This is a genomic window from Coriobacteriia bacterium (genome assembly GCA_014859305.1).
In the GTDB taxonomy this organism is placed as follows: domain Bacteria; phylum Actinomycetota; class Coriobacteriia; order Anaerosomatales; family Kmv31; genus Kmv31.
Genome location: JACUUM010000011.1, coordinates 1 through 45,809, shown reverse-complemented (window position 1 = coordinate 45,809; position 45,809 = coordinate 1). Strand labels below are relative to the sequence as shown.

Below are 45,809 nucleotides of genomic sequence, written 5' to 3'. Positions count from 1 at the left end.
CGCGCAGCGCCCCTCGAGCGGCTACCGGATGCCCACCCTGCCGACGACGTCCAGCACCGACTGCTCCTTGTCCTTGACCTCCAGCACGACGTCGAGCTCCAGCCCCGCCAGGTCGTCGTGGAGGCGGGCGAACGCCTCGACGTCCACGTGCTCGGAATGGGCTCCGGGCGGTTTCCCCGCCTGCTGGTCGGAGTAGTGGATCTTCTGGCGCTCCTCGGCGGGCCAGGTGGAGGAGAAGGCCTCCACGACCTCGCGCACCGTCTTGTCGGGCATCGAGGGGTTGACCGCGTGGTGGAAGACGTCGAAGACTGCGGGCGCGCCCACGCGTGCGCAGAGGCGCAGCACGTCGGAGGCGGTGCAGACGGTCTCGTCGTTCTCGAACGCGAGTCTGCGGCGCACGCGTCCGGGGAGGGCCCCGTAGCGCTGCTCGAGGCGGGAGAGCGCGCACGTCTTGTCGCCGTAGGCGCCGCCGCAGTGCAGCACGATCCTCCAGTCCGGCTCCCCGCCGAGGAGCTCGAGCACGGTGGTGTGGTAGCTGAGGTCCTCCAGCGAGGCCTGCAGCGCGTTCTCGGACAACGCGTTGAGCACCGTGTACCGCCCCGGGTGCATCGAGAGCCGCATGCCGCGCTCGCGGGCGAAGGCCCCCACCGAGGCGAGCCGCTCGGCGAGTGCCCGCTGCCACCGGTGCCTGTTCACCGGGTGCGACCCGAACGGGATGAGACCGCTGCCCACGCGGAAGACCTCGATGCCGTGGTCGGCGTTCCAGCGCACGATCGCTTCGAGCGCGTCGACGTTCGACGCCGCCGTCTCCAGCATCCGCTCCTCCGTGTAGCGGGAGAGGCGGAACGTGCGGTTGGCGGAGGGCAGGCGGGTGTTGACCGCCGCATAGCCCAGCCTGATCACCGACGTCACCCCCGTTCCGCTCCTCGGGCGCCCCATGCCGCCCCCGGCGGCGACCATCAACGGTACCATGCCCCGCCGACGAGCGGATCGCGCTCCCGTCCGGCCGCCGACGGACGCGGGCGGCGGCGGATGCCGCCGGGGCGGGCGGTCTCGAGCGCACGGGGTACCTACCTCGGAAGGAGAGGATGCCGGATGGCCATCGAGATCTGGGTACGCAGTACCGAGGCGCTGAAGCGGCGAGGCTGGGGGTTCGTCGCCCGGGGCCTCGTGTTCGCCGCGTTCGGTGTCGCGGTCCTCGTCTGGCCCGCGCTCACCGGGACCGTGCTGGTGACGCTGATCGGCGCGGTCATCCTCTTGGCCGGTCTCGTGCTCCTCTACGGGGCGTTCCGGCTTCGCGACCTCGTCGGCGGGACATGGCTCGCTGCGGCACTGCCCGCGTCGACCGTCGCGGTCTTCGGGCTGGTCGTGCTCGCCTTCCCGCACGCGGTCAGCTCGGTGCTGCTCGTGATCCTGGCGGCCTTCGCGGTCCTGGCGGGCATCGCCGACATCGCGTCCTCCCTTGCGCTGGCGACGGTCGTCGGCTGGTGGTGGCTGAGGCTGCTGCGCGGGCTGCTCTTGACCGGGGCGGGCGTCTGGCTGATCTTCGCGGACGTGTCCGGGCTGGTGGCCATAGGCGTCCTCGTCGGCGTCTGGGCGCTGATGCTCGGCGGTCTGACGGTGGCGTTCGGGTTGCTCGCACTGCGCTCGTAGGACCGTCCGCCCTGCGGATGGACCACCCGGGCGGCATCTGTCCTGATACTCATTCAGTCGCCGCTGCCGCACACCGATAAGCGGGGTGACGGCTTCCGACGGAAGGGTGCGTGCGACGCCGGTGTTCCCTGCTGCATGCCCGTTCCTGCAACCGCAACTGGAAGCGCTCGAAGGATTTAGCCGCGCCACGTCCTGCGAAGGCCTTCGGTGCCCCTGGTTCGACGATCGCTGCCGGTTCGCGGAGCGCCTCATCGCCCTGATGCGGCGGCAGACCGGCGAGACGGGCGGAGCGGAGCCGCGCGACTAGGTGCCCCGCCCGACGCCTGCGGACGAGACCGCGGCAGGCCGGCGTCGAGGGCGGGTACGTACCCCCGTGAGCGAGCCGGATGGACGGGGGTGGGACCGATGACCCGGGAGTCGCAGGGTTTCGACACCCGGTACAACGAGACGGACATGTCGGTGGTCTACGAGTACGGGCCCTGGAGCGATTGGAGCGAGATGATCGGGTGGCTTCTGGCCGAGGGGGAGTCCGACCCGCGCTTCGGGCCCGGGAAGGTCACGCACATCGTCGCGGACCTGCAGCAGCTCGAGAAGGACCGGGTGCCCTTCACCGGCGACCCCGACGAGGCGTACCGGATGGCGCTCTCGCACCGCAGGCCTCTGTAGCACCGCCGGCGGAGGCCGTGCCGCGCACGCTGACTCCCGTGACCCGGTCGCCGCCTTGGATCGATACGACCCGGGCGCCCGGCCTCCGACGGCGCCGGCGACGATGGCCGTGACGGGTCCGCGGCCGAATCGTCCGGGATCTAGGCGAGACTGCGACGCCGCCTGCGCGAGCCCTCGCTCCCACCGAGGATCCCCAGATCGACCAGCACGCCGAGGACGACGGCGACCAGACCCAGACCGCGGACCCCGCCGTACGTGTTGATCGACCATGCCGCCGCCAGCGTGGTGAGCGGCAGGAAGAAGAACCCGAGCAGCGGCCACACCCAGGTGTCGAACGCTCTCGAGAGGTAGTCCGTGGCCAGCCACAGGATCACGAGCACGAGCCGCGGTGTGACGAGCGCGAGCAACGCAAGGATGCAACCGCACATGTCCGCCCCCTCCTCCAACGCCTGTCAGGCACACCGACGCCGTGGCTTATCCCCGATTCCTCGTGCCGCGGGACGCGGGAGGGCGCCGGCCGGAGGAGCTCGGGTTCAGCCCAGGGCCGAGGCCAACTCGAGCGTCTGGCGAAGACATCCTTCGCACTCCCCCGCGCGCCCCGCGTCGCGGAGCAGCCGAAGGTGTCTGCCGAAGGCGCGCCAGTACGCCCGCGAGAACCCCTCCTCGGCGAGCAGGACATCCACCAGCAAGGCGCTCAACCGCGCCGCGCCCGGCGCGTCCTCGGGGGCGAGCCTCAGGACGAGCTCCTCGAGCGTCCCCGCGAGCACGTCGCCGCAGCGCGTCAGGTACCTGACGAGACCGGCGAGCCGCCGGTGGTGTTCGCGGAAGTGCTCGCGTCCGGCTATCTCGCGAGCGGCGGCCTCCGCGGCCTCGGCGAAGGGGTCGGCCAGGGTTCTGAGTGCTTCCATCGCTCCTCCTCACGTCCGTCGGGTGCCATCTTGACGGGCCGCTCTGACATCGGGGGCCGTCGCCGACGGAGACAGGGATGCGCGGGGGCTCGGGCCTGGGCCGCACCGGGGGTGCTGCGGCACGGGCGCTTGACGCCCCCCCCTCGAGGAGCGGTTTCATGTGTGTCGGTGCCGGTCGTCGTGCGATGACAAGCATCGTGGGGGGAAGGCAGCACCTGCTCCGCCTCGTCCACATCCGCTCCGTCGCCTGCGTCGCGGTGCTCCTCGCGGCTTGCTTCGTGCTGCCCGCTTCCGTCTCCGCCTACCAGGAGCCGAACACCCTGTCGGGTACCGGCTGCAGCTACTGCCATCCCACTCGGTGGGTCGACCCGCCCGGCTACTTCGAGGTCGAGCGCCGACCGGTCGCCGGCGGCGACTGCGACGCATGCCATGTGCCGTACGCGCGCGACGTGTGGACCGGCCCGCACGGCGCGTACACGACCACGTCGAGGAAGTGTGCCGCATGCCATTCGGTGCACGCGGCGGAGGAGGACGGCATCAAGCTGTTGCCCGGAGCGACGATACAGGCGAGCTGTCTCTCCTGCCACGACGGCACGGCGGGCAACGGCGTCTACGGTACGATCGAGGCTCGCGGGGGTGCTCCCGGAGCCCGGCACCGTTGCGAGGTGACCGACGTCGTCCCCGGCGGGGATGCCTCAGGCGGCGGCTCGGCCGTCCGGATGTTCCGAGGAGACGGCAACCTGACGTGCACGGATTGCCACAGCCCCCACGGCACCGACCTCGTCGCGCCGTTCAAGGGCGACCGCAGGCGCGTTCGAGGAGACAACCCGGCGCCCGTCACCTCGCGCCTCCTCAAGAAGAGCCCTACCGGGGCCGCCTCACCCGTGCCGCAGTACGGTTCGGACTGGTGCCTCGTCTGTCACGCGGGGCGCTCGTCGGGAGGAGCCGTGCACAACCACCCCGTCGACAGCCTCGCGTCGCGCGTGGACCCGTTCGACTACTCCAACGTGGCGATACTCGACTCGGAAGGCCTCACCGGCGGCACGGTCCTGGGCCCGCTGGGCGGAGTCCCCTTCCCCGGCTCGGGCCATCGGCTTCCCGAGGCGGCGAACTCCGGTAACCGCGGGTACCTGATGCCGTACCCGCGCTCACCCGAACAGGCGGACCACTACCCGATCTGCCAGCAGTGCCACGAGGACTCGCGCCAAGTCGGGACGCTGTCCGCGGACGGCTCGACGGCGGAGGCGGCGGGCGCGTCCATCGCGGCCGCGGACGGGGGTCGTCTGGGACGGCGGCAGCGGCTCCTGGGTGCCCAGCTCCGACAACCCCCGCTTCCAGAACTTCCCGCACGAGACGGAGAACGCCCGGATGACGGTCGAGACGGCCGACGACCTCTGCACGAACTGCCATCCGGCGGCCCGTCTGCCGTAGCTCCCCCGCACTCCCTCCACGGCCGCCACCCCGCTTCTCCGCGCGGACGTCCCCGCTTTCCGGGTACAGAGCTTCCGGGCGGACGCGAGGTTCGCGGGGCGGGGGGGCGGCTTGCAGGACCTCTGGTACAAGACCGCGGTCATCTACTGCGTGGACGTGGAGAAGTACGCCGACTCCGACGGCGACGGGGTCGGCGACCTGCGCGGGCTGACGGAGAAGCTCGACCACATCGCCGGGCTCGGGGCGACGTGCCTCTGGCTGCTGCCGTTCTTCGTCTCCCCGAGGAAGGACAACGGCTACGACGTGGTCGACTACTACTGCGTCGACCCGCGCCTCGGGACGCTGCGGGACTTCTCCGTGCTCGTGAAGGAGGCCGGGGAGCGCGGGATGCGCGTCATGATCGACCTCGTGATGGCGCACACCTCCGACGAGCACCCCTGGTTCCTCGCCGCGCGCCGGGACCGCCGGTCCCGCTACCGCGGCTACTACCTCTGGGCGGACAGCCCGCCTGCCGTCCCCCTCGGCGCCACGACGGCGTTCCCGGGCGAGGACGACCGCCTCTGGACCTATGACGAGGTCGCCGGCGCCTACTATTACCATCGCTTCTACCGCTTCCAGCCGCAGCTCGACTTCCGCAACCCGGAGGTCCGTCGCGAGGCGGAGGCGGTGATGGACTTCTGGCTGGCGATGGGCGTCTCCGGCTTCCGCATGGACGCGCTGCCCGTCCTGGTCGGCCCGGACCCCGCGCTGCCGGGCCATCGCGACACCCACGGGTGGCTGCGGCGCATCCGCGAGCGGGTGTCCCAGCAGCGCCCGGACACCGCGCTGCTGGGCGAGGTCGACCTGGACACGGAGCAGCTGGTGGAGTACTTCGGGGACGGCGACGAGATGAACATGCTCTTCGGCTTCTTCCTGAACGGCCACATCTGGCTCGCCGTGGCTGGCGAGGACAAGGAGCCGCTGCTCAAGGCCTTGGGGCAGCTTCCCGCCGGGCCGCCCGGCTGCCAATGGGTCAACTTCCTGCGCAACCTCGACGAGCTCAACCTCAGCTGGCTCTCTCCCGACGACAGGGCGCTGGTGTACGGACGGTTCGCGCCGGACGAGGGCATGCGCGCCTACGGCCGCGGTATCCGCCGACGGCTCTCCCCGATGCTCGGCGACCCCCGCCTGGTCGAGCTCGCCTGGGCGCTCACGTTCTCGCTGCCGGGAGCGCCGCTGATCGTCTACGGGGACGAGATCGGTCTCGGCGACGACCTCGGCGCGGACGGTCGCGCCGCGGTGCGCGTCCCCATGCAGTGGAGCTCGGCCCGCAACGGCGGCTTCTCCACAGCGCGCCCGGGGCACCTCGTCCGGCCCGTGGTCTCCAAGGGCGCGTTCTCGTACCGCCGCGTGAACGTCGAGAGGCAGTCGGGCGATCCCTCCTCCCGGCTGTCCTTCATGCGCCGGTTGATCGCCGCATGGAGGGCGTGCCCGGAGTTCGCCCTCGGCCGGTGGCACCCGTTCGACACGGGGGCGCGCGAGGTGATGGCGCACCACTGCGTGTGGAAGGACGGGCACGTGGTGGCCGTCCACAACCTCTCCCACAGGCCGAGCGGGATCCGCTTCGATGTCCGCGACCACCGGAGCCGGCTGCTCCAGCCCGTCTTCGGAGAGGCGGAGGAGAGGGAGGTCTCCGAGGGGGTGTGGGACGTGGCGCTGGGTCCGTACGGGTACAGGTGGTACCGGGTGACGTACGCGGCGACAGGGGAGGTGCCCGACTCATGGTGAGGGAGCACCTCTGGTGGCAGCACGGGGTCGTCTACGAGATCTACCCCCGGTCGTTCCAGGACAGCGACGGGGACGGGGTGGGAGACATCCCCGGCATCCTCTCTCGCCTCGACTATCTGAGCCGCCTCGGCGTCGACGCGCTTTGGCTCTGCCCGGTCTACCCCTCGCCGATGGCCGACTTCGGCTACGACATCAGCGACCACACCGGCGTGGACCCGCTCTTCGGAACGATGGGCGACCTCGAGACCCTCGTGTCCGAGGCGCACGCACGGGACCTCAAGGTGCTGATGGACCTCGTCCCCAACCACACCTCCGACCGGCATCCGTGGTTCCTCGAGTCGCGCTCGGGGCGCGACTCGGGCAAGCGCGACTGGTACGTCTGGCGCGACCCCGCCCCGGACGGAGGGCCGCCGAACAACTGGCTGGCGCACTTCGGCGGGCGTGCCTGGGAGTTCGACGGCGCGACCGGGCAGTACTACCTGCACTCGTTCCTCGTCCAGCAGCCCGACTTGAACTGGCGCAACGCCGAGGTCCGCGCGGCGATGTACGACGTGATGCGCTCCTGGCTCGACCGCGGCGTGGACGGGTTCCGGGTCGACGTGCTGTGGCACGTCGTCAAGGACGACAAGTTCCGGGACGACCCGCCGAACCCCGACTGGGTGCCCGAGGACGGGCCGTACATGCGGCTGCGGCACGTGTACTCGGCCGACCGGCCCGAGGTGCACGAGGTGATACGCGAGATGCGCGACGTGCTCGACGAATACGACGAGCGGGTGATGATCGGCGAGATCTACCTGCCACTGGAGCGCCTCGTGGCCTACTACGGCGAGAACTGCTGCGGCGCGCACCTCCCCTTCAACTTCCAGCTCATCGAGCTGCCCTGGAACGCGGGGGCGATCAAGCGCGCCGTGGACGCCTACGAGAGCCTGATCCCGGAGGGCGGCTGGCCGAACTGGGTGCTCGGCAACCACGACAAGTACCGGGTCCTCAGCCGGATAGGACCGGCGCAGGCCCGCGTCGCCGCGATGATGCTGCTCACCCTGCGCGGCACGCCGACGATGTATTACGGCGACGAGATCGGCATGAGCAACGTGCCCATCCCGCCCGACAAGGTGTGCGACCCCTACGAGCGCAACATCCCGGGGCTCGGGCTGGGGCGCGACCCGGAACGGACGCCCATGCAGTGGGACGCCTCGCCCAACGCCGGCTTCACCACCGGCGAGCCCTGGCTGCCGCTGGCCGCGGACCACGACAGCTGCAACGTCGAGGCCCAGCTGGACGGCCCGGCGTCGATGCTGGGGCTGTATCGCCGGCTGCTCGAGCTGCGCCGGTCCGAGGACGCGCTGTCGGTCGGTGACTACGTGCCGCTCGAGGCGGTCGGCGACGTGTTCGCTTACATGCGACGCCGGTCGTCGAGGCGCTTCATCGTCGCGCTCAACCTCGGTCACCGGCAGCAGGCCTACCCCCTGGGGGGCTTAGAGGGCGTCGTGGTGCTCGGCACGGACCCCGGGCGCGAGAGGGAGGTCGTCTCGGGCACGCTGCACCTCGGGGCGAGCGAGGGAGTCGTGATCGCGGGGGTGCCGTAGCGGCCTGGTCCCTCGGTCCGGTCAGCCGGCCGAGCGCGAGACGACCGAGAGGGTGTGCGCCGCCGACAGCGGGTCGGGGACCCGATGACGCCCGCTCGACCACGCCAGGCACAGCGCGACCGCGCTCTCAAGGTCGACGAGGTTACCCGGCGAGACGTACACCGGTCTGCTGCTGTGCTTGAGGCGCAGCGCCGCCCCCTCGGCGCCCCACTCCTTGGTCAGCACGATGCGCGACCCGCGGCCCGGGGGCGGGCTCGCCTCGATCGCATGGAACGGGGTCTTCGGCACGCCGACCGACGGCAGGCCGAACAGCAGCCCGACGTGCGAGGCCAGCCCGCAGCCCCGCTCGTGCACCACGCCGTGGCCGTCGAGGAACAGCACGCCCGGCTCGGAGGTCAGGGCCAGCAGCGCCTCGACCGTCAACCGTCCCTCGCGGAAGGCGAGCAGGCCGGGGCGGTACGGCGCGTCGGGCTCGCCGGCGACCACCGCGGCGTCGACGACTCGCATCCAGGCGTCCATCACGACCGCGGCGGCCCACGCCCGGGTGCCGTCCCTCGAGTACGCCACGTCCGCGCCCGCGGCCAGGACCGGCGCGCCCGGTCCCGAAGCGGCAAGCGGCGCGAGGCGCACCAGCGGCGCCAGGCGGCGCTGGGTCTCCTCGGCCTCCTCGGGGGTCACCCGCCAGGGGTGCGTCAGGTCCTCGCGGAGTCGCGGCATGGCCGCATGCTACGTCTCGCCGAGGTACGCCCGGCGCAGCTCCTCGTTGGCCAGCAGCTCGGACGCCCCGCCGGACATCACGACCTGGCCGGCCTGGAGCACGTAGCCGCGGTCCGCGATCGAGAGCGCGGCCGTCGCGTTCTGCTCGACCACGAAGATCGCCACGCCCTGCTCGGCGTTGATGCGCTTGATGATGTCGAAGTTGTTGTCCACGAGCGCCGGGGCCAGGCCCATGGACGGCTCGTCCATGATGACCAGCCGCGGCCGCGACATCAGGGCGCGGCCCATCGCGACCATCTGCTGCTCGCCCCCGGACATGGAGCCCGCGCGCTGCGTGCGGCGCTCGTACACGCGCGGGAAGAGCGAGTACACCGTCTCCAGGTCCTCCCGGACCCCCTTGGCGTCGCTTCGCGTGTATGCGCCCATCTCGAGGTTCTCCAGCACGGTGAGGTGCGGGAACAGCCGCCGGTTCTCCGGGACGGTCGCGATGCCCCGCTTGATGCGCTCCGCCGTCCGCAGGTTGTTGATGACCTCGCCCCGGTACACGACGTCTCCCGACGTCGGGCGTACGATGCCGAGGATCGTCTTCATCGTGGTGGACTTGCCCGACGCGTTACCGCCGAGCAGGCAGACGATCTCGCCCTCGCCGATGCGGTAGTCCACGTTCTTGAGGATCGGGATGCGGCCGTAATGGGTGCGGACGTCGCGGAACTCGAGCAGCGTGGGCCGCCCGCCGTCGCCGCCCGCCGCCTCAGGCCGACTCTTGAGCGCCACGCTTGCCAAGGTACGCCTCCACCACCATCGCGTCGTTCGCCACGTCCTCGGGCAGACCCTCGGCGATCTTCACGCCGTGGTCCATCGCTATCACCCGGTCCGAGGCCCCCATGATCACCTTCATGTCGTGCTCGATCATCAGGATCGTGTAGCCGCGCTCCCTCAGGTCCTTGATCTGGTTCATGACCTCGTTGCTCTCCATGGGGTTCATGCCTGCGACCGGCTCGTCCAGCAGGAGCAGCTTGGGGTCGGACGCGAGCGCTCGCGCGATCTCGAGGCGGCGGCGGTTCGCGTAGGAGAGCGAATAGGCGGGGTGGCTCTGCCGGGGGCCCGAGAAGCGACCGGGGAAGAAGGAGAGGATCTCCTCCGCCCGCTCGCGCATCCGCTGCTCCTCGCGGCGCATCGAAGGCAGCCGCAGCATGGCCGCGAGCGGACCGCCGCTCGTGCGGCTGTGCATGCCGACGAGCACGTTCTCCAGGACGCTCATGTTGCCGAACAGACGCAGCATCTGGAAGGTGCGTGCGACGCCCCTCTCGTGCACCTGGTCGGGGCGCAGACCCGCGATCGACTCGCCGGCGAGCAGGATGTCGCCCGAGTCGGGCTCGTAGAGACCGGAGATGAGGTTGAACGCCGTGGTCTTGCCCGAACCGTTCGGGCCGATGATCGAGAGGATCTCGCCCTCGTTCGCCGTGAAGGACAGACCGTCGACGGCCTTCAGGCCGCCGAACCGCTTGGTCACGCCCTGGACCTCGAGGATGGGCGCCATCTCACGCCTCCAGATCCGCGCGGCCCTCTTCGATGTCGAAGAGGGCTTGCCGGGTCTTCTCCTGCTCGCGAGGGTCCTCCTCATGGACCTCCCGCCGCCACAGCTTGTCGGGCAGGAGTCCCTCGGGGCGAAGGATCACCATGATCACGATGACGATGCCGACGATGAGCATGCGGTACGTGTCGAACCCCTGCAGGAACCCGGAGACCGCCGGCGAGGACGAGATTCCCGGGAACAGCGACGGCAGCCACTTGCTGAACGTGGCGCGGACGAACTCGGGCAGAGAACTCAGGCCCACGGCTCCCAGGACCGCGCCCGGGACCGAGCCCATCCCGCCGAGGACGACCATGCAGACCACGAAGACGCTCTCGCGGAAGACGAAGTACGTCGGGTTGATGAAGCTCTGGTAGTAGGCCAGGAGCGAGCCCCCGAGGCCGGCGATGCCCGCGGAGATGACGACCGACAGGAGCTTCATGCGCATCGGGTGGATGCCGGTATGGTGCGCGGCGATCTCGTCCTCGCGCAGGGCGTTCCACGCGCGCCCGACGCGCGAGCTCTTCAAGTTGGTGAGCAGCACGATCACCACGACCACGGACGCCAGGATCAAGTAGTAGAACTTGCCCGGCGTGTCGATGAGCAGGGGGCCGATCTCGGGGCGGTAGATGCGCGGGATGCCGCCGGGCCCGTTGGTGAGCGAGTCCCAGTTGTTGAACGTGATGCGCGTTATCTCGCCGAAGGCCAGCGTGACGATCGCCAGGTAGTCGCCTCGCAGTCTCAGGGTCGGCAGCGTGACGAGCAGCCCGAGCAGCATCGCAAGCCCTATCGAGAGCGGGATCAGCGCCCAGACCGGGAAGTGATGGCCGAGCCGCGGCGAGGACAGGATGGCGGTGGTGTACGCGCCTACGGCGAAGAAGGCCACGTAGCCCAGGTTGAGCAGGCCGGTCTCGCCCATCACAAGGTTCAGACCTATCGCGAGCAGCACGTAGATGAGCGCTCTAACGCCCACGCGCAGCCACACGGTGTCCATGAGGTCCGCCTGCTCGAGCAGAGGGAACGCCGCGGCGGCGGCGAGCGCCCCTCCGATGTAGACGCTCCTCGGCAGGGAGGCGAAGAAGGCGCGAACGCCCTTCCTGTCCTCGGCCACCGCTACACCTTCTCCTGGATGTTCTCGCCGAGGATGCCCGACGGGCGGAACATCAGCACCACGATCAGGGTGGTGAACGAGACGACGTGCTGCCACTCGGTGGAGAAGCGCACGCCTCCGTTGATCAGGAAGACGACCGCGGCGGCCAGCAGCAGCACGTTGCCGGCGGTCAACTTCAGGGCATGCCGGGCGGAGACGTCGAGCAGTGCGTCGGTGCGCGGCCCCAGCACACGCCGCACGGCGGTCAGGGGGGCGAGGCGATACACGCCCAGCAGCTCGCGCTCGTAGTCGGACGTGCGCTTCTCCTGCGCGACGTGGGCCAGCCGGCGGCGGGGGGCGCGCCACAGCTGCACGTACATGCCCAGCGCGAAGCCCGCCAGCAGGATCCACGCGAGGCCGCCGAGCCTCAACCCCACTCCGTAGTTCTCGGCCAGCCCCAGGATGAGGGCGCCCACCACCGCGCCGGGGATGTTGCCGATGCCGCCCAGCACGGCGGCCGTGAACGCCTTGAGGCCGAACAGGAAGCCGGTGTTGAACTTCAGCGAGCCGTAGAACATCGCCACGAGAAACCCGCCGACCGCCGCCAGCGCGGAGCCGACGATGAACGTGAACGCTATGGTGCGGTTGGTGTCGATGCCCATCATCTCGGCCGCCTCCATGTCCTGTGAGGTCGCCCGCATGGCCTTGCCGATGCGCGTGGACCTGATGAGCCACGTCAGTCCGGCCATGAGGGTCATCGACACGCCGATGATCACGAGCGCGAGCACCCTGACGCGCACGCCGGCGACGGTGATGAAGCCTTGGGGCACCACCGAGGACGGCATGATGACGGGGTTGGGTCCGACGACGACGATGATGAGGTTCTGCAGGATGATCGAGACGCCGATCGCCGAGAGCAGCGGGATGATGCGCGAGGCCCCGCGGAGCGGGCGGTACGCGATGCGCTCGATGGTCCAGCCGAGCGCGGCGGTGAGCGCCACGGAGACGACCAGCGCCGCTCCGAAGTACAGGATCTTCGCCGCGAGCGGCGTGCCGTCGTCCACCCCCGACCAGATGAGGAACGTGGCGGCTATGTAGCCGCCGACGGTGAAGACCTCGCCGTGGGCGAAGTTGATGAACTCCAGTACGCCGTAGACCATCGTATAGCCCAGTGCGATGAGCGCATAGATCATTCCGATGGTCAGACCGGCCACCGTGAGCGTCAGGAGGTGCTCCAAGAGCCTCGTCCTCTCGGGGGAAGTCGTCCCGTCCCGGGATGACCCGCTCAAACTACCAGCCACGTTCCCGTCAAGCAAGGACCGCCCGAGGGCAACAGGAAGGCGCAGGACCGGTCAGGCCCTGCGCCTTCCTGGCGATGTATACGACCCGCCTACTCGGCGGCCACCCACTTGCCGTCGGCGAGCTTCCACTTGGTGATGGTGACCAGCCGGGCGGAAGCACCCTTCGCGACGAACTCGCCGTTCTCGTCGAACCCGAAGGTCCCCGTGATCCCGGTGTGCTCGATCTCGCGCAGGGCTTCGATGACGGCGTCGCCGTCCGTCGATCCGGCCTTGGTGATCGCGGCCACCAGCGCACCCAGCGCGTCGTAGTTCGTCTCGGCGTAGGGGCCGGGCTCCTTGCCCGTGGCCTCGGTGTAGTCGGCCTTGAACTGCTCCCAGTCCGCCATGTCCTCCTGCGCGATGCCGCCGATCGTCGCGAGCATGCCCTCGACGTTGGCTGCGCCTCCGGCCTCGCCCACGATCTCGTCGGACTTCACGCCGTCGCCGCCCATGTACGCGGTCTCGACGCCGGCGTCGACGAGCTGCTTGCGGAGCAGGCCGGCCTCGCGGTGGTAGCCGGTGAAGATCACGGCGTCAGGCGCGGCGGCCTTGATGTTGGAGACCTGCGCGGAGAAGTCGGTGTCGCCCTCCTGGGTGTGCTCCCGGACCACCTCGACACTCTTGGCCTTCAGGGCATCCTCGACGTTGTCGCCGAGGCCCACCGCGTAGTCGCCCTTGTCATCGACGATCACGACCTTCTTGAAGCCCTGCTCGGCCGCCCAATCGCCGAGGACCTTGCCCTGGATGCTGTCACCGATGCAGGTGCGGAAGAAGTTCGGGAACGAGCCGTCGGTCAGCGTGGCGAGCGTCGCCGAACCGGAGATCATGGGGATGCCGGCCTCCTGGTAGATCGGGAGCGCCGCATTCGTGTTACCGGAGGTGAGAGCACCGATGACGCCGACGACCTTCTCGTCGACCATCGCCTGGGCCACGACGGAGGACTCTGCCGGCTCGCCCTTGTCATCCTTGATGACGAGCTCGATCTCGTACGTCGTGTCGCCGACCTTGAAGCCGGTGTACTTGTCGCGCGCGAGCTTCAGCCCCTCCTGCGCGGCGAACCCGTAGTCCGCCAGACCCCCCGTCAAGGAGGTATGGACACCGATCTTGATGGTCTCGGTCCTGGCCTCGCCGCCGCCTTCGCCCTCGGCGCTGCGCTGGCAACCGCCCACCAAGCCCATGCTCAAGGTGAGGACGACCGCGAGCAGCAAAGCGAGCAGCCGTGCGTGCTTCTTCATAGTGCTTCCCGCCTTCCCGTTCCGATTCGTGCGTGCCGGATGGTTGCCCGGGATTCTATCATCGGGAAGGGAGCATGGCACTACCTGCCACCCGTCGGGGGGCCGTGCTCGATGCATGAACGAAGCGATAGTATGCGTTCCGCAGCCCGAGGACGACAGCTCTCGGGCAGCGCGCCCCGCTAGTAGCGGAAGACGGCCGCCAGGGGCGCGTCCCGCACGCCGAGCGGGAAGACGGAACCGCCGTTGAGCACGGTCTGCATGACGGCGAAGTCCGTGAGGTCCTCGGTCCCGGGAGCGTCCTCCTCGGCGAGGCGCACCTCACCGGTCTGGGGGTCGAACGACCCCCAGACATGGCCGTCCTGGCGTACGAACAGGGAGTCCACGCGGCCGTACGCCGACGCTCGCACGACGTCGGCCGCATCGGACGAGGCGTGGCCGGTCCCCTCGTACTCGTTGAAGCGCTCCAGCGCCTGCCGCCGGGCGCTCTCGAACAGCGGCTGGACGAGCTGCCAGGCCCGCTCGTGCAGCTCGCTCGGGCCGAGCAGTTCGGGGTTGCCGCTGATGGCGTCGTCGAGCAGGCCGCGGTAGGGATTCGCCTCACGGTACATCGGGACGACATAATCCACCGTCGCCAGCACCATCGGGGCGGTGTCGTGCTTGAGGACGTCGTAGACGCCGCCGGCCACCTTGTGGAGGAAGTGGATCATCTCGCGCGTGTCGCCCTTGGCGTCCACACCGCTGCCGAAGAACTGTGCCCCCCGGCGTCCCGTGCGCGGCCCGGCCGGCCCCGTCATCGTGTGCCATTGCCGCGTGTCGTCGAAGTTCTCGTCGTTGCGCAGCGCCGCCTCCCGGCTGGGCGGCACGCTGTCGGGCAGCGGGACCTCCTCGATGCCGCTCCGCGTGCCCCGGTACAGCTTGACGTGGTCCTGGCTCAGAGCCAGCACGTAGAAGCGCTCGCCGGAGTCCACCGCGCCCATCAGCGGCTTGACGTAGAACCGCGAGTTGACGACGCCCTCCTCGGCGAACGTGACGGCGAAGCGGTAGGTGAGGAGCCCGTCCGCCGAGAGGAAGACGGCCAACCCGCCCGGCCGGGGGCGCCAGAAGAGCCCGTCGTCCACGAGGCGCCAAGCCGGCTCCATGAACGCGCGCACGTCCGCCGGGCGCTCGCCGGCGTCGGTGAGCCGCTTCTCGGCTCGGCGCAGGAGGTTCTTGAAGCGGATGGGGTCCTGCTGGTTCTCGGGCGCCGCGTTGTGGGTGGTGAGGTAGATGGAGACGTGGTGACCGCCCTCGCTAGCGGAGAGACGCTTCAACCCGTCGATGTCCAGCGTGTCCATACCGCCTCCTCAGTCTCGTGTGCCGGCCAGGACCCTGAACCGCTTCGCGTCGCGGACGGCGTAGCCGTGCGCGTCGTTGTTGAAGAACGCGTAGACGTCGAGCCCCTCGCCGAGGCGGTCCCGCGCCACGGCGGCCCATTCGCGCAGCTCCTCCTCCGCGTAGGCGGAATCCGCTTCGATCGCCCCGCCGTGGAAGCGCAGGTACGTGAATCCCGCGGTGACCTCCCGGCTGCCCGGCCAGCGTGTCGAGTGGGCCACGACCAAGGCGTGCCCGTGGCGGCGCAACGTCTGAAGGACCTCGTCGTTGAACCAGCTCTCGTGCCGGAACTCGAAAGCGTGGCGGACGCCGTCCGCCTCGGCCGAGAGCACGTCGCAGAAGCTCTGGAGCCGCTCCAGGTTCGCCCGGGACCGGGCCGGCAACTGCCATAGCACGCACGAGAGCGTCTCTCCGAGAGCCGAGGCACGCGACATCAGCTCGCGGACGGGGGCCCGCGCGTCCTTCAGGCGCTTCATGTGGGTTATGTACCTGCTCCCTTTCACCACGAAGGCGAACCCCTCGGGCACGCTTCGCCGCCACTTCCCGAACGTCTCCCGCTCGGGCAGGTTGTAGTAGGTCACGTTGAGCTCCACCGTCCGGAAGCGCTCCGCGTAGTACGGGAGCCACCGCGCCTCGCTCAATCCCTCGGGGTAGAAGACCCCCTTCCAGTGCGGGTAGACGAACCCGCTCGTGCCGATGAGCAGCTCACCCATGACGCCCTTACCGCTCGTACGCCACGGTCAGGGCGCCCGAGGCCAGCACCACGCCCTCCATCTCGCCCTCCAGGTCCTCCGCGCTCGGGCGCTCCGGCACGTCGAGCTCGGGCACGGACAGCGCCCGGACCGAGACCTCGTAGCGGTGAGGCCCCCGCCCCGGAGGGGGCTGCGGGCCGCCCCACCCGCGCGTCCCGAACGTGTTGACGAGCTCGCGGCCCCCGGGCACGGAGCCGGAGGAGCCCTCGGGCAGCGACGTCACGTCCGGAGGCACGTCGACGACGGCCCAGTGGATCCAGTCATTGGCGGCGGGATGCCGGTCTATCACCGTCACCACGAAGGAGCGCGTGCCCTCGGGCGCGTCGCTCCAGGCGAGCGGCGGCGAGACGTTCCGTCCGCCCCCTCGCTCGGTCGCGAACCGCCCCGGCATGCGCGCTCCGTCCTCGAGCGCCTCGGAAGTCACCTGCATCGGCGCGCCTCCTCCCGGCCCCTTCGCCGGGGAGCGCTCGCCGCGCTCCCCGCACCCCGCGACGGCGAGGGCCGCGGCCGTCAAGGCCGCCGCCGCGGCCAGCGCGGCGTGCCGGCGCCGGGTTGTGACGGGGATCCCCACGCTCAAGTATCTTCCCCCTCGGGCGCGCCGCGGAAGCGCACTTGCCCGACGCCCCGCTCCACCTTCGGACGCGCGGCGGGCCCGGGCGTGTCGGCTCACCTTGAGGAGCACTCGGAGCCCGGGTGTACCTGACGCCGCCCGCGGCGTATAATCCGCTCTCCGTACGGCGCCCGCGGTCGGGCTCGGGCGGCGGCACGTCGCGAACCTGGTCAGGTCCGGAAGGAAGCAGCCATAAGCGGCCTCTGCCGGGTGCCCGGGTCCGACCGCGGGCGCCGAGCGCGCGGCGCCGGGAGGGCACCCGGCGTGCTCGCGGCGCGGCGGCGGTGTCGTTCCCACGCGGTATCATCGAGAGGTCATGACTCACGTCTCGCTCTACAGGAAGTACCGCCCGCAGACCTTCGAGGACGTCGTCGGGCAGGCTCACGTCACCCGCACGCTGCGCAACGCCGTGCGCGAGGGCACGGTGGCCCACGCGTACCTCTTCACGGGCCCGCGCGGCACGGGCAAGACCACTACGGCGCGGATCCTGGCCAAGGCGCTGCTCTGCGAGCGCGGTCCCACCCCCGAGCCCGACGACACGTGCCGGAACTGCCGGGACGTCGCAGAGGGCCGGCATCCCGACGTCCACGAGCTGGACGCGGCGAGCCGCACCCAGGTCGAGAACGTGCGCGAGGAGATCATCGGACGCGTCGCGTACGCGCCGACGCGCGGGGCGTGGAAGGTCTACATCATCGACGAGGTGCACATGCTCTCCATGCACTCGTTCAACGCGCTGCTGAAGACGATCGAGGAACCCCCCTCCAAGACCGTGTTCGTGCTGTGCACCACGCATCCGAACAAGGTGCCCGAGACGATCCACTCGCGCTGCCAGCGCTTCGACTTCCACCGCATCGGGGTCGACGACATCGCGGGCCGGCTCGCCTACGTCGCCGAGCGTGAGGGCATCGACGCCGAGGAGGGAGCGCTGCCCCTGATGGCCCGGCACGCCGCCGGCAGCATGCGGGACGCGCTGGGGTCGCTCGAGCAGCTGGCTTCGTTCACCGGGGGACACGTCACGCTCGCCGACGTCGAGAGCCTGCTCGGAGAGGTCGACGTCGCGTTGCTCTTCGAGATGTCCGCCCTGATTGCGGAGCGCGACGTCGCCGGCGCGTTCGGGCTGGTCGCCAGGCTCGCCGAGGGCGGGACGGACCTGGTCGAGTATGCCCGCGAGCTCAGCGGGCACTTCCGCGACCTGTACGTGGCGGCGGTCGTGGGCGATCCATCGGGCGTGGTCGACGTGACCGCCGAGGAGATGGCGGGACTGATGACGCGGGCCCGCGCGTTCGGTCCCGACCGGCTGGCCCGCTGCCTCGACCTGCTCGGCCAGCTCGCGGCCGAGCTTAGATCCACCTCGGACGCCCGCCTCGCGCTCGAGGTCGCCCTCACGCGCATGGCGCGCCCGGAGGGCGACCTGACGCTCGAGTCGCTCGCGGAGCGGGTGGCGGTGCTGGAGGCGGGCGGGCAGGCCGCGCCCGCAGCCGGGCCGTGCCGGTCGCCGGCCGGTCCTACCGCCGAGCGGGGTGCCGACGCGCCGGCGGAGCCGGTGCCGGCCCGGGACACGGGGTCCGCGGCGCCGGAGGCAGCGGGCGGACGGCCGGACGCCGCCGGGCCGCCGGACCGGGCGGCGGTCAAGCGCGCGTGGCCGTCGGTCCTCGGCGAGATGCGGCGCGCCAGGCGTTCGCGTGCGACGCTGTTCGCGAACACGGAGGCCGACCTGGACGCCGACGGCGAGACGCTGGTGGTCGAGTTCCCCGCCGACAACGACTTCAACATGCGCATGGCCGGCGAGCCCGACACGCACAAGCTGCTGAAGGCCGCTCTCGCGTCCGTGCTGGGGACGGCGCCGCCCTTCCGGTACCAGCTCGGCCGAGGTCCCGTACGGCCGGCCGAGCCGGCGCCCGCAGCGCGGACGGCCACGAGCGCGACGGCTGGGCGGGACGAGGGCGCGGCGGCGGGGCGGGACGAGGGACCGGACGTGCCGCAGGCGGGGCCCGAGGGGGCGCGCGGCGGCGACCTGGAGAGACAGGTCATCGACGACCTGGGGGCCGAGGTCGTCGGCGAGCACCCCCTGGAGGGGAGCGAGGAGGCGTAGACGGCACGCCTGGGCCGGCGGCCGACGACGGAAGGAGACGGCTGGTGAAGCCGAACATGGGCAACCTGATGAAGCAGGCGCAGAAGATGCAGGCCGACATGGCCCGCGTGCAGGATGAACTGAAGGAGGAGCGCGTCGAGGCGTCGGTGGGCGGCGGCGCGGTCAAGGTCGTGATGAGCGGCGACATGCGGGTCGTCTCGGTCACGATCGACCCTTCGGCGGTCGATCCCGACGACATCGCGATGCTGCAGGACCTCGCCGCCGCCGCCTTCAACGAAGCGCTGCGGATGGCCCAGGAGCTGGCGTCGCAGAAGATGTCCGCCGTCACCGGCGGGCTGGGCGGCGCGCTGCCCGGGATGATGTAGGGCATCGTCGGCGATGAGGCTCTACTCTCCCGCGGTCGCCCGCCTGCTCGAGGAGCTGGAGCGGCTCCCCGGCGTCGGCCCCAAGTCGGCGCAGCGCCTCGCCTTCCACATCCTCAAGGCCGACGAGGAGGCCGCCAGGCGGCTCTCGGAGGCGATCGCGGAGGTGAAGCGCACCGTCCGCTTCTGCGCCCGCTGCTTCAACCTCGCAGAGGACGAGTTGTGCGAGATCTGCGCCGACCCGGAGCGCGACCGCTCCGTCGTGTGCGTGGTCGAGGAGCCGCGCGACGTCGTGGCCGTCGAGCGCACCGGGGAGTTCCGGGGTCTGTACCACGTTCTGCAGGGCGCGATCTCGCCCATCGAGGGCATCGGCCCCGAGCAGCTCCGGGTGCGGGAGCTCGTGGAGCGACTGGGCGGGGGGACCGTCGAGGAGGTCGTGGTCGCGACCAACCCCAACGTCGAGGGCGAGACGACGGCGCTGTACGTGGCCCGCCTGGTCAAACCCCTCGGGGTCCGCGTGACGCGGATCGCCTCCGGGCTGCCCGTGGGCGGGGACCTCGAGTACGCCGACGAACTAACCCTCGGCCGTGCGATCGAGGCGCGCCGGGAGATGTAGGGAGGAGCCCTCCCTGGCCCTGACGTGCGGGGGTATGGTAGCCTTCACGGCCACGAGCCACCGCTCACCGAATGGCGGCTACCGTCGGCGGCCGAGTGAGATCGGTGAGCGGCTGCTTCCGTATCCTGGGGGGACACCCGCAGGGCGTCCCGGGAGCGTTCCCCGTCCCGGGCGGGCGGTGCCCTCCGCCGGAGGTGCCCTGACGTCGCCCGCACGCACCGGCCACTCGGGCCGAGTCGAGGAAGGGGAGAGACATGCAGCAGCTGACGGAGATCCGTTGGCATGCGCGCGCCGGCCAGGGCGCGGTCACGGCCGCGAAGCTCGTGGCGGAGACCGCGCTCGAGCAGGACCTGTTCATGCAGGCGATGCCGGAGTACGGGCCGGAGCGCATGGGCGCCCCCATCAAGGCGTTCACCCGGATCAGCGGAGAACCGATCGACATCCACTGCAACATCGAGCATCCCGACGTGGTGATCGTGCTCGACGAGACGTTGCTCAACATCGTCGACGTCACCGAGGGGATGCCGGACGACGGCGTCGTGATCGTGAACACGTGCAAGGCCCCGGACGCGGTGCGCGACGAGCTCGGCGTGCCGGACACCGCGAGGGTCGCCTCAGTGGACGCCTCCGGCATCTCGCTCGCTACGCTCAAGCGCGACATACCCAACACCCCGATGGTGGGTGCGCTTGCGAAGGTCACGGGGCTGTTCGACCTGGCCCAGGTCAACGACCACCTCGCGAAGGCCTTCGGCAAGAAGTTCTCACGGGAGGTGATCGACGCGAACATCGCGTCGGTCACCCGTGCCTACGAGGAGGTGACCGTGGCGTGACGGACGAGAAGAGGAAGTGGGACATATCGCGGATCGACGAGTGGAAGTGCGAGGAGTTCCCGCGCGGCGCCGTCATCCCCGACTCCGGCAGCTCGCGCGACTACGTCACCGGCGGGTGGCGCTCAGAGCGCCCCATCCGTGACGAGGAGAAGTGCACCCAGTGCCTGCTGTGCTGGATCTTCTGCCCCGACTCCGCGATCAACGTCGAGGACGAGAAGGTGACGACGTTCAACCTCGACCACTGCAAGGGATGCGGCGTGTGCGCGAACGAGTGCCCGGCCGACGCGATCCGCATGGCGAACGAGGTGGCGTGCGCGATGGGGGAGGAGGAGTAGATGGCCGAGCAGAAGACGCTGGCGACCACGGGCAACGTGATGGTGGCCGAGGCGATGCGGCAGTGCGCTCCGGACGTCATGGCGGCCTATCCGATCACCCCCCAGACGACGATCGTCGAGGAGTTCGCCCGGTTCGTGGCGCAGGGCCGCGTGCACACGGAGTACGTGACCGTCGAGTCCGAGCACTCCGCGATGAGCGCCTGCGTCGGCGCGTCGGCCGCCGGGGCACGGGTCATGACGGCGACCTCCTCGCAGGGCCTCGCGCTGATGTGGGAGGTGCTGCACATAGCTTCCGGGATGCGGCTGCCGATCGTCATGGCGAATGCCAACCGCGCGCTCTCGGCGCCGATCAACATCCACTGCGACCACAGCGACGTCATGGGGAGCCGCGACACGGGCTGGGTGATGCTCTTCGCCGAGACGGCGCAGGAGGCCTACGACAACACGATCATGGCCGTCCGGATCGCCGAGCACCCCGACGTGCTCCTGCCGGTGATGTCCTGCCTCGACGGCTTCATCACCACCCACTCGATCGACCGTGCGCGGATGCTCGACGACGAGAGCGTGAAGGCGTTCGTCGGTGAGTACGAGCCCGCCGAGCACACGCTGCTCGACTACGAGCACCCGGTCACGCACGGCTCGTTCGCGGGACTCGGCGGGCCGTTCTTCGAGTTCAAGAAGGCCCAGCGCGAGGCGATGGAGCGGTCCCGCGAGGTCATCCGTGACGTCGGTGAGGAGTTCGAGAGGCTGTCGGGGAGGCCGTTCGGCAAGCTGGAGGCGTGGGGCATGGACGACGCCGACGTCGCCGTGGTGGTCATCGGGTCGACCGCCGGCAACGCGCGGCACGTAGCGCGCGAGCTGCGCGGGACCGGCGTCAAGGCCGGCGTGGTGAAGGTACGCTGCTTCAGGCCGTTCCCGTACGCGGAGCTGGCCGCGATGCTGAAGGGCATGAAGGCGGTCGCCGTGCTCGACCGGGCCGAGAGCTTCGGCGCTGAGGGAGGACCTCTGTTCCTGGAGGTTCGCAGCGCGCTGTACGACCTGGACCGTCGCGTGCCCGTCGTCGACTACATCTACGGTCTCGGCGGCGCCGACGTGCGCCTCGAGCTCATCCGCGAGGTCTACGACGACCTCGCCGGGATGGCGGCCGGGGCCACGGGGCCCGAGGGTCTCGTCTACCTCGGCGCCCGATAGGAGGTACGTGACATGGCGAATCTCAAAGAGCTCACGCACCGCGAGGACCTCCTCGAGGGCGGCCACCGCCTGTGCGCCGGGTGCGGTGCCTCGGTAGCGGTACGCCAGGTGATGCTGGGCGTAGGCGGCGTGCCCGTCGTGGCGGGCTGTGCCACGGGTTGCCTCGAGGTGTCGACGACCATCTATCCCTACTCCTCGTGGAAGACACCCTTCATCCACAACGCCTTCGAGAACTCCGCGGCGACCGTCTCCGGCGTCGAGTCCGCTTTCAAGGCGCTGAAGCGCGCCGGCAAGATCCCTGCCGACAAGAAGATGAAGTTCGTCGCCTTCGGCGGTGACGGCGGGACGTACGACATCGGGTTGCAGTCGCTCTCCGGGGCGATGGAGCGCGGGCACGACATGGTGTACGTGTGTTACGACAACGGTGCGTACATGAACACCGGCATCCAGAGGTCCTCGGCCACGCCGATGGGCGCGTGGGCGACCACCGCCGAGGTCGGGAAGGCGCAGGCCGGCAAGGTCCAGCCCCGCAAGGACCTGACTTCGATCATGGCGGCGCACAACATCCCCTACGTCGCGCAGGCTTCCGTCAGTCACTGGAAGGACCTCACCGCCAAGGCCGAGAAGGCGTTCGCGGTCGAGGGCCCGGCGTTCCTGAACGTCTTCGCGCCGTGCCCGCGCGGCTGGCGCATCGCCTACAACAAGACGATCGAGATCGCCAAGCTCGCCGTGCAGACGGGGTTCTGGCCGCTGTTCGAGGTCGAGGACGGTGTCTGGCGTCAGACCGTCAAGGTCCACAGCCGCAAACCGGTCGAGGAGTTCCTCAAGCCGCAAGGCCGGTTCAAGCATCTCTTCAAGCCCGAGAACGCCGAGGTGCTCGCCGCAGTGCAGGCCGAGGTCGACCGGCAATGGGACTACGTCGTCGGTCGCGTCGAGCGAAGCTGAAGGAGCGGTCGCGCGTTCGGGCGCCGCTGATGCCGGCGCCGGCCGAGCGGTGCCGCGCCGCGGGGACGACCCGGGCGGCCGTTCGATGCTAGAATCCGATAGGTTCCGAGGGGTGAGCCGAGGCGGGGAGGGTGCCGATGCGTTCCGGTCTGCAGCGGCGCGCGGTCGCGGTCGCATGCTGCTTCGCGCTCCTCGCGCTCATCGGCGGGGGCTGTTCCCAACAGGAGGTCGGCGCGGGCGGCGAGAAGCGCGAGCGGGTGAGCGTGCGCGTCTCCGGCTCCGGTACGTGCCGCCCGCTCGTCCAGATCCTCGCCGATGAGTACCAGGGCGGCGACATCGAGTTCTCGTTCCTGCCCGGACTCCACTCCGGGGGCGGCATCAAAGGGGTCGCCAACGGCGACCTCGACCTCGGCATGGTCTCCCGCGAGCTCACCGACGAGGAGAAGAAGCTCGGCCTGCTCTACACCGCGCTGTCCAGCGACGGACTCATCCTCGCGGTACACCGGGACGTTCCGATCGACGGCCTGACCACCGAGCAGGTCAAGGCGATATACCGCGGCGATCACAGGGACTGGTCCGAGCTCGGCGGCCCGGACCTCGCGATCACCGTGCTCGACCGCAACGAGGACGAGTCGGCCAAGATCATCCTTCGCAAGTACGTCATCGGCGACCTGAGGGTGACCGACAGGGCCGTGAACCTGTTCTACGAGCCCGACATGGTGGACGGTCTCGAGAAGACCCCCGGGGCGATAGGCTACTTCTCGCTCGGGTACGCCCTCTCGCGCGACATCCCCGTGCGCCGCCTCGAGCTCGACGGGGTGGAGGCCTCCGTGGCGAGCATCGAGGACGGAAGCTACAAGGTGATCAGGCCTCTGGGTGTGGTGACCAGAGTGCAGCCCTCCGACGGGATACGCGCGTTCCTGCGATGGGCGCGCAGCGACGAGACCGTCGAGATGATGAGCTCGAGGGGTTACGCGCCTCCGGTGGGGGGACCGTAAGGGCAGGCTGGGCCGGCGGCGGAGTCCGCGAGGAGCAGATGCGAAGATCCATCTTCGGGCGACACCTTCACAACCAGATCGTCATGCCCCTGGTCGTGGCCTCGGTCGTCGTCGGGATAGTCGCGACGGTGCTCGCGGTCTACCTGCTGTCCAGGTTGATCGACGACTGGGTCGACGTCTCCGCCGCGGCGGCTGCCGAGAGCGTGGAGAGCGCGCTCGCCGTCGACGCCGCCACCCTGTCGCGCACCGCGAAGATCGCCGCCGAGAACCCGCAGCTGAAGGAGCGGGTCAGGACGGGGGATCCCGGAGCTATCACCGCCGTCCTCGCCGTCACCAACGGAGCACTGAAGACCGACAACCTGATGCTGCTGGACGGCGAGGGCCGGGTGGTCTCGACCACCGGGGCCCTGTCGCTGAAGCCCGGCGACTCACCGCTCCGTCCGGCGGACCGGACCTACGTGGCGCTGATGATGAGCCACGTCGTCTTCATCGAGCTCGGCGGGGTGCCGACGCTGACGGCGTTCGAGCCGATGGGAGGGACGGACGACACCGTACATACGCTCGCGCTCACCCGCAGGATCGACGATGCGTTCCTGGACGTGCTCACCGAGGGGTCCGGGGCGTCGTACTGCTTGTCGCTGCCCGGCCGCGGCCACGTCGCCGCCTCGGTCGGCACCGACCCCCACAACGACGCGCTGCGAGAGGTGATAGTGGACGACCCGCGGCTCAAGGGCTTGGCCGCGTTGGACCTCGGTCCCCGTGAGACGCGCACCTACGACCTCGAGGTCGGGGGCTCGAGGTACAGGGTTCGCATAGGGGACATGCTGCTGGAGGACGACCCGACCGACAGCCGGATCCGCGTCATGTCGATCATGAGCACCGACGTGACCGCTCAGGCGCGCGGCACGACCACGGCGCTGATCCTGATGTGGTCGGCCTTCGCCGTGTGCGTGCTCGTATGGCTGGGGAACTGGGTCGCCAGACGCGTCTCCCGCCCCCTGGCGAGCCTTGCGTCCATATCGAGGCGCGTGGCCGAGGGCGACTTCGCGGCCACGGCCGTCACCGAGGGCGCCAACGAGATCACGGACCTGGCCGTCAGCTTCAACCAGATGACCGACTCGCTGCGGGAGCGCACCGAGTCGCTCACCAAGAAGGTGCTCGAGCTCGCCACGCTCTACGAGATGAGCCGCTCGCTGGGCTCCACCTTCGACCTGGACGCGCTGCTCGAGTCGGTGCTCGATGCCGCGATGAGGATCTTCAACGTGGATTCCGGCTACGTGACCCTTCGCGAGAAGGACTCGGGCCGCTTCGTCCTCAAGACCTCGCGTGGCGCGGTCGGCCGCACTCCCGAAAGGACGGTCCGCAGCTCCATGTCGGAGTGGGTCGTCCGCGAGGGGAGGCCGCTCATCTTCAACCCCACCGACGAGGTGCCGCACGAAGCGGATCCCATGACCGGCGCCAGCGCCGCGCTGTGTGTCCCGCTGACGACGTCGGAAGGGGTGATCGGTACCATCACCATCGGCAGCCACAACCCCGCCGTCCGCTTCTCCGCCGAGGACGTCCGCCTGCTCTCGACGATCGCGAACCATGTCTCGATCGCGATCGGCAACATCGAGCTCTTCCTGAGTCTGCAGGATGCCTACCTGGCCACGGTCCGCTCGCTCGCCGAGGCCGTGGATGCCAAGGACCCGTTCACCCGCGGTCACTCCGACAAGGTGGCGTCCCTGGCGGTGCGCATCGGCGAGCGCCTCGGACTGTCGGCGGAGCAGCGGATCGCCCTGGAGATGGCGGCCTACCTGCACGACATCGGCAAGATCGGGATACGCGAGGAGATCCTGATGAAGCCCGGCCGTCTCACGGAGGCGGAGATGGGGCAGATGCGGCACCACCCGCTCATCGGGGCGAACATCCTCAAGCCCGTCGCGTTCCCGTGGCCGATCGCGCCGGTGGTCCGGCACCATCACGAGCACTGGGACGGCCGCGGCTATCCCGCGGGGCTGCGCGGCGAGGAGATCCCGTTGCTGGCCCGGATACTCTCGGTCGCCGACTCCTACGAGGCCATGGTCTCGGACCGCCCCTACAGGCCCGGCAGGAGCGGTGACGAGGCGATCGAGGAGCTGCGACGGTGCTCCGGGACGCAGTTCGACCCGAAGGTGGTCGAGGCGTTCGTCGGCATCCTCGAGGCGGAACGTGGCGACAGGGCCTCCGCCGAGGAGCAGCCGGCACTCGGCGATCTCCAGCCCGAGGAGCTGCACGCCACGTTCGTCGCGCTGTGCGACGGCATGTTCGCCGAGTTCAGGCGCCTCGGTGGTCCGCGCCTCGCCGCGAACCTCGAGCGGCAGCTCAACGAGTCGTGCGCCGAGAAGGGGATGCCGTGCGTCGTCCGCCACGGCCACTTCTCGCTGCGCACGGACGGGTCCGACCCGGCGGAGCACATGGCGGTGATGACCGAGGTGATCGACCGCATGGTCGTCCTGATGGAGCACACCTCCGGGCACACCCTCGTGGAGCACTTCTACGCCCAGGCGCTCTCGGACCTCTCGGAGCGCATGCGCTCGGTCGCCTCCGTGCTGCAGCTGCGCGAGAGCGCCTGACCTCCCGTCCCTCGGCCCCCCGCGGTGCTACACTATCCCGGACCTCGGCGCTCCTCCCGGCGGCGGGGCGGGACGCGGAGGCGCGATGGCACTGGTGGTCACCAAGTTCGGCGGCAGCTCCGTCGCCTCGACGGAGCGCATACGGAGCGTGGCTCGGCGCCTCGTCGCCCGCAAGGAATCCGGCGACGAGGTGGTGGCCGTGGTATCGGCCATGGGAGACGTGACGGACGAACTGCTGGAGCTCGCGAGGGGCATCACTTCCGAGCCCCCTGAGCGCGAGATGGACATGCTGCTCGCCACCGGCGAGCAGGTGACGATAGCGCTGCTGGCGATGGCGATCCACTCGCTCGGCCACGAGGCGATCTCCTTCACCGGCCCCCAGGTCGGCATCCTCACCGACGCGGGTCACACCAAGGCGAAGATCCTGCAGGTGCGGGCGGACTGCGTGCTCGACGCGCTGCGCGCCGGGAGGATCGTGATCGTCGCGGGGTTCCAGGGAGTCACCGAGGAGGGGGAGATCACGACGCTGGGCCGGGGCGGGTCGGACACCACCGCCGTGGCGATCGCCGCCGGCGTGGGCGCCGATGTCTGCGAGATCTACACGGACGTCGACGGGATCTACTCGGCCGACCCCAGGACGGTCCCGAGGGCCCGCAAGCTCAAGGCGGTCTCGTACGAGGAGATGCTGGAGATGGCGGCCTCGGGCGCACGCGTCCTGCAGCTGCGCTCGGTGGAGTTCGCGCGCAACCACCGCGTCGTGCTGCACGTGCGATCCAGTTTCAACGACGAGCCAGGTACCATCGTCAAGGAGGTCGATCGGTCGATGGAACAGGCCATCATCTCCGGGGTGACGCACGACACCTCGGAGGCAAAGGTCACCATCCGCGACGTCCCCGACCGGCCCGGCGTGGCCGCCGAGGTCTTCGGCAGGATGGCCGAGGCCAACGTGAACGTCGACATGATCATCCAGAACGTCTCCGAGAGGGGGACGACGGACATCTCCTTCACCGTGCCGAGGGAGGACCTCCCGCGCGCCCGGCGCGCGGTCGGGGACGTCGTGGCCGAGCTGGGGGCCAGGACGTGGTCGGTCGACGAGTCGATCGCCAAGGTCTCGCTCGTGGGCGCGGGCATGAGGACCCACACGGGCGTGGCGGCGAAGATGTTCTCCACCCTGGCGGACTCCGGCGTGAACATCGACATGATCTCGACCTCCTCGATCCGCATATCGTGCGTGATCGGCGGGGAGCAGGTGGCCGCCGCCGTGCGCGCGCTGCATCGCGCGTTCGGGCTGGAGGAGGCCGACGTGGTCTCCGAATCGGCGCCTCCCGCCGCGGAGGGCTCCTGATGGATGCCGGCCGCACGCTGCCCTCGCGGCCCGTCGTGGCGGTGGCCGGCGCAACGGGAGCCGTGGGCCGCGAGATGCTGCTCGTGCTCGAGGAGCGCGGTTTCCCAGCCCGGCGGGTGGTCGCGCTCGCGTCCGCCCGCTCCGCGGGGCGGAAGCTTGCCTTCGGGGGGGGCGAGCTCGTGGTGGAGGAGATGACGGAGGCGTCGTTCCACGGCGTCGACCTCGCGCTCTTCTCGGCCGGCGCATCCGTCTCCACCGCTCTGGCACCTGCCGCCGCGGAGGCGGGTTGCGTGGTGGTCGACAACTCCTCGGCGTTCAGGATGGACGATGGCGTGCCGCTGGTCGTGCCGGAGGTCAACGCCGAGGACCTCTCGTGGCACACCGGGGTCGTGGCTAACCCCAACTGCTCGACGATACAGATGGTCGTCGCGCTCAAACCGCTTCACGACCTCGCGCCGATCAGCCGCGTCGTGGTCTCTACGTACCAGGCGGCGTCGGGCGCGGGGCAGGCGGCCATGGACGAGCTGGTCTCCCAGAGCCGCGACGTGCTCGACGGTCGCGAGCCCATACCGGAGGCGCTGCCCCACCGCATCGCGTTCAACTGCATCCCGCAGATCGACGTCTTCCTCTCCGACGGCTCGACGAAGGAGGAGTGGAAGATGGTCGTGGAGACCAAGAAGATCCTCCATGCGCCCGAGCTGGAGATCGCCGCCAACTGCGTGCGGGTGCCGGTGCTGCGCTGCCACTCCGAGGCGCTGAACATCGAGTTCTCCTCGCCGGTGGGCGTCGAGGAGGCGCGGGCAGCGCTCGAGGCCGCCCCGGGCATCTCCGTAGTCGACGAGCCGGGTTGCGGGGAGTACCCGATGCCGGCTTCGGTGCAGGGGACGGACGACGTGCACATCGGGAGGATCAGGGCCGACGTGAGCGTCCCCCACGGCCTGGCGATTTGGGTCGTGGCCGACCAGCTGCGCAAGGGAGCGGCGCTCAATGCCGTGCAGATAGCGGAGTCTCTGCTGGGCGAGTAGAATCGCAAGCGGAGGCGATGCCGGGTCTCTGGAACGGCCGCGCGAGAAAGGCCGCGCGGCCGGCCTCGCCAACAGGAGGAGTGATGAGCGGAGCCGAAGTCCTCGTCGTCGAGGACGACGCCACGATCGCGCGCTTCGTCGAGCTCGAGTTGGAGCATGCAGGGTACTCGGTCCGCAAGGCCGAGGACGGCCGCAAGGCCCTGGAAGCGGTGGCCGAGGGTGAGCCCGACCTGATGATCCTCGACCTCATGCTGCCCGAGATCGACGGCATCGACGTGGCGCGCACGTTGCGGGAGAAGGGGTCGCAGGTCCCCATCCTGATGCTCACGGCGCGTGCAGAGACGCGCGACGTCGTCTCGGGCTTCGAAGCCGGTGCCGACGACTACTTGCGCAAGCCCTTCGAGATCCCCGAGCTGCTCTCGCGCGTGCGCGCGTTGCTCAAGCGCTCGGACAGGGAACGCGGGCGCACCGTCTTCTCCGCCTCCGGCGTCGAGATCGACATGGACAAGCGTAGCGCGTCGTTCCAGGGGAGGGCCCTGGACCTCACCGCCAAGGAGTTCGATCTCCTGCACTACCTCGTTGCGAACGCGGGACGCGTCGTCTCGCGTGACGAGATCCTCAGCAACGTCTGGCGCAACCAGCACGCGACCGACTCCAACGTCATCGAGGTCTTCGTATGCCACCTGCGCAACAAGATCGGCGACCGGGACAACTCGACCATCCAGACGATCCGCGGCGTCGGCTACTTCTTCGCCAAGTGACGCCAGGCTAGGGGCGTGAGGGGTGGCATGCACCGCTCTTCCCTGAGGCGCTGGCTCTTCCTCGTGTCCGCGCTCGTCGCGCTCGTCTTCGTCAGCGTCGTCGCCGTCACGGGCTATCTCGTGGTGTCCCGCGGCATGGAGACGTCGGCCGAGAGGATGACGCTGGCCATCGCCGAGGCGGCCGCCAAGCGCATGAAGGGGCAGGTGACCGACGCCAAGATCTCGGCCGCACTGCGCGGGGTCCCCCTCGAGAACCGGGACGCGGAGGCCGAGCGCCAGGTGATGCGCAGCATCCAGGACCTGAGGACCGGCGACACGGCGCTCGGGGAGTTCGCCTTGTACGGCCCCGACGACGAGTTGTACTGGTACAGCGGGGACGCCGCGCTCGTCGGCGACCACCGCCAGGCGCGCCGGACCGCGCTGGACCAGCACCGGACGATCGCGATGGAGCACGAGCCGGGGCACCTGCTCACCGGACTGTTCTTCAGGGCCGAGCTGGGCAACTTCATCGTGCACGTCCCCTTCGACCTCCCCGGGGGGAAGCGGGCGGTGCTGGACGTGGTGTACGACGCCCGCCGCGAGGAGGCCGTCGTCGACGCGCTGCGCCGGCCGATGGCGGGTCTCGCGATCGTCACGATGTTCGCCAGCGTGCTGATGATGCAGGTCACGGTCGGGCTCGTGCTCAGCCGCGTGGACGTGCTGCGCGAGGCCGCCGACTCCATCGACGCCGGTCAGCTCGATGTGCGCCTTCCGGATATGGGTCACAACGAGGTGGGCGACCTCGCCCGGTCGCTCAACAAGCTCGTCGGGCGCCTTCAGCAGCGGTCCGCGACGCAGGCGCGCTTCGTCGCCGACGCCAGCCACGAGCTCGCGACCCCGGTCGCGGGCATCCGAGGCTACGTGAACATCCTTCGCGTGTGGGGCGCCGACGACCTTGCGCTGAGGGAGGAGGCGATAAAGGCGATCGACCGGGAGTCGCGCCGCATGGCCCGTCTCACGGCCGATCTGCTCTCGCTCATACGTAGCGGCCAGGCCTCCGAGTTCAAGCAGGAGCGCTTCGACCTCAACGTGCGGGCCCGCGAGGTGCTCGCGGCGGCTGCGACCCGCTACCTCGACAAGGGCCTCGACTTCGTCGGGCCCGAAGAGGGCCAGTTGATGATGGTGGGGGACCCGGAGCGCATCGAGGACGCGGTGTCGATCCTCGTGGACAACGCGGCCAAGTTCACACCCTCCGGCGGGCGGGTGCAGGTCGCGACGCGGCGCAAGCGCGAGGACGTGGTGGTGGAGGTCTCGGACACCGGCCAGGGCATCTCCGAGGAGGACCTGGCGAGTATCTTCGAACGCTTCTACCGCGCCGACTCGTCGAGGTCGAAACAGACCGGGGGCTTCGGATTGGGGCTCTCGATCGCGAAGAGGATCGTGGAGACCAGCGGTGGGCGCATGGAGGTGCGCAGCACCGTGGGCCAGGGGAGCACGTTCGTCGTACGCCTTCCCCGTGGCAGGACCTGATCGCACCCGGTCCGTTCGCGACGGGGATCGACCGTTCGTCCCCCGAACAGCGCTTCCGGTGTGCCGCACGTCACGGGAGGGCTAAGGAGCCGCTCGGGCGAGCCGATAATCGGTAGACGGTCGCAGGCGTCATCGGAGGCCCTCGTGCGGGACTTCCAAGCGTTCATATCAGCCGCGTTCCTCTCGCCGGAGTGGCGAGGTGCACTGGAGGCCTGGTACGAGGCGCTCGGGGTGAGCGTTCTGGTCATCGACCCCGAAGCGGACCTGGTCGTCTCCAGCGGCCCGCGGGCGGGCTACTGCGACGTCGCGGCCGAGGGCGACAGCGCGCGCGAACGCTTCCGCTGCCTGTGCGAGGGCCCGGGAGGATGCCTCGGCGGGACTCCGTACCGCCTCCTGCCGCTCGTCCACGAGGACCGCCTCGTCGCCCGGCTGCTCGTCTGCGGCTTCGTCACCTCGGCAGCGGAACGAAGGGCGCTCGGAGAACGGCTCGTGTCGCGGGGCCTGACGCGCGACGCGATGCGCGCGATCCTCCGAGGGGTGCCGGTGATCGCGAGACGCCGCATCGCCGCGATCGAGGAGATGGTGCTGCACCAGGCCCGGTCCCTCTTCGAGAACGTCTCCCTGTCCGAGCGCGCCGAGGAGGACGCGACGCTGCTCGGAACGCTCTCGTCCCTGCTGTCCGACGACGCTCTGCTCAGCGGTGGTCCGGGGTCGGTGCCCTCGTGGGCGCTCTCTCACGCGCTGACGCTCCTCGGCGGATCCCGCGGGTGCCTGGCGCTCTTGTGCCCGGAGAGCGGCCGGCTGAGAGTGGTGGCCGAGGAAGGCGACCCGTGCCCCGCGGTCCTCGACGGCCTGCGCCGTGCCTCCGAGTCCGGGCGCTCCGCCGTCGCCTCGTCGCCGTCCTCGCGAGGGCCGGCGGGAGGGCTGACGCTGTACGTTCCGCTGACGGCCGAGGCCGGAAGGATCGGCGCGCTCTCCGTGGACGTGCCGGCCGACGGCGGCGGGGTGCGGTCGCTCGAAGCCCTCGAGCGGTTCGCGGCGTTCGCGACCGTCGCTCTGGACGTCGCTTTGGGGCGGGAGCGGCGCGAGCGGGAGATCGTCGAGCTCATGCACGTCAACGAGGTAGCGCGCCTGCTGAGCCGGGGCTGCCCGGAGGCGCGCGAGATCGCGCCGTTGGCCGCCAGCCTTCTCGAGAAGGCGCTCGAGTTCTCTGCGGGCGGAGTCCTACTGACCCATGACGGATCCCGCCGGACGGTGCTGGTCGTACGCGGGCAGGTGGCGCGGGCCGAGGTGGACGCCCTTCTCGCCGAGGTCGGCGGGCCGGGCGCGCCATCACCGGCCGTGGAGATCGTCTCGCACCTCGGGGAGGTCGTGGACCGGCCGGTAGGACCGCGCGAGTGGACCACCCTCAGCTCGCCGCTGGTCGCGGATGGAGCCGTCGCGGGTCGCCTGTTCGCAGCCCGATATGCCCCGGACGGCTTCGACGAAGACGACCGGAGGCTGCTCGAGCGGCTCGCGGCGCAGGTGGCCGCGGCGTTCGACCGCTCCGCGCGCGTGCAGAGCATCGCGAAGGACTACGCCCACACCCTCGAACTGCTGTCTGCCGCGCTCGACTCGGGCGAGGGCATGGAGCCCGGCCACGCCGGCGAGGTGATGGGGTTCGCGCTGCTCATCGGTGAGGAGATGGAGCTTCCCGCCGACGACCTGGAGCTGTTGCGGCTCGCCGGGCTCGTGCACGACGTCGGCAAGATCGGCGTCTCCGAGGCGATCCTGCTGAAGCCGACGCGTCTGTCGGAGGAGGAGATGGCGGAGGTGCGTCGTCACTGCCGGATCGGCGCGTCGCTGATCGAGCAGGTGGAGTACCTCAACGCCGTGGCGCCCGTCGTGCTCCACCACCACGAGCGGTGGGACGGCCGGGGCTACCCGATGGGGTTGGCCGGTCCGCAGATCCCGCTGCTCGCGCGGATACTGGCCGTGGCGGACGCCTATGCGTCCATGTGCGCGGACACCCCCTACCGTGGGGCGTTGCCACCCGCGGTCGCCGAGGCCGAGCTCGCTGCGGCCTCCGGCACGCAGTTCGACCCCCTCGTCGTCGAGGCGTTCACCTCGGCTCTGCGCCGCGTGGAGGGGGCGGGATTGACCGGGCTGTTCCGCCAGGTCGGCAGTGAGCCCGGCCTGCCCGCATAGCCCGCTTCGCGGCCGACCCCTCGTCCTCGGCGGGCGCGGTGGTAGAATGCGTGCGCACCGTCCGTCGCCGCACTGCCGACCGAAAGGGCCTCCTTGGGCACCAGCCGCTTCGTGGCTCAAGCCGGCGTCATCGCGGCCGTCTACGGCGCGGTGACGATCGCCGTCCTCCAACTGCCCAGCCAGCTGGGGTGGGGCCTCGTGCAGTTCCGGCTCAGCGAGGCGGTGACCGTGGTAGCGCTGTTCACGCCCGCTGCGGTCCCGGGCTTGGCGCTGGGGTCCGTGGCGGCGAACCTCTTCTTACTGGCTCAGGTGGGCCCCATCGCGTTGCTCGACGTGGTCTTCGGCTCGCTTGCGACCCTGCTCGGCGCCGCCTGGACGTGGCGGCTGCGCGCCCGGCCGGCCCTCGCGCTCCTCGGGCCGGTGGTCGCCAACGCGCTCATCGTGCCGGCGTACCTGCCGCTCGTCCTCGCGGGCCTGGGCCTGTACCGGGTGCCCCTGCTCGGGATCGACCTGGAGGGGGCGTGGCTGCCGATGTATCTGTTCGGAGTGGCTGCGGTAGGCTTGGGCCAGACGACGGTCGTGTACGGCCTGGGCTGGCCCCTCCAGGCCGCTCTGCGCCGACTCAAGGTCGGCTTCTGACCGGAGCGTAGCGACCCGTCTTCGGGAGGTGTGTGCGTGGATCCGCGTGCGGCACGGAGGACGGCCGAGGAACATATCGGGCAGACCGGCGGCTTCCTCATCCAGGACGCCGACGGCACGTGCCGTGAGTGCTGGGGCTGCGTCCGGTTCTGCCCCGCGCACGCGATCCGGGTGGCCGACGGCCGCAGCGAGGTCATCCAGGAGAAGTGCGTCAAGTGCGGGCTTTGCGTCTCCGAGTGCGGCAACTGCGGGCACTTCGTGCGCGACGACACGCCGGCGGTGGAGGCCCTGCTGGCGTCGGGCCGTCCGGTGGTGGCCGTGTTGGCCACCGAGTTCGTCGCGGCGATGTACCCCACGACCCCCGTCCAGCTCGAGGCGGCGATGGAGGCGGCGGGCTTCTACGCCGTGGAGAGCACGCTGCTCGGCGAGGAGATGGTCGCGGGCGCCTACGAGCGCCTCCACGCGCGCGACGGCGGGCTGTTCGTCCTGCGATCCACCTGCGCCGTCGCCGTCTCGTGGGTGGAGCGCTACCACCCCGCCCTCGTCCCCGCCCTCGCTCCTCTCGTGCCGCCGTACGTCGCACAGGCCCGGCTCGTCCGGGCGCTCTACCCCGAGGACACCGCCATCGTGTACGTGAGCCCCTGCTACGCGCGCAAGGACGAGATAGCCGATGAGGGCGTGGCCGACGCCGTGGACGCCGCCATCGACTTCACCGAGCTGAAGCGTCTGCTCGCCCGCAACCCCGCCGAGCCCCCGCCCCCCAAGCGGGGCGCCAGGCGCCCGTCCGCGCTCAAGGAGGTCTCGCTGACCGACGGGTTCCCTCGTCGCGCCGTCGAGGAGGGAGGGTCGCGCACAGGCGGGATGGTCGTCACGAGAGGTCTTCGGCAGCTCGACGAGCTGCTGCGCGCGATGGAGCACGGGGAAGCGGGGCCGGCGGTGGTGGACATGCTCAACTGCGAGGGATGCATCGACGGCCCGGCCGTTGCGCCCGGCATGTCGGTCTTCGCGAGGCGCAACCTGGTCGCCGCGGAGCGCGAGGCACACCGGAAGACGGCGGTCGGCAGCAGGGCGCTGCTGCGCTACCTTCCCTCGGTGGAGCTGCGCCGCTCCTTCAAGCCCCGGCCCCTCTTGCTTTCCGCGCCCGCTCCCGAGGAGATCGACGCGGAGCTCGCGCGCGGGGAGTTCCGGTCCCGGGCCGAGGCGCTGGACTGCGGGGCCTGCGGGAGCCGGACGTGCGTCGAGCACGCCGTCGCGGTCCTGCGCGGCGACTCGAGCTGGGACATGTGCTTCCCGCTGCAGAAGAGACGCCTGACGCGCTGCAAGGCGTCTCTCGCCGAGTCGAGCACGCTCGACGCCCTCACCGGGCTCTGGAACCGCCGTGTGTTCTCCGAGCGGCTCGCCGAGGAGTCGGCGCGCGCCGCGCGCTACGAGACCCCGCTGTCGCTGCTCATGCTCGACGTGGACGACTTCAAGGGAGTCAACGACCGGTTCGGGCACGTCGCCGGGGACTGCGTGCTCGCCGCGGTGGGCAAGGCGATGCGCGACTCCCTGCGCGCCACGGACATGCCCGCCCGCTTCGGCGGCGACGAGTTCGCCGTCATCCTGCCGGGCACGACCGCCCAGGAGGCGCGTCGCGTGGCCGAGAAGCTGCAGGCCGCGCTGCGGGCCCTCACCTTCTCCTTCGAGGCCGACGGGTATACTCGGGAGGTGGGTGTCAGCGTGTCGGTGGGAGGGGCGTCCCTCGCGCGGCCGCGCTGGGACCCGACCGAGCTGCTGGAGGCCGCCGACCGAGCGATGTACGCGGCGAAGGGCTCGGGAAAGGACCAGGTGAGGGTCTCCTCGGAGTAGGGAGCCGGCGTGCGGCAGGCGCTGCTGTGGGAGCCTCAGGGGAATCGCGTCCGCTGCCGCCTCTGCCCGCACGGCTGCAGGATCGCCGAGGGCCGCGCCGGCATCTGCGGGGTGCGGCGGAACGTGGACGGCACGCTGATGGCGATGACCTACGGTCGCATCTCGTCGATCGCGGTGGACCCCATCGAGAAGAAGCCGGTCTTCCACTACTTCCCCGGCACGAACGTGCTCTCCATCGGCAGCGTGGGCTGCACGATGCGATGCGGGCACTGTCAGAACTGGCAGATCAGCCGGCTGAAGCCCGAGGAAGCCGAGGATCAGCTGCACGAGCTGCCCCCGGAGCGCGTCGTCGACATGGCTCACAAGTACAGGTGTCCGGGCGTCGCGTTCACCTACAACGAGCCGGTGATATGGGTCGAGTACGTCGTGGATGTCGCTCGCGCCTGCCGCGAGGCCGGGCTCTACACCGTCATGGTCACGAACGGATGGATCACGCGCGAGGGATTGGACCTCATCGGCCCGCTGATCGACGTGTGGCGGGTGGACGTGAAGGGCATCACCGACGAGCAGTACCGTAACCTGTGCAAGGTGCCGAGGATCGAGCCGGTGCTCGAGATGGCGGAGCAGGCCAGGATCCACTGGCGGATGCACGTCGAGGTCGTCACCAACGTCGTCCCGACGATCAACGACGACGAGGCCACGCTGCGCGGGATCGCCCATTGGATCCACGAGGCGCTCGGTCGCGAGATCCCCTGGCACGTCACCCGCTTCTTCCCGTACCTCGACCTCGCCGAGCTTCCCCCGACGCCCGTGGAGACGCTGCGTCTCGCGCGGGACATCGGCCGTGCCGAGGGGCTGGACTTCGTGTACCTCGGGAACGTGGCCGAGGACGGGTCGGAGGACACCCTCTGCCCCGAGTGCGACGCCGTCGCCGTCCGCCGCTCGCGGTACAGCGTGGTGGACCAGCGCGCGAGGGACGGCGAGTGCGCCCGGTGCGGACGGCAGCTCAACATGGTGCAGTGAGGGGATGACGTGGGGACCGGAGGCGGACTGCGCGAGGGCGGGATCGTCCCGAGGGTCCTGCTCTTCTTCGACTACACGTGCCCGTTCTGCTACGTGGACTCCCACCGCTTCTCCAGGTTGCGGCGCGAGCGCGAGGTGGAGGTCGTCCCGTGTCCGCTGGAGCTGCGGCCGGACCTGCCCGCCGAGGGGCTGAGCGTCGAGGAGCTCGGCGGGGGCCACTCGGAGCGCGTCGAGGCCTATCTGCTCAGGACGGCGCGACGGGAGGGCTTCCCGATGCGGCTGCCGGAGCACGTGCCGAACACGCACGCGGCGATGGTCCTCGGCGAGGTCGCCCGGGACGGCGGCGCCGAGACGCACTGGCGCGTCCACATGGGGGTCTTCCACGCGTACTACGGCGAGGAAGCCGACATAGGCGCCCGCGACGTGCTACTGACGGTAGCGGGCAAGGAGGGCCTGGACGAAGAGGCGGTGACGGCCGCGTGGGAGGGGGGTCTCTACGACGAGCGGCTGGACGCGTTCGGGAATCTGGCGGCGCACCTGGGGATCCAAGCCACGCCCGCGGCCATCATCTGCAACGAGCTCGTGATCGGGTCGAGGCCCTACGGGGTGATCGCCGAGGCCGTGGAGCGCTGCATGCTTCGCCGGGACGCCGCGGAGGCCGAGCCCGAGGAGGTCTCGTCCACGGGGGAGGACGCCGCCACCGACAATCGCCGCCCATAGCGGTATCATCTCTACTGCCGCCTCCACCGAGGCGCCGAACCTGCGAGCGTGAGGTGTGCGAATGGCCCCGTGTGTGATCGTCCCGACCTTCTGGACGCGCCGACGCGCCCGTGGAGGTTCCGACCTTCTGGCGGTCTACGACCACCCCACCCCCATCGACAGCGACGGGACGCTGCCCGACTGTCTGCGCTCCCTGGAGTCGCTGCCAGGGTTGGGGAAGGTCGTGCTCATCGTCGCGGCGACCGACACCGGGATCGAGCACGCCGCCGAGGACCGGGTGCGGGAGATCCTGGCGGACTTCCCGGGCATCGACGCGCTCGTCTTCGGGCCGGCCGAGCTGGGGTCGCTCCACCGCCGGCTGGAGCAGCTCGAGTTCGCCGACATGATCGGCGGTGTCACGCTGCACGGGTACGGAGCGGTACGCAACCTCGGGCTCATCGTCTGCGCGGCACTGGGCTGCGAGACCGCGCTGTTCATCGACGACGACCAGGTCGTGGTCGACGAGGACTTCCTGCAAGTGGCGCAAGGGGGCATCGGCGAGAACGTCGACGACCGGGTGGTCCTGGCCAAGACCGGGTACTACGTGGATCCCGAGGGGCGCTACCGGCGCCACGGCGAAGCTCACTGGTCCGACTCGTTCTGGCGGGTCAGCGACGCGTTCAACCAGGCTCTGTCCATCGTGGACGCGCCCCCCCGGCTGCGCATGAGCCCGCTCGCCTTCGGGGGTTGCATGATCCTGCACAAGGACATGTTCGTGAACGTCTCGTTCGACCCGTGGGTCGTGCGCGGGGAGGACGTCGACTACGTCATCAACGCCCGCATGCACGGCGGCGACGTCTTCCTCGACGGGCGCTGGAAGCTCGTCCACCAGCCGCCGAAACTGCCCAGCGAGGCGCTCCAGTTCCGGCAGGACGTCTACCGGTTCATCTACGAGCAACGCAAGCTCGAGTTCGCCAAGTCGCAGGTCGACCTCCGCCAGGTGACCCCCGAGTCGCTGATGCCCTTCCCGGGCGAGTTCGTCGGCGGCTCCGTCGTGTGGCGGGCCGTGGCGACGGCCCTGCTGCGAGCGCTCGCCGGGCGGGAGCGCGGCGCGTACGTGCGCGCGGGCAGGGCCGCTCTCAAGGAGGCCGCCGAGTACGCCCGGGAGAACTGCGACAACTACTTCGCGTTCCAGCGCCGATGGCCGATCCTGATGGATCGCGTCTGGGAGGACGTCGCCCTCAAGACGCTCTTCGCGGGCGAGCGCCGCGTCGACCGTGGCGCGATCACGGGGCGCTTCCCGGCCGTGGGTCCCAAGCCACGGAGCGAGTAGGGGCGTGCGCGATCTCGTCTTCGGCTTGCTGGTCGGGCTCGCTTCCGGCTTCCTGTCCGGACAGTTCGGCATAGGCGGCGGGTTGATCACGACGCCGGCCATCCGTCTGCTGCTCGGACGGCCCGCGCTCATCGCGGTCGGCACGCCGCTGCCGGTCATCGTGCCGACCGCCGTGGTCGGCGCCCTGTCGTACACACGCGCACGCCTCTCCGACGTGAGGGGCGGTCTCGTCGTCGGCGCCGTGGGGGCGGCGTTCGCCGTCCCGGCGGCCCTCGTCGTGCCGCTCGTCGGCGGGGGCGTCGTGATGGTGGTCACGGCCGTGCTCATCGCGTACATGGCGGTCGACATGCTCTTGATGGCCCTGCGCCCGGTCGAGGTGTCCGCGCTCGAAGGCGAGGGTGGCGCGGAAGGGGCGGCGCGTGCGGCCACCGAGGTGACCGAGGAGGAGTTCGCCGAAGTGGTGCCGCCTGCCGCCCACCCGCGTCCGAGGGCCGGGCGGCTGGTGCTGCTCGGCGTCGCGGCGGGCCTGTACTCGGGCTTCTTGGGGCTTGGCGGAGGGTTCATCGTCGTACCCGTGCTGACCAGGTGGTTCGGGTACCCCATCAAGCGCGCGATCGGGACGAGCCTCATCGCCATCTCGTTGATGGCCCTGCCCGGGAGCGTGACCCACTACGCCCTGGGCAACGTCGACCCCGTGCTCGCTCTCCTCCTGGCCGTCGGCGTGGTTCCCGGTTCGCTGCTGGGAGCGCGCGTGACGCGGTACGCCAGGGAGCGTACGGTGCAGGTCGGGTTCGCGGTGCTGCTGCTGGTCGTCGGCGCCATGCTCGTGCTCGCCGAGGCGGTGTCGCTGTGAGCGCGCGCGCGGTGCTTCGCCCCGCTCCGGCCGAAGAGCTCGCCGCCCTGTGGCCCGCGGCGAGGGCGTCGAACCTCTTCGAGACGTTCGACGAGTTCGAGAGGTACAGGGCCGACGGCGTCTGGAGGGTGCTCATGACCTCCGAGGGCGAGGCGGCGGTCCTCGGCTCGTGGCGGCCGCGCTCGCCCATCTGCGCGATCAAGGGACTGTGGTGCGATGAGGGCAGAGTGTGCGACCTGGTGCGCGACGTCATGGCCGTCGCCTCTGCCCAGGGCTTCGAGCGCGTGCTCAGTCCGCTCGTGCCCAAGGAGAGCGCGCCCGTCTACGAGCGCGCGTGCATGCGCCTGGCCGAGACCATCGTGACGTTCAGGCTCGCCGAGCCCTCGATGATCGCCGAGGTCCGGCCCGGGCTCGTGCGGCCCGGATCGCTGGCCGACGCGCGAGCGGTGCTGGCCGTCGACCGCTCCGCGTTCGATGGGTTCTGGCGCTACGACGCCGAGACCCTCGGGGGGTACCTCGGGACCGAGCGGCTGGCCGTGGCCGAGGTGGGCGGAGAGGTCATCGGCTATACTCTCAGCACGGTCAAAGGCGCGGTCGGCACGTTGGGCAGGCTCGGCGTCGCCGAGCGGCACCGCCGGCGCGGCGTCGGGACCCAGCTGCTCGCCGAGTCCGTCGGCTGGATGACGCGGCAAGGCGCTCGCACGGTCACGCTGTGCACCCAGGAGCACAACGCCGGCTCGAGGCGGCTGTACGCCCGAGCGGGCTTCCGTGAGATGCCCGGTCGCCTCGTCTTCCTGCTCTCGGACCCCTTGACCGAGGATAGGCGCACCTGACGGGAGGCCGGATGTACCCCGGCAGAAGGGTCCTCATCGACGTCGCGCTCATGACGACGGTGGCCGCGCTCACGGTCATCGCGGGCGCGTCGCTGGCGTTCAGGCTGCCGCGGTACGTGACGGTCGCCGCCATCGCCGGCCTCGTGATGGTGGCGATGGGGATGGTGGTGGCCCGCTTCATCACGCGGCCCGACCACCTCAGGGCGATGCAGTCGCACAGCATCCTGGACATCGCGAACGCGAGCCTCGCGCATCTTCGGCGTGGCCTCGACGGCGAGACGGCGCAGGAGGTGTGCCGTCTCGCCCTGACGGAGACGGAGGCCGCGGCCGTGGCGATCACCGACACGGAGCGCATCCTCGGCTTCGCGGGTATCGGCGAGGACCACCACCACACCGGCGGGCCCATCCTCACGCGGGCGACGTGCGAGGCGCTCGAGACGAACGAGCACCGGATCCTGGAGACGCGCACGGAGATCGGCTGTTCGAAGCGCGACTGCCTGCTCCGAGCCGCGATCGTGGTCCCGCTCGAGATGCGAGGGCAGGCCGTCGGGACCTTGAAGTTCTACTACACGACCCCGCGATTGCTCAACGAGACCCAGGTCACGATGGTGGAGGGGCTCGCCAAGCTCCTCTCCACCCAGCTGGAGCTCTCCGAGCTGGAGCTTCAGACGCAGCTCGCCACCCGCATGGAGCTGAAGGCCCTGCAGGCGCAGATCAACCCCCACTTCCTGTTCAACACGATCAACACGATCGCCATGCTGATCCGCACGGACCCGGCCGAGGCGCGCAGGCTCCTTCGGGACTTCGCCACGTTCTACCGCCGGACGCTGGACACGGGCGACGAGCTCATCCCGCTCGAGCGGGAGCTCGAGTACGTTCGCGCGTACGTGAGTTTCGAGCGGGCACGCTTCGGCGACCGGGTCAGCGTGACCGAGACGGTGGCGCGCGAGGCCCTCGGCGTTCAGGTGCCCGCGTTCATCCTCCAGCCGATCGTGGAGAACGCGATCCAGCACGGTATGCGGCCCCGCGAGCCGCTGCACGTGCGCATCGAAGCGGAGCTGGCCGACGGCTGCCTCCTGCTGCACGTCCTCGACGACGGCGTCGGCATCGAGGCGTCGCGCCTGCCGGTGCTGCTCGAACCGGGGGCGGCGCGCGGACTCGGGATCGCGTTGCGCAACGTGCACGACCGCCTGCGCGGCAACTACGGCCCCGGTTCGGGGCTCGAGGTCGAAAGCCGCGAGGGGGAGGGCACGAAGGTCACGCTCACACTACAATTGGAGCCCGGCAGCAGGTGCGGTGCGGACGAGGCGCGGGTCGCGGGCGGAGCGGAGGTGTCGGATGCCCCTTAAGGCCTTGGTGGTCGACGACGAGGCGCCCGCGCGCGCCGAGTTGCGCTACCTCCTCGAGGAGGCGGGCGGGGTCGAGGTGGTCGGCGAAGCGGGCAACGCCGTCGAAGCGCTGCAACTCATCAAGGCGATCCCGTACGACGTCGTCTTCCTCGACGTGGAGATGCCGGGGCTCACCGGCATCCAGCTCGCCGAGGTGCTCACCAGCCTCGAGAAGAGCCCCTCCCTCGTCTTCGTGACCGCCTACAGCGAGCACGCCGTCAAGGCCTTCGAGGTGGCGGCCACCGACTACCTCGTCAAGCCTGTCGAGCTGACGAGGCTCAAGCAGGCGATCGAGCGCATCTCGCCCGCCGAGGAGGCGCGGGTGGAGCGGATCCCCGTGGAGAAGGCGGGCCGGAAGCTGCTCGTGGCCGTCGAGGACATCTACTATGTGATGGCCAAGGACGACTACAGCTACCTGCACACGGACGGAGAGCGGTACCTCTCGACGATCTCGCTCGCCGCGCTGGAGGGGAAGCTGGAGCGGCAGGGGTTCTTCCGCGTCCACCGCCGCTTCCTGGTGAACCTCTCGAAGGTGCGCGAGGTCGTCCCCATGTACGGAGGCACGCTCCTGCTCACGGTCACCGACCGTGCCGGCACGCAGGTCCCCGTCTCCCGCCGGCGGGTCTCCTCGCTGAAGAAGGCGCTGGGTCTGTAGGCCCGTCGCGCCTCTTCCCGAACCCCCCCTCGTCCCGGCTCGTCGGCGCCGCTCGCCGGCGCGCGGGGGGACCCCGCCCGTCCCGGGTCGCCCCCGATGCCGTCCGCCGCCGCCGTGGCCCCGCTCGCCGACGCCACCCCTCCGTCCGCGGCAGGTCCGTACTGCGTTTCCGCAGGTCGGGCATACCGTTGTACACGGAAGATCCGGCGTGTGTGCGAGCACTGGGAGGAGGAGGTGAACCGCATGAAGGTGTGCATCAAGGGCGCCGCGGAGCAGGTGAAGCTCGGCGACATCCAGGAGGTGTGCCGCGATTTCGACCGCATCCTCCTGCCGACGGACGGGTCCGAGCCCTCGGTCGCGGCTACCGAGGTGGCAGTGATCCTCGCCAAGACACTGGGCGCCAGTGTCAAGGCGATCTTCGTGGATACCGGCTACGAGCAACTGGAGTACCCCGAGGAGCAGATGTCCGAAGAGGTGTACGAGGGGGTGCACCCGTCGATCAAGGGCCTCGCCATCGCCAAGACGATGTGCGAGCGGAACGGCGTCGATTGCGAGGTCGAGGTCATCAAGGGGGGCGTCGCCAAGCGTATCGTGGCCGTCGCCCAGGAGTACGACGCCGACATGATCGTCATCGGCGACACCGGCCGGACGGGGCTGCGCAGGATCGCCCTCGGCAGCGTAGCCGAGACGGTCGTCAAGGCGTCCGCCATCCCGGTCCTGGTCATCAAGTCGGACTGATCCCGGCCGCAGCCGCGGCCGGACGTCATCGAAGGAGGCATGAGAGGTGACGGACTTCGTCAACACCGCTCAGGGAGCGGCGGAGGTCGGGGCGTTCGTGCAGCACGGCGACCACGTCGACACGATCGAGAGCGTCGATGCCGTGTTCAGGGAGCAGCGCAAGCTGAGCTTCGCATACGGAGCGGTGTTCTTCCTGGTCACGCTCGCCATACCGCTGCTCACGGTGAGCGTGCCTGCCTGGTACACCACTCCCGTCTGGGGCGGCTTCACCTTGAACTACCTGTTCGTCTCGCTGCTCTACTACGTCTTCCTGTGGGTTCTCGCCTGGACGTACATCAGGAAGGCCGACAAGCTCGACGAGCGACTCCTGCACCTCGCCGAGGAGCAGACGCGCAACGGCGCGGGGGTGACCAGCGGTGGGTAACCTGAACGTCATCGCCATCGTCATGGTCATCGGCCTGACCATCTTCACGGTGGGCCTGGCCATCTTCACCCGGCGCTTCACGAGGACGACCGCGGACTTCTATCTCGCCGGACGGAAGGTGGGGACCCTGGCGAACGCCTCGGCGATCTCGGGCGACTACCTGTCGGCGGCGTCGTTCCTCGGCGTGGCCGCCGCCGTCTACGCGTCCGGCCTCGACGGTGTCTGGTACGCCGCGGGCTTCGCGGGCGGCTTCATCGTGGTCGTGCTCTTCATCGCATCGGCGCTGAGGCGCTTCGGGGAGTACACGGTGGCGGACTTCGCCTACGGAAGGTTCGGCAGCGACCGTATCCGTCTGGTGACGGTGCTCATGGTGCTGCTCGTCAGCCTCTTCTACATGGCGCCTCAGATGTACGGCGCGGGCACGACCTGGACGGTGTTGGTGGGAGAGGGCTTCTTCGGGATGTCGCCGTACAACACCGGCGTCGTGATCGTGTCCGCGATCATCATGTTCTACGTGGCGATGGGCGGCATGAAGGGCACCACCCTCAACCAGATCTTCCAGTTCTGGTGGCTGTTCCTTGCCATGTTCCTGGTCGTCATCTTCGCGTTCGCCAAGGGGTTCAGCTACCCGCAGGCGCTCGCGGACGTCACCGCCGAGAACCACACCGAGGTCAAGGCGATGACCGTCGCGCAGCTGACCGCCCCCGGTCCGAACGGGAAGGCGCCCATCGACACGGCGCGCGAGACCATGACCCCCGAGGGTCTCGCCGCGGTGGAGGCAGCGGTCGCGGCGGGGGATCCCGAGGCCACGGTGCCCGTGCTCATGCCGGCCGTGAACAAGCTGCATGAGCTGCGCGACATGTTCTTCAACGAGCCCGGCCATCGCTACAACTCCTTCGACCAGTTCTCGATGGTGCTCGCGCTCGTGCTCGGCACGGCCGGCCTACCCCACATCCTCAACCGCTACTACACGAACCCTTCCGGGGCGGCGGCGCGGCGCTCGACCTTCTGGGTCCTGGTCTTCATCGGCACGTTCTACATCCTCGCGCCGATCGCGGGGCTCGCGGGCCGGCTGATCCTGGACGACACCTTCCGCTCGGGGGCGGGCACCGGTAACGCGGCCTTCGTGGACGGCCTGCTCCTGAAGTCGGATGCGGTCATGCCCACGCTCGCGCAGGTGCTCGGCGGCCAGTGGCTGCTCGGCATCGTCGCGGCAGGGGCGTTCGCCGCGATGTTCTCGACCACGGGCGGGCTGCTCATCGCCGCGGCCTCGGCGATCGGGCACGACGTGTACGAGAAGTACATCGACAAGGGTGCGACCGAGATCAAGAAGGTCGTCGTGGGCAAGGGCGCGGTGATGCTCTTCGCGTTCGTCGCTCTGGGCATCGGCCTGGGCATCCCGGCGGTCGGTCTGGACAAGGCGTACCCGGCGCTCATCGCCATGATGGTCACCTGGGCGTTCGCGGTCGGGGCGGGCGCCTTCGTGCCGCTGCTGCTCACGGGCATCTGGTGGAAGGGCACGACCGAGCGCGGCGCCATCGCCGGCATGATCGTCGGCGGCGGCGGGTCGATCTTCTTCATCTTCATGAACATCCTGAACCAGCTCGGCAGGCTGCCGAGCGAGGGCTTCCTCGCCTTCATGGGCAGCCTCACCTTCCCGACGCTGTTCACGTTCCCGGCGGCGCTGCTGACGATCATCGTCGTGAGCAAGATGGACGGGCAGCTGCCCAAGAACGTCGACGAGATCTGGATGCGGATCCATGGCACCGCTCACGAGCGGCACGAGCGCCAGCTCGGTCTGGACAAGGTCAGCACCATGTTCCAGAAGGGCGGCGAGTAGAGAACCCCCCAAGGGGCGAGGATGCCGCTGCGGCGCTCTCCTCGGAG

At 70.1% G+C, this 45,809-nt stretch carries 42 protein-coding genes, 1 other RNA gene and 1 pseudogene; 32 read left to right on the top strand and 12 right to left on the bottom strand.

Features of this window, described 5'->3' with window-relative positions:
* Window positions 1-21: 21 nt before the first annotated feature.
* Entirely contained in the window at window positions 22-912 is an 891-nt protein-coding gene (uvsE, locus tag IBX62_03335) for a UV DNA damage repair endonuclease UvsE (protein ID MBE0476114.1), read from the bottom strand.
* Between the two features lie 183 nt (window positions 913-1,095).
* On the opposite strand from uvsE, the gene IBX62_03330 reads away from it, so the two are divergent.
* Window positions 1,096-1,653: a DUF308 domain-containing protein gene (locus IBX62_03330; protein ID MBE0476113.1), complete on the top strand. Its 558-nt coding sequence runs from the start codon at window positions 1,096-1,098 to the stop codon at window positions 1,651-1,653.
* A gap of 405 nt (window positions 1,654-2,058) precedes the next feature.
* On the top strand, window positions 2,059-2,319 hold the full coding sequence (locus tag IBX62_03325) for a hypothetical protein (protein MBE0476112.1): 261 nt from the start codon (window positions 2,059-2,061) through the stop codon (window positions 2,317-2,319).
* A gap of 140 nt (window positions 2,320-2,459) precedes the next feature.
* Here the strand turns inward: IBX62_03325 and IBX62_03320 are convergent, their stop codons facing one another.
* Both IBX62_03320 and IBX62_03315 read right to left on the bottom strand, forming a co-directional pair.
* Entirely contained in the window at window positions 2,460-2,747 is a 288-nt protein-coding gene (locus IBX62_03320) for a hypothetical protein (GenBank protein ID MBE0476111.1), read from the bottom strand.
* Window positions 2,748-2,852: 105 nt separating this feature from the next.
* The gene (locus IBX62_03315; protein MBE0476110.1) at window positions 2,853-3,227 is read right to left on the bottom strand and encodes a hypothetical protein; all 375 of its coding nucleotides are present in this window, start codon (window positions 3,225-3,227) and stop codon (window positions 2,853-2,855) included.
* Between the two features lie 77 nt (window positions 3,228-3,304).
* On the opposite strand from IBX62_03315, the pseudogene IBX62_03310 reads away from it, so the two are divergent.
* From IBX62_03310 to IBX62_03300, 3 genes and pseudogenes are all read left to right on the top strand, one after another.
* Window positions 3,305-3,823, top strand: a pseudogene (locus IBX62_03310) (hypothetical protein).
* A 946-nt stretch (window positions 3,824-4,769) separates the two neighbouring features.
* Window positions 4,770-6,425, top strand: a complete 1,656-nt coding sequence (locus tag IBX62_03305; GenBank protein MBE0476109.1) for an alpha-amylase family protein — start codon at window positions 4,770-4,772, stop codon at window positions 6,423-6,425.
* The gene (locus IBX62_03300) at window positions 6,419-8,011 is read left to right on the top strand and encodes a DUF3459 domain-containing protein (GenBank protein ID MBE0476108.1); all 1,593 of its coding nucleotides are present in this window, start codon (window positions 6,419-6,421) and stop codon (window positions 8,009-8,011) included. The genes IBX62_03305 and IBX62_03300 overlap by 7 nt, the downstream gene beginning before the upstream one ends.
* A gap of 21 nt (window positions 8,012-8,032) precedes the next feature.
* On the opposite strand, the gene IBX62_03295 is transcribed toward IBX62_03300, so the two are convergent.
* The 9 genes from IBX62_03295 to IBX62_03255 form a co-directional block, all read right to left on the bottom strand.
* Entirely contained in the window at window positions 8,033-8,728 is a 696-nt protein-coding gene (locus tag IBX62_03295) for an endonuclease V (protein ID MBE0476107.1), read from the bottom strand.
* 9 nt (window positions 8,729-8,737) lie between these two features.
* A complete protein-coding gene (locus IBX62_03290; GenBank protein ID MBE0476106.1) occupies window positions 8,738-9,448 on the bottom strand; it encodes an ABC transporter ATP-binding protein in 711 nt (236 codons plus the stop codon).
* A 31-nt stretch (window positions 9,449-9,479) separates the two neighbouring features.
* Entirely contained in the window at window positions 9,480-10,268 is a 789-nt protein-coding gene (locus IBX62_03285; GenBank protein MBE0476105.1) for an ABC transporter ATP-binding protein, read from the bottom strand.
* A 1-nt stretch (window position 10,269) separates the two neighbouring features.
* The gene (locus IBX62_03280) at window positions 10,270-11,412 is read right to left on the bottom strand and encodes a branched-chain amino acid ABC transporter permease (protein MBE0476104.1); all 1,143 of its coding nucleotides are present in this window, start codon (window positions 11,410-11,412) and stop codon (window positions 10,270-10,272) included.
* Window positions 11,413-11,414: 2 nt separating this feature from the next.
* Window positions 11,415-12,629 carry a branched-chain amino acid ABC transporter permease gene (locus IBX62_03275; GenBank protein ID MBE0476103.1) on the bottom strand — a complete coding sequence of 405 codons (1,215 nt, stop codon included), beginning with the start codon at window positions 12,627-12,629 and terminating at the stop codon, window positions 11,415-11,417.
* A 152-nt stretch (window positions 12,630-12,781) separates the two neighbouring features.
* Window positions 12,782-13,966 (bottom strand): branched-chain amino acid ABC transporter substrate-binding protein, encoded by a 1,185-nt coding sequence (locus IBX62_03270; GenBank protein MBE0476102.1) that lies wholly within the window; start codon window positions 13,964-13,966, stop codon window positions 12,782-12,784.
* Between the two features lie 179 nt (window positions 13,967-14,145).
* A complete protein-coding gene (locus tag IBX62_03265; GenBank protein ID MBE0476101.1) occupies window positions 14,146-15,300 on the bottom strand; it encodes a hypothetical protein in 1,155 nt (384 codons plus the stop codon).
* A 9-nt stretch (window positions 15,301-15,309) separates the two neighbouring features.
* Window positions 15,310-16,050, bottom strand: a complete 741-nt coding sequence (locus IBX62_03260) for a DUF72 domain-containing protein (GenBank protein ID MBE0476100.1) — start codon at window positions 16,048-16,050, stop codon at window positions 15,310-15,312.
* Window positions 16,051-16,057: 7 nt separating this feature from the next.
* Window positions 16,058-16,519, bottom strand: coding sequence for a YbhB/YbcL family Raf kinase inhibitor-like protein (locus tag IBX62_03255; protein ID MBE0476099.1), 462 nt, complete (start codon window positions 16,517-16,519; stop codon window positions 16,058-16,060).
* Between the two features lie 315 nt (window positions 16,520-16,834).
* On the opposite strand from IBX62_03255, the gene ffs reads away from it, so the two are divergent.
* From ffs to IBX62_03120, 27 genes are all read left to right on the top strand, one after another.
* An RNA gene (gene ffs, locus IBX62_03250) (signal recognition particle sRNA small type) lies at window positions 16,835-16,928 on the top strand.
* 87 nt (window positions 16,929-17,015) lie between these two features.
* Window positions 17,016-18,791 (top strand): DNA polymerase III subunit gamma/tau, encoded by a 1,776-nt coding sequence (gene dnaX, locus IBX62_03245; GenBank protein MBE0476098.1) that lies wholly within the window; start codon window positions 17,016-17,018, stop codon window positions 18,789-18,791.
* Window positions 18,792-18,847: 56 nt separating this feature from the next.
* Window positions 18,848-19,156 (top strand): YbaB/EbfC family nucleoid-associated protein, encoded by a 309-nt coding sequence (locus IBX62_03240; GenBank protein ID MBE0476097.1) that lies wholly within the window; start codon window positions 18,848-18,850, stop codon window positions 19,154-19,156.
* 13 nt (window positions 19,157-19,169) lie between these two features.
* Entirely contained in the window at window positions 19,170-19,769 is a 600-nt protein-coding gene (recR, locus tag IBX62_03235; GenBank protein ID MBE0476096.1) for a recombination protein RecR, read from the top strand.
* Window positions 19,770-20,023: 254 nt separating this feature from the next.
* Complete coding sequence (locus IBX62_03230; protein ID MBE0476095.1) at window positions 20,024-20,599, top strand: 2-oxoacid:acceptor oxidoreductase family protein; 576 nt, start codon at window positions 20,024-20,026, stop codon at window positions 20,597-20,599.
* A 23-nt stretch (window positions 20,600-20,622) separates the two neighbouring features.
* Window positions 20,623-20,934, top strand: a complete 312-nt coding sequence (locus tag IBX62_03225; GenBank protein ID MBE0476094.1) for a 4Fe-4S binding protein — start codon at window positions 20,623-20,625, stop codon at window positions 20,932-20,934.
* On the top strand, window positions 20,935-22,125 hold the full coding sequence (porA, locus tag IBX62_03220) for a pyruvate ferredoxin oxidoreductase (GenBank protein ID MBE0476093.1): 1,191 nt from the start codon (window positions 20,935-20,937) through the stop codon (window positions 22,123-22,125). It begins immediately after the preceding gene.
* Window positions 22,126-22,137: 12 nt separating this feature from the next.
* Window positions 22,138-23,070, top strand: coding sequence for a pyruvate ferredoxin oxidoreductase (locus IBX62_03215; protein MBE0476092.1), 933 nt, complete (start codon window positions 22,138-22,140; stop codon window positions 23,068-23,070).
* Window positions 23,071-23,207: 137 nt separating this feature from the next.
* Window positions 23,208-24,068, top strand: a complete 861-nt coding sequence (locus IBX62_03210) for a phosphate ABC transporter substrate-binding protein (protein ID MBE0476091.1) — start codon at window positions 23,208-23,210, stop codon at window positions 24,066-24,068.
* A gap of 38 nt (window positions 24,069-24,106) precedes the next feature.
* Window positions 24,107-26,662: an HD domain-containing protein gene (locus IBX62_03205; protein MBE0476090.1), complete on the top strand. Its 2,556-nt coding sequence runs from the start codon at window positions 24,107-24,109 to the stop codon at window positions 26,660-26,662.
* Window positions 26,663-26,747: 85 nt separating this feature from the next.
* Window positions 26,748-28,007 carry an aspartate kinase gene (locus IBX62_03200; GenBank protein ID MBE0476089.1) on the top strand — a complete coding sequence of 420 codons (1,260 nt, stop codon included), beginning with the start codon at window positions 26,748-26,750 and terminating at the stop codon, window positions 28,005-28,007.
* The gene (locus tag IBX62_03195) at window positions 28,007-29,032 is read left to right on the top strand and encodes an aspartate-semialdehyde dehydrogenase (GenBank protein ID MBE0476088.1); all 1,026 of its coding nucleotides are present in this window, start codon (window positions 28,007-28,009) and stop codon (window positions 29,030-29,032) included. The genes IBX62_03200 and IBX62_03195 overlap by 1 nt, the downstream gene beginning before the upstream one ends.
* 83 nt (window positions 29,033-29,115) lie before the next feature.
* Window positions 29,116-29,793, top strand: coding sequence for a response regulator transcription factor (locus IBX62_03190; GenBank protein MBE0476087.1), 678 nt, complete (start codon window positions 29,116-29,118; stop codon window positions 29,791-29,793).
* Between the two features lie 27 nt (window positions 29,794-29,820).
* Complete coding sequence (locus IBX62_03185; GenBank protein ID MBE0476086.1) at window positions 29,821-31,302, top strand: HAMP domain-containing histidine kinase; 1,482 nt, start codon at window positions 29,821-29,823, stop codon at window positions 31,300-31,302.
* A gap of 144 nt (window positions 31,303-31,446) precedes the next feature.
* Window positions 31,447-33,489 (top strand): HD domain-containing protein, encoded by a 2,043-nt coding sequence (locus tag IBX62_03180; protein ID MBE0476085.1) that lies wholly within the window; start codon window positions 31,447-31,449, stop codon window positions 33,487-33,489.
* A 72-nt stretch (window positions 33,490-33,561) separates the two neighbouring features.
* A complete protein-coding gene (locus IBX62_03175) occupies window positions 33,562-34,128 on the top strand; it encodes a QueT transporter family protein (GenBank protein ID MBE0476084.1) in 567 nt (188 codons plus the stop codon).
* A gap of 36 nt (window positions 34,129-34,164) precedes the next feature.
* The gene (locus IBX62_03170) at window positions 34,165-35,976 is read left to right on the top strand and encodes a diguanylate cyclase (protein ID MBE0476083.1); all 1,812 of its coding nucleotides are present in this window, start codon (window positions 34,165-34,167) and stop codon (window positions 35,974-35,976) included.
* 9 nt (window positions 35,977-35,985) lie between these two features.
* Window positions 35,986-36,999, top strand: coding sequence for an AmmeMemoRadiSam system radical SAM enzyme (gene amrS / locus IBX62_03165; GenBank protein ID MBE0476082.1), 1,014 nt, complete (start codon window positions 35,986-35,988; stop codon window positions 36,997-36,999).
* Window positions 37,000-37,008: 9 nt separating this feature from the next.
* A complete protein-coding gene (locus IBX62_03160; GenBank protein MBE0476081.1) occupies window positions 37,009-37,719 on the top strand; it encodes a DsbA family protein in 711 nt (236 codons plus the stop codon).
* A 61-nt stretch (window positions 37,720-37,780) separates the two neighbouring features.
* Window positions 37,781-39,031: a hypothetical protein gene (locus IBX62_03155; protein ID MBE0476080.1), complete on the top strand. Its 1,251-nt coding sequence runs from the start codon at window positions 37,781-37,783 to the stop codon at window positions 39,029-39,031.
* A gap of 4 nt (window positions 39,032-39,035) precedes the next feature.
* Window positions 39,036-39,884: a sulfite exporter TauE/SafE family protein gene (locus tag IBX62_03150; protein MBE0476079.1), complete on the top strand. Its 849-nt coding sequence runs from the start codon at window positions 39,036-39,038 to the stop codon at window positions 39,882-39,884.
* Entirely contained in the window at window positions 39,881-40,717 is an 837-nt protein-coding gene (locus IBX62_03145; protein MBE0476078.1) for a GNAT family N-acetyltransferase, read from the top strand. The genes IBX62_03150 and IBX62_03145 overlap by 4 nt, the downstream gene beginning before the upstream one ends.
* An 11-nt stretch (window positions 40,718-40,728) precedes the next feature.
* Window positions 40,729-42,066: a histidine kinase gene (locus tag IBX62_03140; protein ID MBE0476077.1), complete on the top strand. Its 1,338-nt coding sequence runs from the start codon at window positions 40,729-40,731 to the stop codon at window positions 42,064-42,066.
* Entirely contained in the window at window positions 42,056-42,760 is a 705-nt protein-coding gene (locus tag IBX62_03135; GenBank protein MBE0476076.1) for a LytTR family transcriptional regulator DNA-binding domain-containing protein, read from the top strand. Before IBX62_03140 ends, IBX62_03135 begins: the two co-directional genes overlap by 11 nt.
* 234 nt (window positions 42,761-42,994) lie before the next feature.
* Entirely contained in the window at window positions 42,995-43,498 is a 504-nt protein-coding gene (locus tag IBX62_03130; protein ID MBE0476075.1) for a universal stress protein, read from the top strand.
* A gap of 46 nt (window positions 43,499-43,544) precedes the next feature.
* On the top strand, window positions 43,545-43,922 hold the full coding sequence (locus tag IBX62_03125; GenBank protein ID MBE0476074.1) for a DUF485 domain-containing protein: 378 nt from the start codon (window positions 43,545-43,547) through the stop codon (window positions 43,920-43,922).
* Window positions 43,915-45,762 carry a cation acetate symporter gene (locus IBX62_03120; protein ID MBE0476073.1) on the top strand — a complete coding sequence of 616 codons (1,848 nt, stop codon included), beginning with the start codon at window positions 43,915-43,917 and terminating at the stop codon, window positions 45,760-45,762. Before IBX62_03125 ends, IBX62_03120 begins: the two co-directional genes overlap by 8 nt.
* The last annotated feature ends 47 nt before the right edge of the window (window positions 45,763-45,809 follow it).

Bases quoted from the DNA above. Each gene is read 5' to 3' on its own strand.
- IBX62_03205 (MBE0476090.1), top strand. From the start codon at position 24,107: ATGCGAAGATCCATCTTCGGGCGACACCTTCACAACCAGATCGTCATG.
- IBX62_03195 (MBE0476088.1), top strand. From the start codon at position 28,007: ATGGATGCCGGCCGCACGCTGCCCTCGCGGCCCGTCGTGGCGGTGGCC.
- IBX62_03200 (MBE0476089.1), top strand. From the start codon at position 26,748: ATGGCACTGGTGGTCACCAAGTTCGGCGGCAGCTCCGTCGCCTCGACG.
- dnaX (MBE0476098.1), top strand. From the start codon at position 17,016: ATGACTCACGTCTCGCTCTACAGGAAGTACCGCCCGCAGACCTTCGAG.
- IBX62_03330 (MBE0476113.1), top strand. From the start codon at position 1,096: ATGGCCATCGAGATCTGGGTACGCAGTACCGAGGCGCTGAAGCGGCGA.
- IBX62_03210 (MBE0476091.1), top strand. From the start codon at position 23,208: ATGCGTTCCGGTCTGCAGCGGCGCGCGGTCGCGGTCGCATGCTGCTTC.
- IBX62_03255 (MBE0476099.1), bottom strand. From the start codon at position 16,519: ATGCAGGTGACTTCCGAGGCGCTCGAGGACGGAGCGCGCATGCCGGGG.
- IBX62_03190 (MBE0476087.1), top strand. From the start codon at position 29,116: ATGAGCGGAGCCGAAGTCCTCGTCGTCGAGGACGACGCCACGATCGCG.
- IBX62_03295 (MBE0476107.1), bottom strand. From the start codon at position 8,728: ATGCCGCGACTCCGCGAGGACCTGACGCACCCCTGGCGGGTGACCCCC.
- IBX62_03215 (MBE0476092.1), top strand. From the start codon at position 22,138: ATGGCGAATCTCAAAGAGCTCACGCACCGCGAGGACCTCCTCGAGGGC.
- IBX62_03240 (MBE0476097.1), top strand. From the start codon at position 18,848: ATGGGCAACCTGATGAAGCAGGCGCAGAAGATGCAGGCCGACATGGCC.
- IBX62_03325 (MBE0476112.1), top strand. From the start codon at position 2,059: ATGACCCGGGAGTCGCAGGGTTTCGACACCCGGTACAACGAGACGGAC.
- IBX62_03140 (MBE0476077.1), top strand. From the start codon at position 40,729: ATGTACCCCGGCAGAAGGGTCCTCATCGACGTCGCGCTCATGACGACG.
- IBX62_03230 (MBE0476095.1), top strand. From the start codon at position 20,024: ATGCAGCAGCTGACGGAGATCCGTTGGCATGCGCGCGCCGGCCAGGGC.
- recR (MBE0476096.1), top strand. From the start codon at position 19,170: ATGAGGCTCTACTCTCCCGCGGTCGCCCGCCTGCTCGAGGAGCTGGAG.
- IBX62_03260 (MBE0476100.1), bottom strand. From the start codon at position 16,050: ATGGGTGAGCTGCTCATCGGCACGAGCGGGTTCGTCTACCCGCACTGG.
- IBX62_03135 (MBE0476076.1), top strand. From the start codon at position 42,056: ATGCCCCTTAAGGCCTTGGTGGTCGACGACGAGGCGCCCGCGCGCGCC.
- porA (MBE0476093.1), top strand. From the start codon at position 20,935: ATGGCCGAGCAGAAGACGCTGGCGACCACGGGCAACGTGATGGTGGCC.
- IBX62_03270 (MBE0476102.1), bottom strand. From the start codon at position 13,966: ATGAAGAAGCACGCACGGCTGCTCGCTTTGCTGCTCGCGGTCGTCCTC.
- IBX62_03285 (MBE0476105.1), bottom strand. From the start codon at position 10,268: ATGGCGCCCATCCTCGAGGTCCAGGGCGTGACCAAGCGGTTCGGCGGC.
- IBX62_03185 (MBE0476086.1), top strand. From the start codon at position 29,821: ATGCACCGCTCTTCCCTGAGGCGCTGGCTCTTCCTCGTGTCCGCGCTC.
- IBX62_03315 (MBE0476110.1), bottom strand. From the start codon at position 3,227: ATGGAAGCACTCAGAACCCTGGCCGACCCCTTCGCCGAGGCCGCGGAG.
- IBX62_03155 (MBE0476080.1), top strand. From the start codon at position 37,781: ATGGCCCCGTGTGTGATCGTCCCGACCTTCTGGACGCGCCGACGCGCC.
- IBX62_03320 (MBE0476111.1), bottom strand. From the start codon at position 2,747: ATGTGCGGTTGCATCCTTGCGTTGCTCGCGCTCGTCACACCGCGGCTC.
- IBX62_03265 (MBE0476101.1), bottom strand. From the start codon at position 15,300: ATGGACACGCTGGACATCGACGGGTTGAAGCGTCTCTCCGCTAGCGAG.
- IBX62_03300 (MBE0476108.1), top strand. From the start codon at position 6,419: ATGGTGAGGGAGCACCTCTGGTGGCAGCACGGGGTCGTCTACGAGATC.